General features: G+C 64.4%; 55 protein-coding genes, 1 tRNA gene and 1 other RNA gene (2 of these 57 only partly in view). 21 read left to right on the top strand and 36 right to left on the bottom strand.

Features of this window, described 5'->3' with window-relative positions; translation table 11 throughout:
* The 3 genes in view from FFS68_RS05610 to FFS68_RS05600 are tightly spaced (at most 44 nt apart) and all read right to left on the bottom strand, a layout consistent with a single transcriptional unit that may run on beyond the window.
* Positions 1-469, bottom strand: partial view of a replication-associated recombination protein A gene (locus FFS68_RS05610; RefSeq protein ID WP_137752209.1) — the 5' portion only. It extends 857 nt beyond the left edge of the window; only the first 469 of its 1,326 coding nucleotides appear in the window; it begins with the start codon at positions 467-469; its stop codon lies off the left edge, out of view.
* 7 nt (positions 470-476) lie between these two features.
* Positions 477-1,634 carry a glycosyltransferase family 1 protein gene (locus tag FFS68_RS05605; RefSeq protein ID WP_137752226.1) on the bottom strand — a complete coding sequence of 386 codons (1,158 nt, stop codon included), beginning with the start codon at positions 1,632-1,634 and terminating at the stop codon, positions 477-479.
* A 44-nt stretch (positions 1,635-1,678) separates the two neighbouring features.
* The gene (locus tag FFS68_RS05600) at positions 1,679-2,746 is read right to left on the bottom strand and encodes a hypothetical protein (RefSeq protein WP_137752208.1); all 1,068 of its coding nucleotides are present in this window, start codon (positions 2,744-2,746) and stop codon (positions 1,679-1,681) included.
* A 159-nt stretch (positions 2,747-2,905) separates the two neighbouring features.
* Between FFS68_RS05600 and FFS68_RS05595 the strand changes: the two genes are divergently transcribed.
* Positions 2,906-3,622, top strand: coding sequence for a hypothetical protein (locus tag FFS68_RS05595; RefSeq protein WP_249340028.1), 717 nt, complete (start codon positions 2,906-2,908; stop codon positions 3,620-3,622).
* Between the two features lie 8 nt (positions 3,623-3,630).
* Here FFS68_RS05595 and FFS68_RS05590 read toward each other — a convergent pair whose 3' ends face one another.
* The 4 genes from FFS68_RS05590 to FFS68_RS05575 all read right to left on the bottom strand — a co-directional run bounded on the left by FFS68_RS05590 (position 3,631) and on the right by FFS68_RS05575 (position 6,866).
* On the bottom strand, positions 3,631-4,566 hold the full coding sequence (locus tag FFS68_RS05590; protein WP_137752207.1) for a hemolysin family protein: 936 nt from the start codon (positions 4,564-4,566) through the stop codon (positions 3,631-3,633).
* A 19-nt stretch (positions 4,567-4,585) separates the two neighbouring features.
* The gene (gene ybeY, locus FFS68_RS05585; protein WP_137752206.1) at positions 4,586-5,092 is read right to left on the bottom strand and encodes an rRNA maturation RNase YbeY; all 507 of its coding nucleotides are present in this window, start codon (positions 5,090-5,092) and stop codon (positions 4,586-4,588) included.
* Between the two features lie 452 nt (positions 5,093-5,544).
* Positions 5,545-6,411: a sigma-70 family RNA polymerase sigma factor gene (locus FFS68_RS05580; RefSeq protein WP_137752205.1), complete on the bottom strand. Its 867-nt coding sequence runs from the start codon at positions 6,409-6,411 to the stop codon at positions 5,545-5,547.
* A complete protein-coding gene (locus FFS68_RS05575) occupies positions 6,411-6,866 on the bottom strand; it encodes a carboxymuconolactone decarboxylase family protein (RefSeq protein ID WP_137752204.1) in 456 nt (151 codons plus the stop codon). The genes FFS68_RS05580 and FFS68_RS05575 overlap by 1 nt, the downstream gene beginning before the upstream one ends.
* Before the next feature lie 139 nt (positions 6,867-7,005).
* Here FFS68_RS05575 and FFS68_RS05570 point away from each other — a divergent pair, with 139 nt between their 5' ends.
* Positions 7,006-7,389: a DoxX family protein gene (locus tag FFS68_RS05570; RefSeq protein WP_137752203.1), complete on the top strand. Its 384-nt coding sequence runs from the start codon at positions 7,006-7,008 to the stop codon at positions 7,387-7,389.
* 63 nt (positions 7,390-7,452) lie between these two features.
* Here the strand turns inward: FFS68_RS05570 and FFS68_RS05565 are convergent, their stop codons facing one another.
* The 13 genes from FFS68_RS05565 to FFS68_RS05505 all read right to left on the bottom strand — a co-directional run bounded on the left by FFS68_RS05565 (position 7,453) and on the right by FFS68_RS05505 (position 20,620).
* A complete protein-coding gene (locus FFS68_RS05565) occupies positions 7,453-8,427 on the bottom strand; it encodes a DUF6607 family protein (protein WP_137752202.1) in 975 nt (324 codons plus the stop codon).
* A 19-nt stretch (positions 8,428-8,446) separates the two neighbouring features.
* Positions 8,447-10,729 (bottom strand): TonB-dependent hemoglobin/transferrin/lactoferrin family receptor, encoded by a 2,283-nt coding sequence (locus tag FFS68_RS05560; RefSeq protein WP_249340027.1) that lies wholly within the window; start codon positions 10,727-10,729, stop codon positions 8,447-8,449.
* A 268-nt stretch (positions 10,730-10,997) separates the two neighbouring features.
* On the bottom strand, positions 10,998-12,047 hold the full coding sequence (locus tag FFS68_RS05555) for a type IIL restriction-modification enzyme MmeI (RefSeq protein WP_137752200.1): 1,050 nt from the start codon (positions 12,045-12,047) through the stop codon (positions 10,998-11,000).
* A gap of 16 nt (positions 12,048-12,063) precedes the next feature.
* Positions 12,064-13,842, bottom strand: coding sequence for a DNA methyltransferase (locus FFS68_RS05550; protein ID WP_137752199.1), 1,779 nt, complete (start codon positions 13,840-13,842; stop codon positions 12,064-12,066).
* A gap of 104 nt (positions 13,843-13,946) precedes the next feature.
* Positions 13,947-14,954 carry a PhoH family protein gene (locus FFS68_RS05545; protein WP_137752198.1) on the bottom strand — a complete coding sequence of 336 codons (1,008 nt, stop codon included), beginning with the start codon at positions 14,952-14,954 and terminating at the stop codon, positions 13,947-13,949.
* 131 nt (positions 14,955-15,085) lie between these two features.
* Positions 15,086-16,432 carry a tRNA (N6-isopentenyl adenosine(37)-C2)-methylthiotransferase MiaB gene (miaB, locus tag FFS68_RS05540; protein WP_137752197.1) on the bottom strand — a complete coding sequence of 449 codons (1,347 nt, stop codon included), beginning with the start codon at positions 16,430-16,432 and terminating at the stop codon, positions 15,086-15,088.
* 7 nt (positions 16,433-16,439) lie between these two features.
* Complete coding sequence (locus FFS68_RS05535) at positions 16,440-17,228, bottom strand: lysophospholipid acyltransferase family protein (protein WP_249340026.1); 789 nt, start codon at positions 17,226-17,228, stop codon at positions 16,440-16,442.
* Entirely contained in the window at positions 17,197-17,622 is a 426-nt protein-coding gene (locus FFS68_RS05530; RefSeq protein ID WP_077147848.1) for a Fur family transcriptional regulator, read from the bottom strand. The genes FFS68_RS05535 and FFS68_RS05530 overlap by 32 nt, the downstream gene beginning before the upstream one ends.
* A gap of 132 nt (positions 17,623-17,754) precedes the next feature.
* On the bottom strand, positions 17,755-18,189 hold the full coding sequence (locus FFS68_RS05525; protein ID WP_137752195.1) for a MucR family transcriptional regulator: 435 nt from the start codon (positions 18,187-18,189) through the stop codon (positions 17,755-17,757).
* 108 nt (positions 18,190-18,297) lie between these two features.
* Positions 18,298-18,780 carry a GNAT family N-acetyltransferase gene (locus FFS68_RS05520; protein WP_249340025.1) on the bottom strand — a complete coding sequence of 161 codons (483 nt, stop codon included), beginning with the start codon at positions 18,778-18,780 and terminating at the stop codon, positions 18,298-18,300.
* Positions 18,777-19,406 carry a tRNA (adenosine(37)-N6)-threonylcarbamoyltransferase complex dimerization subunit type 1 TsaB gene (gene tsaB, locus FFS68_RS05515; protein ID WP_137752194.1) on the bottom strand — a complete coding sequence of 210 codons (630 nt, stop codon included), beginning with the start codon at positions 19,404-19,406 and terminating at the stop codon, positions 18,777-18,779. Before tsaB ends, FFS68_RS05520 begins: the two co-directional genes overlap by 4 nt.
* Positions 19,407-19,425: 19 nt before the next feature.
* A complete protein-coding gene (locus FFS68_RS05510; protein ID WP_137752193.1) occupies positions 19,426-20,019 on the bottom strand; it encodes a malonic semialdehyde reductase in 594 nt (197 codons plus the stop codon).
* 25 nt (positions 20,020-20,044) lie between these two features.
* Positions 20,045-20,620 carry a NifU family protein gene (locus tag FFS68_RS05505; RefSeq protein ID WP_137752192.1) on the bottom strand — a complete coding sequence of 192 codons (576 nt, stop codon included), beginning with the start codon at positions 20,618-20,620 and terminating at the stop codon, positions 20,045-20,047.
* 62 nt (positions 20,621-20,682) lie between these two features.
* Here FFS68_RS05505 and FFS68_RS05500 point away from each other — a divergent pair, with 62 nt between their 5' ends.
* From FFS68_RS05500 to FFS68_RS05490, 3 genes are all read left to right on the top strand, one after another.
* Positions 20,683-21,555 (top strand): hypothetical protein, encoded by an 873-nt coding sequence (locus FFS68_RS05500; protein ID WP_137752191.1) that lies wholly within the window; start codon positions 20,683-20,685, stop codon positions 21,553-21,555.
* 17 nt (positions 21,556-21,572) lie between these two features.
* Positions 21,573-21,648, top strand: a tRNA-Thr gene (locus FFS68_RS05495).
* A gap of 147 nt (positions 21,649-21,795) precedes the next feature.
* Complete coding sequence (locus tag FFS68_RS05490) at positions 21,796-22,902, top strand: helix-turn-helix transcriptional regulator (protein WP_137752190.1); 1,107 nt, start codon at positions 21,796-21,798, stop codon at positions 22,900-22,902.
* Between the two features lie 246 nt (positions 22,903-23,148).
* Here FFS68_RS05490 and FFS68_RS05485 read toward each other — a convergent pair whose 3' ends face one another.
* Positions 23,149-24,135 carry an XdhC family protein gene (locus FFS68_RS05485; protein WP_137752189.1) on the bottom strand — a complete coding sequence of 329 codons (987 nt, stop codon included), beginning with the start codon at positions 24,133-24,135 and terminating at the stop codon, positions 23,149-23,151.
* Positions 24,136-24,198: 63 nt separating this feature from the next.
* Between FFS68_RS05485 and FFS68_RS05480 the strand changes: the two genes are divergently transcribed.
* Positions 24,199-24,774, top strand: a complete 576-nt coding sequence (locus FFS68_RS05480) for a nucleotidyltransferase family protein (protein WP_171003751.1) — start codon at positions 24,199-24,201, stop codon at positions 24,772-24,774.
* A 25-nt stretch (positions 24,775-24,799) separates the two neighbouring features.
* On the opposite strand, the gene paoC is transcribed toward FFS68_RS05480, so the two are convergent.
* The 4 genes from paoC to FFS68_RS05460 all read right to left on the bottom strand — a co-directional run bounded on the left by paoC (position 24,800) and on the right by FFS68_RS05460 (position 29,379).
* On the bottom strand, positions 24,800-27,007 hold the full coding sequence (gene paoC / locus FFS68_RS05475) for an aldehyde oxidoreductase molybdenum-binding subunit PaoC (protein ID WP_137752187.1): 2,208 nt from the start codon (positions 27,005-27,007) through the stop codon (positions 24,800-24,802).
* Between the two features lie 3 nt (positions 27,008-27,010).
* On the bottom strand, positions 27,011-27,961 hold the full coding sequence (locus FFS68_RS05470) for a xanthine dehydrogenase family protein subunit M (protein WP_137752186.1): 951 nt from the start codon (positions 27,959-27,961) through the stop codon (positions 27,011-27,013).
* Positions 27,958-28,596 (bottom strand): aldehyde dehydrogenase iron-sulfur subunit PaoA, encoded by a 639-nt coding sequence (paoA, locus tag FFS68_RS05465; RefSeq protein ID WP_137752185.1) that lies wholly within the window; start codon positions 28,594-28,596, stop codon positions 27,958-27,960. Before paoA ends, FFS68_RS05470 begins: the two co-directional genes overlap by 4 nt.
* Positions 28,597-28,740: 144 nt before the next feature.
* Positions 28,741-29,379, bottom strand: a complete 639-nt coding sequence (locus tag FFS68_RS05460) for a cation transporter (protein ID WP_137752184.1) — start codon at positions 29,377-29,379, stop codon at positions 28,741-28,743.
* Between the two features lie 68 nt (positions 29,380-29,447).
* On the opposite strand from FFS68_RS05460, the gene FFS68_RS05455 reads away from it, so the two are divergent.
* Positions 29,448-29,858, top strand: coding sequence for a helix-turn-helix domain-containing protein (locus FFS68_RS05455; protein WP_137752183.1), 411 nt, complete (start codon positions 29,448-29,450; stop codon positions 29,856-29,858).
* A gap of 158 nt (positions 29,859-30,016) precedes the next feature.
* On the opposite strand, the gene ssrA is transcribed toward FFS68_RS05455, so the two are convergent.
* Both ssrA and mscL read right to left on the bottom strand, forming a co-directional pair.
* Positions 30,017-30,372, bottom strand: a transfer-messenger RNA (tmRNA) gene (ssrA, locus tag FFS68_RS05450).
* A 105-nt stretch (positions 30,373-30,477) separates the two neighbouring features.
* Positions 30,478-30,894 (bottom strand): large conductance mechanosensitive channel protein MscL, encoded by a 417-nt coding sequence (gene mscL, locus FFS68_RS05445; RefSeq protein ID WP_137752182.1) that lies wholly within the window; start codon positions 30,892-30,894, stop codon positions 30,478-30,480.
* Positions 30,895-31,038: 144 nt separating this feature from the next.
* On the opposite strand from mscL, the gene FFS68_RS05440 reads away from it, so the two are divergent.
* From FFS68_RS05440 to FFS68_RS05425, 4 genes are read left to right on the top strand one after another with little or no spacing between them, the layout of a single operon-like run.
* Complete coding sequence (locus FFS68_RS05440; RefSeq protein ID WP_137752181.1) at positions 31,039-31,635, top strand: LemA family protein; 597 nt, start codon at positions 31,039-31,041, stop codon at positions 31,633-31,635.
* A 1-nt stretch (position 31,636) separates the two neighbouring features.
* A complete protein-coding gene (locus FFS68_RS05435) occupies positions 31,637-32,482 on the top strand; it encodes a TPM domain-containing protein (protein ID WP_137752180.1) in 846 nt (281 codons plus the stop codon).
* Between the two features lie 12 nt (positions 32,483-32,494).
* Positions 32,495-33,181, top strand: coding sequence for a hypothetical protein (locus tag FFS68_RS05430; RefSeq protein WP_137752179.1), 687 nt, complete (start codon positions 32,495-32,497; stop codon positions 33,179-33,181).
* Between the two features lie 11 nt (positions 33,182-33,192).
* On the top strand, positions 33,193-33,741 hold the full coding sequence (locus FFS68_RS05425; protein ID WP_137752178.1) for an NUDIX hydrolase: 549 nt from the start codon (positions 33,193-33,195) through the stop codon (positions 33,739-33,741).
* A gap of 12 nt (positions 33,742-33,753) precedes the next feature.
* Here FFS68_RS05425 and FFS68_RS05420 read toward each other — a convergent pair whose 3' ends face one another.
* The 5 genes from FFS68_RS05420 to carA all read right to left on the bottom strand — a co-directional run bounded on the left by FFS68_RS05420 (position 33,754) and on the right by carA (position 40,252).
* Complete coding sequence (locus tag FFS68_RS05420; RefSeq protein WP_137752177.1) at positions 33,754-34,389, bottom strand: rhomboid family intramembrane serine protease; 636 nt, start codon at positions 34,387-34,389, stop codon at positions 33,754-33,756.
* Between the two features lie 26 nt (positions 34,390-34,415).
* Entirely contained in the window at positions 34,416-34,892 is a 477-nt protein-coding gene (gene greA, locus FFS68_RS05415; protein WP_137752176.1) for a transcription elongation factor GreA, read from the bottom strand.
* A gap of 95 nt (positions 34,893-34,987) precedes the next feature.
* Positions 34,988-38,323, bottom strand: coding sequence for a carbamoyl-phosphate synthase large subunit (gene carB / locus FFS68_RS05410; protein ID WP_137752175.1), 3,336 nt, complete (start codon positions 38,321-38,323; stop codon positions 34,988-34,990).
* A gap of 298 nt (positions 38,324-38,621) precedes the next feature.
* A complete protein-coding gene (locus FFS68_RS05405) occupies positions 38,622-38,987 on the bottom strand; it encodes a hypothetical protein (protein ID WP_137752174.1) in 366 nt (121 codons plus the stop codon).
* Complete coding sequence (gene carA / locus FFS68_RS05400) at positions 38,984-40,252, bottom strand: glutamine-hydrolyzing carbamoyl-phosphate synthase small subunit (RefSeq protein WP_137752173.1); 1,269 nt, start codon at positions 40,250-40,252, stop codon at positions 38,984-38,986. Before carA ends, FFS68_RS05405 begins: the two co-directional genes overlap by 4 nt.
* A 131-nt stretch (positions 40,253-40,383) precedes the next feature.
* Here carA and FFS68_RS05395 point away from each other — a divergent pair, with 131 nt between their 5' ends.
* From FFS68_RS05395 to FFS68_RS05365, 7 genes are all read left to right on the top strand, one after another.
* Positions 40,384-40,836 (top strand): GatB/YqeY domain-containing protein, encoded by a 453-nt coding sequence (locus FFS68_RS05395; protein ID WP_137752172.1) that lies wholly within the window; start codon positions 40,384-40,386, stop codon positions 40,834-40,836.
* 108 nt (positions 40,837-40,944) lie between these two features.
* Positions 40,945-41,391 (top strand): GIY-YIG nuclease family protein, encoded by a 447-nt coding sequence (locus FFS68_RS05390; RefSeq protein ID WP_137752171.1) that lies wholly within the window; start codon positions 40,945-40,947, stop codon positions 41,389-41,391.
* Complete coding sequence (dnaG, locus tag FFS68_RS05385; protein ID WP_137752170.1) at positions 41,388-43,268, top strand: DNA primase; 1,881 nt, start codon at positions 41,388-41,390, stop codon at positions 43,266-43,268. The genes FFS68_RS05390 and dnaG overlap by 4 nt, the downstream gene beginning before the upstream one ends.
* A 31-nt stretch (positions 43,269-43,299) precedes the next feature.
* Complete coding sequence (gene rpoD / locus FFS68_RS05380; protein ID WP_137752169.1) at positions 43,300-45,324, top strand: RNA polymerase sigma factor RpoD; 2,025 nt, start codon at positions 43,300-43,302, stop codon at positions 45,322-45,324.
* Between the two features lie 589 nt (positions 45,325-45,913).
* Positions 45,914-46,210 (top strand): PspC domain-containing protein, encoded by a 297-nt coding sequence (locus tag FFS68_RS05375; RefSeq protein WP_137752168.1) that lies wholly within the window; start codon positions 45,914-45,916, stop codon positions 46,208-46,210.
* 272 nt (positions 46,211-46,482) lie between these two features.
* Positions 46,483-47,154, top strand: a complete 672-nt coding sequence (locus FFS68_RS05370; RefSeq protein ID WP_171003750.1) for a hypothetical protein — start codon at positions 46,483-46,485, stop codon at positions 47,152-47,154.
* Positions 47,155-47,384: 230 nt separating this feature from the next.
* Positions 47,385-48,230: a MoxR family ATPase gene (locus FFS68_RS05365; RefSeq protein WP_137752167.1), complete on the top strand. Its 846-nt coding sequence runs from the start codon at positions 47,385-47,387 to the stop codon at positions 48,228-48,230.
* A gap of 113 nt (positions 48,231-48,343) precedes the next feature.
* Here the strand turns inward: FFS68_RS05365 and FFS68_RS05360 are convergent, their stop codons facing one another.
* Positions 48,344-49,741, bottom strand: coding sequence for a methyl-accepting chemotaxis protein (locus FFS68_RS05360; protein WP_137752166.1), 1,398 nt, complete (start codon positions 49,739-49,741; stop codon positions 48,344-48,346).
* 320 nt (positions 49,742-50,061) lie between these two features.
* Between FFS68_RS05360 and FFS68_RS05355 the strand changes: the two genes are divergently transcribed.
* The 3 genes from FFS68_RS05355 to FFS68_RS05345 all read left to right on the top strand — a co-directional run bounded on the left by FFS68_RS05355 (position 50,062) and on the right by FFS68_RS05345 (position 53,061).
* A complete protein-coding gene (locus tag FFS68_RS05355) occupies positions 50,062-51,240 on the top strand; it encodes a VWA domain-containing protein (RefSeq protein WP_137752165.1) in 1,179 nt (392 codons plus the stop codon).
* A gap of 155 nt (positions 51,241-51,395) precedes the next feature.
* On the top strand, positions 51,396-52,202 hold the full coding sequence (locus FFS68_RS05350) for a lipid II flippase Amj family protein (protein WP_137752164.1): 807 nt from the start codon (positions 51,396-51,398) through the stop codon (positions 52,200-52,202).
* The gene (locus FFS68_RS05345) at positions 52,195-53,061 is read left to right on the top strand and encodes a DUF817 domain-containing protein (RefSeq protein WP_137752163.1); all 867 of its coding nucleotides are present in this window, start codon (positions 52,195-52,197) and stop codon (positions 53,059-53,061) included. Before FFS68_RS05350 ends, FFS68_RS05345 begins: the two co-directional genes overlap by 8 nt.
* Here the strand turns inward: FFS68_RS05345 and FFS68_RS05340 are convergent.
* From FFS68_RS05340 to FFS68_RS05330, 3 genes are all read right to left on the bottom strand, one after another.
* A complete protein-coding gene (locus FFS68_RS05340; protein ID WP_137752222.1) occupies positions 53,052-53,459 on the bottom strand; it encodes a DUF559 domain-containing protein in 408 nt (135 codons plus the stop codon). The genes FFS68_RS05345 and FFS68_RS05340 overlap by 10 nt on opposite strands.
* A 72-nt stretch (positions 53,460-53,531) precedes the next feature.
* The gene (locus FFS68_RS05335) at positions 53,532-54,779 is read right to left on the bottom strand and encodes a Xaa-Pro peptidase family protein (RefSeq protein WP_137752162.1); all 1,248 of its coding nucleotides are present in this window, start codon (positions 54,777-54,779) and stop codon (positions 53,532-53,534) included.
* A 16-nt stretch (positions 54,780-54,795) separates the two neighbouring features.
* A protein-coding gene (locus tag FFS68_RS05330) for a DUF1343 domain-containing protein (protein WP_137752221.1) crosses the window boundary here: on the bottom strand, positions 54,796-55,594 show its 3' portion. It continues 404 nt past the right edge of the window; the window shows 799 of its 1,203 coding nt (coding positions 405-1,203); the start codon falls outside the window, past its right edge; it ends in the stop codon at positions 54,796-54,798.

Genomic DNA, 55,594 nt, shown 5'->3' with positions numbered 1-55,594 from the left:
GGGCAAAGCTGGGGTTCTCGGTCGTCGCCCCGACGAGCACCACGGTCCCGCGCTCCACATAGGGCAGGAACCCGTCCTGCTGGGCGCGATTGAAGCGGTGGATCTCGTCGACGAACAGCAAGGTCCGCTTGCCCGCGGCGGCCATTTTTTCGGCATCGGCAAAGGCCTGCCGCAGGTCGGCAACCCCCGAGAAGACCGCTGACAGCGCCGAAAAGCGCATTCCCACCGCCTCGGCGAGCAGCCGCGCGATCGTCGTCTTGCCAGTGCCCGGCGGCCCCCACAAGATGATCGACGACAATTGCCCCGCCGCGACCATGCGGCCGATCGTGCCCTCGGGTCCGGTCAGATGGTCCTGCCCGACAACGTCGGCCAGCGTGCGGGGGCGAAGGCGCTCGGCGAGCGGCACCGGGCCGGTCGCGCTACCTGCGCGCTGAGCCGGTGCATCGCCGCCGAACAAGTCTCCGGCCATCGTTCGCTCAGCCCCCGCGCCGCTGTTTCTGGCGGATCAGGCGCAAATAGGTGTCGGCGACTGCCTGGTTGATCGCGTCCCATTGATAGGCGCCGCTTTCGAGCACCGCCGCCGAACCATGGTCGGCGCGCAGCTGAATGTCGCGGCAATAGCGCTGGAGATGATCGGCAAAGCCGGTGATCGAGCCGGGCGAGACGAGATAGCCGGTCTGGCCATGCTTGACGATGCTGGCGCTGCCGGTGGCGCGCGCGGCGACGACCGGGAGCCCGCACGCCATCGCCTCGAGCGTCACATTGCCAAAAGTCTCGGTGACCGAGGGGTTGAAGAAAATGTCGCAGGAGGCCAGCGCATGCGCGAGATCCTCGCCGCCCTGAAAGCCGACGAAGCTGGCGTTCGGCAGCCGCGATTCGAACCATTCGCCCGCCGGACCCTCGCCGATCACGACAACCCGGTGCGGCACCCCGCGCCGCGCGAGCACGTCGATGGCGTCGGCAAAGACGTCGAGCCCCTTTTCCATCACCAGCCGCCCGAGGAAGGCGATTGCGGGCACATCGTCTTCGATGCCGAGCGAGCGGCGCCAATCCATGTCGCGGCGCCCCGGGTTGAAAATCCCCTGCTCGACGCCGCGGGTCCAGATGCCGATGTCATAATTCATCCGCTGGTCACGCAGCACCTGCGCGAAACTTTCCGACGGGGCGATCAGCGCGTCGCACTTCCGGTAGAGCTTGCGGAGCCATGCGACGACCACCGGTTCAAGGAACGACAAATTATAATAGCGAAAATAGGTTTCGAAGCGGGTGTGGACCGAACAGGCCACCGGCAACCGCCGCCGCCGCGCCCATGCCGCCGCCTGCCGCGAGACGCGATCGGGGCTGGAGATGTGGACGACATTCGGCGCAAAGGCGGAAATATCCTGCCGCACGCGCGACGAAAAGGTCACCGGGATGCGATATTCGCTGCGGCCGGGAATCGCGAAGGACGGCACGCTGACCAGGTCGCCGGTCGGCTCGAAATCCGGGTTGGCGACCGTCGGCGAATAGACCCGCACCGCGGCACCATGCGCGAGCAGATAGCCGACAAGGCGGTTCAGCGCCTTGTTCGCCCCATCGACGGTCATGTTGTAGTTGCCGCTGAACAGGGCGATACGCAGGTCGGAGACTTCCATCACGCCTGCGCTAACCCCCTCGCCGCGCAAACGCAACGCCGCCGTCAGGCCATGATGCTGTAAGGTTCGCCGGGTTTCGTGCGGCACATGCGCTTTGACACGCGCGTTTCCTCGCCCTCGACAATCGCGATGTCGGTGATCGACAGGCATTTGCTGCCATTGGGTTCGGTATTGAGCGCAGTGATCGTCGACGACCCCGCCACCCCTTCGCGCGTCGGGCTGGTCCAATTGGCGGTGGCGCCGACGGCTTCCTCCTTGGTGACCGCCACGGTCGCCTCTGCCGCGACCTTCTGTTCCTTTTCATCGAGCTGGCACGCAATCTCGGCGACGAGCACGGCGCCGAACAGCCCCGACACCGCGGTGCCGATGCCCTTCAGCCCCACGGCATTCCCTGCGACCCCGCCGATCAGCCCGCCGAGCGCGCCGCCGCGTTTGCGCGCCCGCTTGCATTTGGCATCGGGGCTGGTGCCATCAGCGCGCTTCGCCTCACCGCCCTTTTTCTTCGCGGGCTTGTCGGCGTTTTCGGGCACCGCCACTCGGGCTACCGAGGCCGGGACCGGATAACCGTTGCAGCCGGTGTTGAAGCAGAAGCGATCGGCCAGATAGGCGCGATCGGTCTGATATTGCGCCTCGATGCCGCGATAGGCGGCGAGGTTGGCTCCCTCGGGATTGGAGGCCGCATGTTCGGCCATGACCGACTGGAAGAAGCGATCCTGCGTTGCGGCCGAATAACGTTTATTGGCGCCAACCTGGGTCGAATAAAGCGACGACAACGCATCCTGATAGGCGATCATCGCCTGACGATAGGGCAGCATTGTCTGGCGATAATAGGTGTCGATCGCCACGGTGCAGCGATTGATCGCTGCCGCCTGTTCAAATGGGGCGTCCTTTTTGCGGTAATCCTCACGGCATCCCGGATAGCTGTCGGTATCGAGGGCGGGTCTGGCGGGCAGCGCGGGCAGCGCCGGTTCGGCGACCACCGGCGGGACATAGGCCTTGTCGCCCTGCTCCTGACCCGGCGCACCCTGCCACGCGGCGGCAACCGCGCTGCTGGACAGCAACACCGCCCCGATGACGACGAGCGCCGAATTATGCCGCAACCTGGTCCGCATGTCCTGTTCCCCCCACCCTTGTTTTTCAAAGGCTAGGCCGGAATAATCGACCCCACAAGATCGGTCAGTGATGCCGATCATACCGTGAAGCCGCCATGCAGCGATATTGTTTTGGTGTCGGCGGTGGATTAGAGTCGGGCAGGAATGGGGAGGGGTGACATGCGCAGCTGGGTCAAATCGGTCACCGCACTCGCCGCGATGCTGGCGTGCACCGCCGCCACGCCGCCGGGCATGGATCCCGACAATCCGACCTGCCCGGCCAAGCCCAATTGGTCCGATTACAAGACGATGGTGCTGACCCCGTTCAAGCGGAGCGGCGAGCTGGTGCTGCTGGCCGAAGGCCGCGTCGACAGCGAGCTGCCCGTCCGGCTGGAAAAAGTGCTGACCGACAATCCGTCGATCAGCGAAATCTGGATCCGGTCGCCCGGCGGCGATGCCCGCGCCGGCAATGCCGCGGGCTTGCTGATCCGCAAATTCAGCAAAGAGCGGCAGATGGTCACCCGCATCCCGTCGGGATGGACCTGTTTCAGCGCGTGCAATTTTGTCTTCATGGGCGGCCGCGCGCGGACGATCGACCCCGGCGGCCATTTCATGGTCCATATGTTCACGATGACCGGCGACAAGGACGCGATTCAGTCGAGCGTCGCCATGGGCACCGAATCGACCACCGAATTGATCAGCGATGTCGAACGCGAAGCGGCGCTGATGGCGACCGAGGACAATGACCTGCTGATCCGGCTCGACGTCTCGCGCGACCTGTTGTCCGACATCATGTACCGGCAAAAAGCGGTCGCGACGGGCAGCGACCGTTCGACGCGGCGCTGCCTGACCCACAAAGAAGCGCTGCGGTACAATGTCGTCAACATCGACGATTAGGCCGCCGCTCAATCGCCGGTTTCGGACGGTGCCTCCAGATTGACGACGACCGGCGGATGCAGGCGCAGGCGGTGGACGCGGCGTTCGTCGGCCTCGGTCACCTCGATCCGCCAGCCGCTGGGGTGGAGCAAAATCTCGCCCACCTGCGGCACATGGCCGGCGAGCACCGCGGCGAGGCCGCCCAGCGTGTCGACATCTTCGTCGATCTCGGCCAGCCGCGAATCGATCGCTTCGCCGACATCGTCGAGTTCGGCGCGCGCGTCGGCGTCCCAGCAACCACCGTCGCCGGGCGCGAACAATGCGGTCGGCTCGTCGTCATGCTCATCCTCGATCTCGCCGACGATTTCCTCGACCAGATCCTCGATCGTCAGCAGTCCTTCGGTGCCCGAATATTCGTCGATCACGATCGCCAAATGGGTGCGCTTGGCACGCATTTCGGCGAGCAGGTCGAGCACCCCCATCGATTGCGGGACATAGAGCGGCTGGCGGATCAGGTCGATCAGCGGCGGCGGCGGGCGCCCCTCGGCCAGCACCGCGAACACATCCTTGACGTGGATCATCCCGACCACTTCGTCGAGGTTTTCGCGGTACACCGGCAAACGGCTGTGCCCTGCCTCGGCAAATTGGGCGACGATTTCGGCAAAGCTCGCGCTTTCGGCGATCGCGATGATGTCAGCGCGCGGTACCGCGACATCGTCAACCGTCTGTTCGCCAAAGTGGAGCAGGTTGCGCAGCATCTTGCGCTCGGTCAGCGACAGGTCGCCGACGATATTGCTGCCGCGCCGTTCCTGACCGTCTTCCTCGGCCTCGTCGATGACCTCTTCGATCTGTTCGCGCAGCGACGGTTCCTTGTCGCCGCCGAACAAAAATGTCTTCAGTCCGGCCAGCAGGCCGGTTCTACTGTCCTCTTCCGATCGGGTCGAAGATCCCTGGTCGTCGGGCATGATGTGGTACTTTTCCCTGTTAATCGAGCTCTGCATATGGATTGCCGATGCCCAGCGATGCAAGCGCTTTCACCTCAAGCGCCTCCATCGCGGCGGCACTCGCGTCGTCGATATGGTCATATCCGACCAGATGCAGCAGGCCATGGACGATCAGATGCGTCGCATGGTCGGTCAGCGAAATGCCCTTTTCATCCGCCTCGCGCGCGCAGGTTTCGCGCGCCAGCACGATGTCGCCGAGCAATATCTCGCCGTCATCGCTATTCGCCAGGCCTTCGAGCAGATCATCCTGCACCTGCGGAAACGACAACACGTTCGTCGGCTTGTCCTTGCCGCGGAAATCGCGGTTGAGTGTCTGGACCTCGGCATCGTCGGTCAGCCGCACCGCGACCTCGACCAGCGGCGCCGCGTCGGCAAGGCTGGCGTAAGGCGTCAGCGCGAGCGCCGCGGCGACCGCTTCGCCCGCCCGCGCATCCCAATCAAGCGCATCGGGCCACGGCGTCGCAGCGCAGGTTTCAACGCTCAGCATGGAAAATGCCGGGAAAGAAAAACGGCAGAAAACTGCGCAACTTCACGCGCAAATCGCGTTTTTCGGATAGCGAACAAGGTGGGGAGATGGCGAGGGCTGATCATGCGGCGACGCTATCGCGGCGGCGCCATGTAGGACAGCGAAAAAGTTTCGCGGAGGTCGGCTTTGGGGGGGGCTGCCATCGGTTTCCCCAATATCGTCATCCCGGACTTGATCCGGGATCCATGGCGACGGCGCAGCTATGGATCCCGGATCAAGTCCGGGATGACGACGAGGGATAATCCTCCCAGTGACGAAATCATGGGGAGAGGGACCGTCCGCGAAGCGAATGGTGGAGGGGCCTTGCGACGGTGGCGCCAAAGCCCCTCCGTCAGCGCTTCGCGCTGCCACCTTCCCATCGCTGCGCGACAGGGAGGATTATGGCAGCAACCGGCCGTCAACGGCCATCCCATTCAGTGCATATGGCTCAACTTGTCGGGGTTGCGCATGACATAGATGGCGGCGACCTTGCCGTCGGCGATCTCGAGCGCCGTCGTTTGCAATTCGCCATCGGCCTCGCGGGTGACAAAGCCCGGCAGGCCATTGATCAAGCCGACGTGGATCAGAGTCGAGCCATATTTGCCGAACAGCACCGCCAGACTGCGGTGCAGTTTCAGCACCGTCGCAAATCCCAGCACCGGCCGGTCGACGGCGGGCCGCTTGCCGCCGCCGTCGGACCACATGCCGACATCGGCGGCGAGCAACGCGCCGAGCGCGGCCATGTCGCCGCTGCGCGAGGCAGCGAAAAAGGCGTCGGCGATCTGGAGCCCCTGCGCCTTTTCGAGCTTGTAGCGCGGGCGCGCGTCGCGAACATGGGTGCGGGCGCGCGCCGCGAGCTGGCGCGTGGCGGCGGGATCGCGGTCGATCGTTGCCGCGACCTCGTCGAAACCGACGCCGAAGACATCGTGGAGCAGAAAGGCGGCGCGTTCGAGCGGCGACAGACGTTCGAGCGCGAGCATCAGCGGCAGGGTGACATCGTCCGCCTCCTCCTCTTCGACCAGCGGATCGGGCAGCCAGGGGCCGACATAGGTCTCGCGGCTGCGGCGCGCCGATTTGATCTGGTCGAGGCAGAGCCGGGTCACGGTGCGGCGGAGGAACGCGGCGGGCTCGCGCACGTCGGCGCGGTCGGCGGCGAGCCAGCGGATGAAGGCGTCCTGCACCACATCCTCGGCATCGGCGACCGAGCCGAGCATGCGGTAGGCGACGCGGGTGAGCAGCGGGCGCAGCGGGTCGAAACTGGCCGCCGCGTCCGCCGCATCATGCAAACCCGGCCGCGTCATCAGGCCGCCCTGGCCGCCGGCTGTTCGTACCAGAGGTCGAAACCGACCGCGAGGCGGTTCCAGCCGTTGATGATGTTGATCATCAGCGTCAGCTTCACCTGTTCCTCCGCCGTGAAATGCGCTTCGAGCCCGTCTTTTGCCGCCTGTTGTGTGTGGCCTTCCGACAGGCGGGTCAAGGCGTCGGTCCACGCCAGCGCGGCACGTTCGCGCGGCGTATAGACAGGCGCTTCATGCCACGCGGCGAGCAGATAGATGCGCTGCTCGGTCTCACCCTTGGCGCGCGCTTCAGCGGTGTGCATGTTGATGCAATTGGCGCAGGCGTTGAGGATCGAGGCGCGGATTTTCACCAGTTCGATCAGGCTCGGCTCCAGGCTGTCCTGTACCGCAAGACTGACGCCCATCCATTGTTTCATCAGCTGCGGCGCGGCGGCGAAGGGGTCGGTCACGACGGTCATTATCTGTCTCCTGTGGTTGTTTTGTACCGACATGACGAGACAGGATCGACGGGTGTGACATGGCGCGCGAAAAAATTTCGCGCGGGCGCAAAAATCCGGTAGCCTGCCCGCCTCGACAATGATGAGGAGGGGTCCAGTCATGAAGTTTCTCGATGGTTTCGGCGAACAGGCCTATGCGTTGCTGCGCATCGTCGCGGGTCTGTTGTTTCTGGCGCACGGGGTGCAGAAATTCTTTAATTTCCCGGTCGCTTTTCCCTATCAGCTGAACCCGATGCTGCAGGCAGCGGGCGCAATCGAGCTGATCGCCGGCGGGCTGATCATCATCGGTCTGTTCACCCGTCCCGCAGCATTTATCGCCAGCGGCATGTCGGCGGTCGGTTACTGGGTCGCGCACGGGACGCAAAGCCCCTTCCCGATCGTCAATGGCGGCGAAACGATCGCGCTCTACTGCTTCATCTTCCTGTTCATCGCGACGCGCGGCGCCGGGATCTGGAGCGTCGATGGGGCGCGCGCAAAGGCGTAATACAAAATAGGGGGCGGCCCTGACGGACCGCCCCCGGTTCCGGACTTCACAGGGCGCAGGTCGTCACAGCTTGCGGGTATTCGCCTCGATCAGCTTTTTCGCCTCGGCGATGGCTTTTGCGGTGGTCAGTGTCTTGTCCTGCACCTCGTCGGCCATTTCGAGCAGGCGGCCGCTGATCACGGTGCCGGTCTGTGCCTCCTCATTGATCGCGATGCCGCCCTTGGCCAGAGCGACGCGGTCCCATTCGGCGCGCACCGCGGCCCAATAATCCTTGGTGGCCGCCCAATAATCGTCGGCGGCCTTCACGTCATATTGGTCATATTTGATATAGGTGTTGAGGACATATTCCTGGACGATCGGCACCAGCTTGCCGTCCTTCGTCCCCATCTTTGTATTGTCCTGCCAATGGACCCAGCCGTCGGGGCTGGGCTGGTGGCGATTGATCGACAGATAGCGATCATAGACCGGGCCCCGGACGGCATCGCGGCGCGCGAGCGGGCGCCAGGTCCAGTTCGAGCGCCAGCGGCGAACGCCGCCCTGTGTCTCGAATTGACCCCATCCGCCGTAACGCGGGGAATCGTCGACCTGATAGACCGTCTGCGACCAGCGGCCGGTGCGCATGCGTTCGGGGACATCTTCCCATGTCCATGTGTTGCGGTCCGAATAGGCCAGCAGCTTGGCGGGTTCATACTCCCAATCCTGGCGCCAATGTTTGATGATCATGCTCTTGTCGTCGTCGGTGGTGATGACGAGCATATGCTGGAGGACGATCTTGCGGCCGCTATCCTCGATCACGCGCACGACCTCGTTGCCGCCCGAGCGTTTGGGTTCGAGCACTTCGTAAGCCGGATCCCAGCGCGTCGATTCCTGCATGTTGAAGCTGACGCGGTAATTGCCCGCCATCGCCAGAATGTCGGCGCGGTCCTGTTCAAAACTGGCCGCGGCGGTGTCGGCGGCGATCGGGGGATGCGCCAAGGCGGCGACGGGGAGCGCGGCGGCGAGCAGCAGCGCGGCGGCAATCGTGCGACAGGTTTTCATCGGTGCAATCCTTCAGTGTTCAGAAACGGAAGCTGAGCGATACGCTCGCGTTGCGGCCGGGTTGGGTATAGGCGTCGGTGATCGCCGAGGTGGACGCGAGGCCGCGGACATCGCTCCACCAGCTGTATGTCTTGTCGAGGAGGTTGAAGACCCCGGCGCGCAGCGTCAGTCCTTCGCTGATACGGGCAAAGGCCGTCGCGTCGAGGATGGTGAAGCCGTCGGGGCGGAAACATTCGGGGGTGCACAGCCCGGTCGTGCGCGACGCCTCTTTACGCCCGGCGTGGGTCATGATGAGCTGGCCGCCAAAGCGTCCCTGCGCGTCGCGATAGCCAAGCCCGGCGACGAGCTTGAGCGGATCGATCGTCGACAGCGGCGTGCGCGCCCCGGTCGGTTCGATCACGTCGCCCTTCGCGTAGGATAGGGCGAGCGTCGCATACAGGCCGGACGACGCTCGCCCCTCGAACCGCGCCTCGGCCCCTTTGACCCGGACGCGATCGAGATTCACGAATTGAAAGATCGCCGGATTGGCCGGCGTGAAACCGCCGCCGACGACTTCCTGGCTGATGAAATCCTTGTACCGGGCCGAAAAGGCGGTGACGTCGAGGCTGACGGCGTTGTTCGACAAGCGGAGACCGCCCTCGAAACTTTCGCTGCGTTCGGGGCCAAGGTCGGGGTTGGGGATCGAGGTGTAGCCCGACGCGAGATTTTCGAAAAACTGGTTCACCTGCCCCGGTTCGGGCGCTTTGAAGCCGGTCGCATAATTGGCGAACAGCCGCACCTGATCGGTCAGTTTCCACACCGCGCCGAATTTGGGCGACACGCGCGAGCCGTCCTGCTTGGCGCCTGCGAAACTTGGCAGCAGCGGGTCGTCCTGCGGCGACAGGTCGTACCAGTCGAAGCGCAGCGCCGGGTAAAGCAACAGCTGGCCGCCCGCGACCGAGATTTCGTCGCCGACGAACAGTCCGGCGCGGGTGAAGTCGGTGCTGGGGAAGGCGCGGGTCGGAAAAACCTCTCCGAACGGCGGTACGGTGCCGTCGCGCAGGCCGCGCTGGCGCGTCTGGCTGATGTCGCCGCCGAATACCAGGCGGTGGGTGATCACACCGGTGGCGAAATCGGCGCGGGCGTCGGCCGAGGCACCGACGACGCGGTTTTCAAAGCTGTTGAGGCGGGTACGGTCGGCGAGCGGGGTGCGGTCCTCCTCGGTATATTGGCGGTCCTCGCCGTCCTGCCAATAGAGCGCGACGCGGGCGAAATCGATCGCGCCCTCGCCTTCCCAGCTCCAGTCGAGCGAGACGCGCTTGCGTTCCCCGGTGTCGGTGCCCTCGAGCCGGTCGACGCTCGACGTGATGACGCCAAGCGCATTGCGGGTCGCGGTCACGCCGGTCAGCCCCTCGGTAAAGACGCGGGTGTCGAGATATTCTCCGGTCAGGCGCAGCTTGTGGCCGTTCGCGGGGTCATAAACGAGGCGCGCCAGCGCCGCGTTCGAGCGGCCGTCCTGCGGGTTGGGCACGGTGCGTAGCGGGCCGGTGCCGGGACGCAGGCCCGAGGTGCCGATCGCGGTGACGGTGCCGGCGTTGGCCCCCTGATTGTCGAGCTCGCTATAATCGCGGCGGGTGTAGGCAGCCATCACCGACCAGTCGCCGCTGCGCCCCGCGAGGATGGCGGTTTCGCTGAACTCGTCATCGGCGCTGCTATAGGCGGCGCGGATCAGGCCGCCGACGCGCTGGCCCTCCTCCAGGAAGTCGGACGGATCGGCGGTGATCAAGCTGACCGCGCCCGCCAGCCCATCGCTGCCATAAAGTGCCGACGAAGGGCCGCGCAGGATTTCGACCGATTTGATCAAGCCGAGATCGACATAGTCGCCGCGTCCCGAAGCCTGCGCGCCAAAGCTGAAGCCGTCGGGGACGCGGACGCCATCGACCTGGATCAGCACGCGATTGCCGCCGATGCCACGGATGTTGAAGCTGTCGTTACCGGCGCGGCCGGTCGCGCCGAGCGCCGCGCCGAAGCGCGCCGGCTGGCGCTGGACGCTGACCCCGGGCTCGAACCGGACGAGGTCGCGGATGTCGGTGACCAGCTCGTCGGCGATCTGTTCATCGCTCTTGACGGTGACGGTCACCGGAATGTCTTCGGCCTTCACCGCGGTGCGCGTCGCGGTGACGACGATCTGGCTCTTGCGCTGCGCCCAATAATCGCCGTCATTATCCTGCGCGAAAGCCGGCTGGGCGACGACGGCGAGCGCAAGGCCCAGCGCGGTGCCAGCGGCAAGGCGGGTGGCAGACGGCGAACGGTCGTTAATCAAAATGCTTCCCCTATTGATTGCGAGTGATTCGCAATAGCGTCGCATTAGGGGCGTGAAATCGCAACGTCAAGATTAATGCTATTGAGACTCGTTTGCTGAAATTGAAAGATGTCATTGCGCGCCAGGCGAAGCAATCCAGCGTGGCGGTAACCGCTCTGGATTGCTTCGCCTGGCGCGCAATGACGAGGGTTGGCGACAGCGTGGATCCGCATCAACGAGAGAGCGGCCGCGGGGGAGCCCGCGTCGCCGCTGCCCCGTGACCCGATGCTTATACCAGCCTGGTATCCCGGCGCGCGACACGCCGACTGGTTCGCCGGTTAGCGGCAGGTGCGGCAGTGGTGGGCATGACCAGCGCCTCATATAATCGGAACAGATGTTCGACCCGCGCCCGATCGTCGGCAAAGCCTTTGGCCGCGTACAACCGGTCAACGGCGGCATCGAGTGCCTTGTGCGCCTTGAACAGCTCGCCCGGCATCCGATCAGGATCGTAGAGGTCGGCGAGGGTCGAGGTGGCATTTTTGGGCAAAGCGCGGGCGTCGAGTACGGCCTGAGCCAGTAGTTCGACTTTTGCCCGCTGCGCGGGAGTGGCTTCGGGCCAAGGGAAGGTGTTGTAGACGAGGCCGATGGAGTAACGGGGATCGCTTTTTAGCCGTCCGCCGATCCCGTTGAGCCATGCCATGTGCATTCCGCTCACCACAATAGCGAAATGCCAAATCCCGGCCTCAGTTGCCACTCTTATCAAGCTACTAGGCACTGCGTCGCTCAACCACCCGGCGGGCACATATTGACGGGTTTCCGAACCGTTTTCTGGAACAACGAGATACGGGTTGGCGGGCATAACCGTGACGTGAAAGCTCGCAGGAGTGGCGGCAAGATAGCGCGTGCTCTCCGATGATCGATCTAGACCATCCTTCGAGTTCTTTTTTGCGATTTCTCCAGCTCGCCAACGCCGAACTAGCCGCAAACGCTCCACTATAGCAGGATGGCGTCCCAACTCCTGAGGAGAGGCTTCATCAAGCGCGAGTATGTAGCGGGTTCCACCGTTGAGAAACTCTTCGGCCCCAATATACGGCCGTAGATATACGTCAGCAGCATCGTCCGCCGCCAACATCTGAGCGCGTTCCGTTGCCGTAAAAATCAGATAACCGCCGTCGACGGGCTTGGAACCGATACGCAACCTCGGCGCATCATTAATCGGGCGACTTTCTTCTCGGACGACCAAATGGCGATCGGCACCGTTCGCATCAAACAAATAGGCCGTTAGCTGGCCATGCCTTGTTTCAACCGGCGCACCCTTGGACGTCGGATAGCTAAACAACCGCTTCTCAACCGGTTCATCCCCGCGCTGCGCCAGCCCGACGATAACGCAATGCACCGCCGCCCTTCCCGGCCAGACAAATGTGCGGTGCGCGAAAGCGATTTCGAGGCGGCGTTCGTTGAACAGCTTTGGCCACAATTGCGCGACTTGTTCGCCCTGACAAATCGAATTGGTCGCGACAAAGGCGATGCGTCCAATACCCCCCCCCCGCAAGATATGTGCCAGCTTTCAAGAACCAGGCCGCGACATAATCCAATGTGCCGCCCGATCCGCCCAGCTGCGCGATCCGGCGCACCTGCGCGCGCTGCGCGTCGCTTTGCATCTTGGACCCGATGAAGGGTGGATTGCCGAACACATAGCTGCATTCGGCGGGCGGCAGGACGTCGGCCCAGTCGATCTCGAGCGCATCACCCTGACGGATATTCGGCGCGGTCACGAGCGGCACCCGCGCGAACGGCTTGCCGAAATCATCGCCCAAATTGGTGTTGGCGATATGATCGGTCATCCACAGCGCGACCTGCGCGATCTGGCTGGGGAATTCGTCGATTTCGATCCCGTAAAAGCGGTTGACGTTGAGTTTCGAGAGCAGCGTGACGTCGAGCACCAACTGACGGCTTTCGGGCGGATGGATTTCGCGCAGCAACAGCCGTTCCAGCTCGCGCATCTCGCGGTATGCGACGACCAGGAAATTCCCCGCCCCGCACGCCGGATCGAAAAAGGTCAAAGCCGCAATCTTGTCGTGATACGCCGCCAACGCCTTGGCCCGGGCGCCGTCCTTGCGCGCCTTCAGCGCCTCGAACTCGATGTAAAGATCGTCGAGGAACAGCGGCCCGATCACCTTTTGGATCGCTTCCTCGGGCGTGTAATGTGCACCTTGTTTGCGCCGGGTGACCTTGTCGATCACGCTTTCGAACAGCGAACCGAAGATCGCGGGCGACACGCTGCCCCAATCGAACACGCTGGCATCGAGCAATATGTCGCGCAGCGCATTGTTGAACGACGCGGTGTCGATGCGTTCGGCGAACAGTGCGCCATTGATGTGCGGGAAGGCGTTCAGATCGGCATCGAGGCTGGCCTGACGATCGTCAGGCGCGGTATCGAGCACCCCGAACAACGCGGTAAGTTTCTCGCCCAGGTCGCGCCCATCGGGTTGAGTGCGCTGTTCCAGCCAGACCAGAAACTGGTCCTTGGGCCAGATTCCAGTGTCGTCGGCAAACAGGATGAACAGCAGCCGGACGAGCAGCAATTGCAGCTTGTGGCCGCTGTAGCCATCCTCCTCCAACTGTTTGTGCAGCTTGCCCAACAGCTCGGACGCCTTGGGGTTGGCAGGTTTCTGATTGCGGAACTGCCGCGTTTCGACGCCGATAATGAAAGCAAACGCCTCGACATGTTTTTTGAGGTCGGCGAGCGGAAAGCGCCATTCGCGCCGCGTGTCCAGGTCGAGCAATTCAAACCGCTGAAAATCGCAGGTCAGAATATAGCGCGGCTTGATCGCCTCGGGCAGGCCTTCGTAATAATCGAGCGCCTGGTCATTGGCGACGCGCAGGTCGAGGCCCGCCGACTTCTGCTCGACGATCAGCTTGCCCGGCATGAACAGGTCGATGAAACCCTTGCGATCCTGGGGCAGATTCTTGACGCGCTGTTCATACACCGCGACCTGTTTGCGATCGACGCCGAAGCAGGCAAAGAATTCGTTGTAAAAGGTCTGCGTCTGACCCTTCTCATAATGATCGAGCTTGTGATCTTCGCTGAATTTGGCGGCACGGGCGCGGATTTCAGGCCAAGTAAGACGCATATTCCGGGTGATCCTCCGCTTTCGATCCGTCTTCGCGGATAGCGATCGTCAGAGCAAGACGCAAAGGTTGCCGCCCGGACGCCGCCGCGCGACGTGCGCCGTTGTCAGGCCCCCGGCCCCTCATACGCATCGACGATGCGGCCGACGATCGGGTGGCGGACGACGTCGGCGCTGGTGAAATAGCTGACGTTGATGCCCTCGACGCCCTCCAGGCGGCTAACCGCGTCGGCCAGCCCCGACGACGCGGGGATTGGCAGATCGACCTGTTTGGGGTCGCCGCAGATGACCATGCGGCTGTTCATGCCAAAGCGGGTCAGGAACATCTTCATCTGTGGAATCGTCGTATTCTGCGCCTCGTCGAGGATGATGAAGGCGTCGGCCAGCGTCCGCCCGCGCATGAAGGCGAGCGGCGCGATCTCGATCTCGCCGCTGGCGATGCGGCGCTCGACCTGTTCGGCGGGCAGGCAATCGTGGAGCGCGTCGTAGAGCGGGCGCAGGTACGGATCGACCTTTTCCTTCATGTCGCCGGGCAGGAAACCGAGCTTTTCGCCTGCTTCGACCGCGGGGCGCGACAGGATCAGGCGCTGGACGCTGCCGGTGATCAGCTGCGCCACCGCCTGCGCCACCGCAAGATAGGTCTTGCCTGTCCCCGCCGGGCCGAGCGCGAAGATGATGTCCTCGCGCGCCAGCGCCTGCATATAGGGCACCTGCGACGGGGCGCGCGGCACGATCGTCTTTTTGCGCGTCCGGATCATGATCGGCGGCGCTTCGTCCTTGTCGTGGCGGATGATGCCGTCGAGGGTCGGCTGCGCCGACATCGCGATGACGCCATCGACCATGCCGGCGTCGACCTCCTGTCCCTGTTCGATACGGTTATACAGGTCGACGAGCACGTCGCGGGCCCGCGCCGCGGCTTCGGCCTCGCCCTCGATCTGGACCCGATTGCCGCGCGCCGAAATATAGACGCCCAGCCGGTTTTCGATGCCGACCAGATTGCGGTCGAACTCGCCGAACAAAATGCCCAACAACTGCGTTCGCTCAAATTCCGCGGTCAGTCGAACGCGGTCGCCGGGTTCGGCGGGGGTCGAGGCGGTCAGCGGGCGTTTGGACATATGGGCAAGTCACCTATGCTAAGAATGATCCTGTGTACTCCCGCGAAGGCGGGAGTCCATCACCGATAGTTTCGGAATTCGACGGAAGGCGACGGGGTGTGTCTTCGTGGAGACAGCTTCCGCCCGTCGCACTAAGCGACCTCTTCCATCAACGGCTCGGCAGCAACGCTGTTGGCACCGGCCGACACGATCCGCACGTCGATCATGTCGCCGATCGCGAGGCCGGGGGCGATGACATGCGCCGACTGGAGCCACGGCGTCTTGCCGATCAGCTGCCCGTCCAGCTTGCCCTTGCGTTCGAGTAGCAGCCGCGTCGTGCTGCCGACGCTCGCTTCATTAAAAGCCTGCTGCTGCTCGTTGAGCAGCGCTTGCAAGCGCTGGAGGCGATCGTTCATCACCGCTTCGGAAATCTGGTCATCCATCGTTGCCGCCGGCGTGCCGGGGCGGCGCGAATATTTGAAGCTGTACGCCATCGCATAGCGCGTCTGATGGATCAGATCGAGCGTCGCCTGGAAATCTTCCTCGCTCTCGCCGGGGAAACCGACGATGAAATCACCCGAGATCGCGATGTCGGGACGCACCGCGCGGACGCGTTCGATGACGCGCAAATAACTCTCGCTGCTGTGGCTGCGGTTCATCGCCGCGAGGATGCGGTCGCTGCCCGCCTGCACCGGCAGATGGAGGAACGGCATCAGCTTATCGACCTCGCCATGCGCGGCGATCAACCCGTCGGTCATGTCGTTGGGGTGGCTGGTGGTGTAGCGGATCCGTTCCAGCCCGTCCTCGCGCGCCAGGTCGCGGATCAGTCCGTCGAGGCCGATCGCCCTGCCCTTGCCGTCTTCGCCATCCCAGGCGTTGACGTTCTGGCCCAGCAAGGTGATTTCGCGCGCGCCGCCGGCGACCAGCGCACGCGCCTCGGCGATCAGGTCGGCAAACGGCCGGCTGATCTCGGCGCCGCGGGTGTAGGGAACGACGCAATAGGTGCAGAATTTGTCGCAGCCTTCCTGCACGGTCAGGAAGGCGGTCGGGCGCTGGCCCGCGGCGCGGCCGGGCAGCGCGCCGAACTTGCTCATCGCGGGCATGTCGAGGTCGACCGCTTTCTCGCCGCGCGCGGCGCGCGCGAGCAGGTCGGGCAGCCGGTGATAGGCCTGCGGGCCAACGACGACATCGACGCTGGGGGCGCGGCGCGCGATTTCGGCGCCCTCGGCCTGCGCGACGCAGCCCGCGACCGCGATCGTCGGGCGGCTGCCGTCGGCGCGTTTCAACCGGCCGATGTCCGAATAAACCTTCTCGGCGGCTTTTTCGCGGATGTGGCAGGTGTTGAGCACGACGAGGTCGGCGTCGGCGCCATCGGCGGCGGCGACATAGCCCTCGGCGCCCAACATCTCGGCCATGCGTTCGCCATCATAGACGTTCATCTGGCAACCGAAGGATTTGACGTGGAAGGTTTTGGCGGTCTGGGGGGAGTCGGATGTCATCGGCGCGCTATAGGCGATGCCGCGGCGCGGCGGAAGCCGCCACGATTTCGGCGGCGATGGCAGCGCGCGCCGCCTCATTGATGACCTTGCGGTCGTGCTCAGCCTTATCGGGCAGCGGTTCGAGATAGTGGATCGTCAGCGGGATCGGCCGCTTGCGGGCGAGCAGCCGTTTGAAATTGTCGAGCCCCGATTCGGGGTCGAGCCAGGCGATGTCACTCGCTTCCGGCCCATAGTCGAGGAACACCGGCTGGACGCGCAGCTTTGGCGGGGTCGGGATGACCGCCTGGAACAGCGAGGCGCGGAACGGCAGCAAGCCGTCGCCGGGGCCGGTCGTGCCCTCCGGAAACAACGTCACCGGGCGGCCGCGCGCGAGGGCGTCGCGCAGGCTGTTCGCCTGGCTGTGGATGTCGCGCCGGGTGTCACGCTGGACATAGATGGTGCTGTTCTGATCGGCGAGCCAGCCGACGAACGGGGTCGTTTTCACTTCCGCCTTGGACACAAAGGCCGAACGCGCTGCGCCGCCGAGCGCGAGGATGTCGAGCCAGCTGACATGGTTCGAGACGAACAGGACGTCGCGGCGCAGCCGGGTGCCGGTGGTGCGGATGCGCAGTCCGGCGATCCAGCCCGCGGCATTGAGGAACGCCATGACCATCGGCGACGGCCGCCCGACGGCTCGGTAGAGGAGATGCGGGACGATCAGAAACAGCAGCGCCAGCACCATCAGGGTCAGGCGGGCGACCGTCCGCCAGGTGATCGCGGCGCGATCAGTCGCGCTTGCGATCGAGGGCGACACCATAAAGCTCCATGCGATGGTCGACGAGGCGGAAGCCCAGCCGTTCGGCGATCACCTTTTGCAACGCTTCGAGTTCGGGATCGACGAATTCGATCACCTTGCCCGTTTCCACGTCGATCAGATGATCGTGATGCGCCTCGGGCGCGGCTTCGTAGCGCGAGCGGCCGTCACCGAAATCATGGCGATCGAGAATGCCCGCCTCTTCAAACAGGCGCACGGTGCGATAGACGGTGGCAATCGAAATGCCGCTGTCGACCTTTGACGCGCGCTCGTACAGCGTCTCGACGTCGGGATGATCCTCGGAATCCGAGATCACCCGCGCGATGATGCGGCGCTGCTCGGTAATACGCAGCCCCTTTTCGTGGCACAGGGCTTCAAGATCGATGGTACCGGACATGCTGGCCTTTCCTGCAAGATGCAGCCGTGTCTTTGTTATGACAACTGTATAGGGTCGGCCCCGCGATAGGACAAGGGCGGCACCCGGCGGCGGCGCCCCGTCCCGGCGCTGCGCCGGACCGGTGCGAAAGCGTCAGACTTTCGCCTTGCGCTTGCGCCCGCCGCCGCGGCCCTTGGTACCCAGACCGATTTCCTTGGCCAGTGCGCGGCGCTTTTCGGCGTAATTGGGCGCGACCATCGGATAGTCGGCGGGCAGCCCCCATTTGGCGCGATAGTCGTCGGGGGTCATGCCATAATGCGTCATCAGGTGGCGGCGCAGCATCTTCAGCTTTTTGCCATCTTCGAGACAGGTGATGAAGTCGGGCTTGACCGAGGTACGGATCGACACCGCCGGCACCAGCTTTTCCTCGACGACCGGGGCGCTGCCAAGTCCCGACAGCGCGGCGTGGACATTATTGATCAACAGCGAAAGATCGGAAATTGCGACGCTGTTGTTGCTGACGTGCGCGGCGACAATGTCGGCGGTCAGGGTAACCAGCATTTCATTGGTATCGGCTTGATCGGACATGAGACTGTTCCTTATTATTTTTACCCAGAAGATTGGTCGGCGAATATTGGAATATTTGTTCCGCCACGCGGATTACTGCCACTTTCGGTGCAATTCCGCAATGACCGATCAGTCCGCGCCTGTCGCAATCCTGGACCGCCGCATGGTAATAGCATCGCGCATCACGCCGTCATTACCGCGGTAATAAGCAGAACGCCGTCCAACTTCCGAAAACCCGGCGCGCGCATAAAGGTGAATCGCATCATTGTCGGCGCGCATTTCGAGGAAATACTCATCGGCGCCTTGCGCGCTGGCCCAAAGCTGCCAGTCCTGGATCAACAGTCGGCCGATCCCGCGGCCGCGCCAGGCGGGGTCGACCGCGAGCAGCAAGAGTTCGCTTTCCGGCCCGGCAATGCGCGATGCCGAAAATCCGCACGGCTGGTCACCATCCCAGGCGATGCAGACCCGCGCCGAGGGCAAGGCGAACAGGGTGAGCAGCTGCGCCCCGCTCCACGCTTCGCCATAGGTCGGGGCAAACGCGGCATCCATCACGCGCATCACCGCGGCAAGATCACCGACGCGCGCGGTGGCAAGGCGGATGTCGCCCGTCATGCCGCGCTTATCGACTTCGGCATCGGTTTGGCGTCGGGGGCGCGGCCATAGATCGGGCTGGGCTGGTCGATCAGCGCGGCGGGCGGCAGCCGCAGGAACGCGCGCGCGTCGGGCAGCACCGCCAGCGCCCGCCCGCTGCCACGGTGCGCGACAAAAGGTTCGGCGCGGTTGCCGACGACGAGTGCGTCATCGAGCGCCACGGCATCTTCGGGAAGCAGCGAGCGCACCGCGGCGCGCGGCGCCAGGTCGGCGGCGAAGGGCTGGACGAACCATTGGCCATGCCCGCCCTCCATCACGACCAGCGCGCCGCCCGCGGCGGCGATCGCGTCGGCGGCGCTCGCGGCGACCAGCGCTAGGGTCGAAAAGCCGTGCACCGGCACTTGCCAGCCCAAGGCCAGCGCCCGCGCCGCGGCGACCCCGATCCGCACCCCGGCAAAGCTGCCCGGACCACAGCCGACGACGATGGCGTCGGCGCGCCCGCCGCTCGCCAGCTCGGCGATCAGCGGGACGAGGCGTTCGGCATGACCGCGCCCGATCACCGCGTGGCGATGATCGACGACCGCCCCGGCTTCCAGCAGCGCCACCGAACAGGCCTCACTCGCCGAATCGATCACCAAATGGCGCATGGGGGTAGAGAAATCCGGCTCAGGCGAGGCGGTTGAAGCGGCCGAAATCGGGGCGCGGGCTGCGCTCGAAGATCGACGCCGGATCGCCATAGCCGAGGGTCGCGATGAAGTTGCTCTTGACGCTGGGCTGGTCGGCGAAAAAGGCGGCATCGACCGCGTCGTTGCTGAACCCCGACATCGCGCCGGTGTCGAGCCCAAGGGCGCGCGCCGCAAGGATGAAATAGCCGCCCTGCAGGCTGGAGTTACGGAACGCCGTCGCCTTCGCCAGTTCATCGTTGCCGACGAACCAGCTGCGCGCGTCGGCGTGCGGGAACAGCTCGGGCAGATTTTCGTAGAATTCCAGATCCATGCCGATGATCGCGGTGACCGGCGCCGCAAGGATTTTTCCGGCATTGGCCGGCATCGCGAGCGCCGCGAGCTTTTGCTTCGCCGCGTCCGAGGTGCACCAGATGATCCGCGCCGGCAGGCAGTTGGCGCTGGTCGGACCGTATTTCATCAGATCCCAGATCGCATGCAGCTGATCCTCCGATACCGGCCGATCGGTATAGCCGTTATAGGTGCGCGCGGTGCGAAACAGCTGGTCGAGAGCGCGGTCGGATAGCGGCTCGCTCATGGGCTAACTCCTCGGTGAAAATTGGTCAGACGGCGTGGACCGCCGTTACCTCGGGAACATAATGTTTCAAGAGCGATTCGATGCCGTTCTTGAGCGTGGCCGACGAGGAGGGACAGCCGGCACAGGCGCCCTGCATCTTGAGATACACATTGCCCTTGTCGAAGCCGCGATAGACGATGTCGCCGCCGTCGTTGGCCACCGCGGGACGGACGCGCGTTTCGATCAGTTCCTTGATCTGTTCGATGATGTCGGCGTCGGCGGGGTCGTCGGCAAAGCCCGCCTCATCCTCTGGCGGCACCGCAAAGCCCGCGCTGGCAGCGTTGAACAGCGGCACATCGGCGACGAAATGATCCATCAGGATGCCGAGCACGTCGGGCTTGAGGTCGCTCCAGCCGACGCCGGGCGCAGCGGTGACCGATACGAAATCGCGGCCAAAAAACACGCCGGTCACATCGCCGAGCGAAAACAGCGCACTGGCCAGCGGCGACGCCTCGGCCTCTTCGGGGTTGGCAAAGTCGCGGGTTCCCGCCTCCATCACCGCGCGGCCGGGGAGGAATTTGAGCGTCGCCGGATTGGGCGTCGATTCGGTTTCGATCAGCATGGGGTGCATGTGGGGCGGAGCGAGGCTTTGTGCAAGCCGCCAGCGCGCGCTAAAGCCCGCCGATGCGCCGCTTTGCCTACTTTGCCGCCATCGACTGGTCGGGCGCGCGCGGGCCGCGGCAGCGCGGCATCGCCTTGGCAGTGGCCAGCGGTACCGGCGCGCCCGAACTGCAACGCCCCGGCCATGTCTGGTCACGCGCCGAAATCCTGGCGTGGTTGCAGGATGTCGCGGCATCGGGCACCGACATGCTGGTCGGTTTCGATTTTTCCGCGGCGTTCGCCTTTGCCGATTGCGGCGGCTATTTTCCCGAATGGGACGAAAGCCCGGCGGACATCACCCGATTGTGGGCGCTTGTCGAACAGCTGGCAGCGGCCGACCCGCATTATGAGATCGGCGGATTTCTGGCGCACCCCGAAGCGCGGCGACATTTTCGCCACGCGCAGGGCGATGTCGGCGACCTGTTCGCGCCCGGCACGGGACGGCTGCGGATCGTCGAGCAGCACCAGCGCGCCACGAAACAGGCAGCAAGCGTCAGCAATTTCAATCTGGTCGGCGCCGCGCAGGTCGGCAAGGCAAGCCTGGCGGGCATGCGCCTGCTCCACCGGCTGCACCCCATGATGCCGCTGTGGCCGCTCGATCCGGTGCCCACGAGCGGCCCGCTGCTCGCCGAAATCTATACCGGGGTCGCGGCGCGCGCCGGCGGGATAGCGGCCGGGCGCAGCAAGATCCGCGATGGCCGGGCGCTTGATATTGCGCTGGCGGCATTGGGCTCACCGCCAGCGGGACGAACCGGTCCGATGAGCGATCATAGCTGCGACGCGCTGCTGACCGCCGCTTGGCTGCGCAGCATTGCGGGTGAGGCGGCCGCCTGGTCGCCGTCGCCGCTAAACGCTGCGCTCGCGCGCACCGAAGGCTGGACCTTTGGCGTAATTTGAAGCAAGGAGCGCCGGGCGCCGGCTTAGCTCAGTTGGTAGAGCAACCGCCTTGTAAGCGGTAGGTCGTCAGTTCGAGTCTGACAGTCGGCACCAGCCCGTTCCGGCATGCCCCAAACAAGCGCGGTATCGCCGCCGCTGCACGGTTCGTTCAACATTTTTAAAGTTAATTTGTTGGCTTTTGTCACAGACTTGGGTGACATGGCGAGACATTGGGGCACGATTGAACAAGCAGCGAACACGATGGGGCAGCGGACGGAACCGGACTGGGACGAGATTTTCATGCAGGCGGCGCTGCAGCCCGACCGGTGGCTGGAGGCGCTGGACGCGCTGGCCGGTCACACCGGATCGGGTCATGGCCAATTGATCGGGGTCGGCGGCGCCCGCGAAATTCCGTTCAACATCGTGACCAATTTCGGCAGCGACCTGATCGAGCATTTCGCGGCCAGCGGCTGGGGTTCGGAAACCCATAATTTTCGTGTTGCCGCGTCGAACCGGCATGTCGAGCGCGGCTTTTACGACCCCATCCTGCACGAAGACCATTACGACCGGGTCATCCCCCAGCTGGCCTCGCCCGACTATCTTGACTGGTGCGAAGAGATCGGCATTCCGTTCGGGTGCCAGACCAATTTGGTGATCGACAATTTCGGCATCGTCGGCCTGGCCACGTTGCGCGATCGCCAGGATGGTCGCACGACCGCGGCGCAGCGCAAAATCTTTGGCCATGGCGCCAAGGCGGCGCGGCGCGCAGTGCGGTTGCAGGAAAAGCTGGAAGGCGAGCAGGCCAAGCTGCTGGCCGGCGCTTTCGACGCGATTCAGGTTAGCGCCTTCATCATCGACGTTCGCGGCCAATTGCTCGCCCACAGCAGCGGCGCCGAAGCGATGCTGAGCGCCGGCGACATCCGGATTTCGGGCCGGTCGATCGACGCGGCGGGATCGCCGTTTACGCTGCGTCAGGCGATCCAGGCGCTGATCGCGCCCGGCGGCATGAACCATGTCCGCACCAAGATCGCAGTTGCCGAAGATCGACCGCCGACGGTGATCGAGGGCTTTTGCCTGCCCGAACGCGAATGGTCGCTGGGCAAATTGCCGCATGCGATCCTGATCGCCAACGGCCCCAAGCGCGATCGCGCCGGGGTGGCGCAGTATCTGGCGGCGATCTATCGGCTCAGCCCGGCCGAGGCCGATATTGCGATGCGACTATATGAAGGCAAACCGCGGCCCCGGATCGCGGCGGAACGCCGCGTCACGACGGAAACGCTGCGCGGCCAGATCAAGCAGGTCTATCTGAAATGCGGCGTCGATGGCGAGGCCGGATTGATGCGGCTGCTGGCGCCGATCCTTGGTTGAGTACCCCCCAACAGGGGGATGAACCTTTCGCCGGTCCCAAATAAAGGTCCATTTGCAAGGACTAAGGGGGGGCCATTCCTTCGACTGCATCGTGCCGGTTTATCCGGCGATGCGTCGAAGGGGTCGGGCTCAGGATATTCCTGTCGTTCTACGCGACCCAGAACGACAGGGCGAGGGTCCTCGCCAGTAGATTGCTGTGTGCGACCTGGAAGAGCCCCACCGAATTTCGGCGGGGCTCTTTTCGGATCAGCGGTCGCGAAAAGCCTGCGCGGCCGCGGGTGGTTGCGCCGCCGCCGCTGATGGGCCAATCCGGTGATAGTCCAGCACGATCTGCGCCAGCGTCGACAGCGCCAGCGTCGCAGGATCGCGGGTGGCGGGGATCAGCCCGACCGAGGTTTGCAGCTTGTCGCGCCGGTGCCGGGGAATGCCCGCCGCGGCCAGGGCATCGCGCCGATCCTGCTGCGTCCGCGGGCTGCCGATCGCGCCGATGTAAAAGCTGGCGGCGGCGAGCGCAGGGGGGAGCAACGCCTCTTCCCAGTCGCGGTCGTGAAAGAGCGAGATGATCGCGGTCCAGCGATCGGTGGCGAGCGGCGGGAGATGCGTGCGTGTGGTCAGCGCGATCGTCTCGCAACCTGCCGCAGCGAGCGCCGCCAACGCCCGATCGTCGGGCGAGAGCGCGCAGACGTCGGCGCCGAAGGCCCGCGCCAGCCGCGCCAGCGCCGTGAGTTCTTCGCCCTGCCCCATCGCGACGATCCGGAGCGTCGGCGGATAGCAGAGCAGGAACGCGTCGCCCTGCCAACCGGTGCCGGCACCGGGGTCCGAGCCGGGCAGCACCCCCGCCTTTGACAGGCGCAGCGCCGCCGGTTCGCGCCGGTCGTGCTGCGCCAGCGTTCGGGCGAGCGCGTCGCGGTCCGGGTGCGGGTTGAACAGCAGGTCGATGCCGCTGCCGCACGGCAGCCGAATGTCGAGATAGGGCGACCCGGCGCCAAAGCGGACGAGCCGCGCTGCGCCATCGCCCAGCGTGCCGATCGCCTCGGCGACCACCGCCGCTTCGATACAGCCGCCGGTAAACGAGCCGATATGGCGGCCATCGGCGGCCACCGCCATCTGCGCGCCGACCGCGCGCGGCGATGATCCGTCGATGGCTGTCAGGGTCACCAGCACCGCGCCGACGCCTTCATCGACGCGGGCCACAGCGAAGCGCAAGATGTCGGCGGGGGTGGTTGCTATCATCGCCGTTCTGGGGTGAGGATGCCGGACGCGCGGCGGGCGCGGCAAGGAGGGAAAGCGGCCATCATGATCGACGCCGGCGACATTAGCGCCATCCTGCTCGCCGCGGGCGAATCGCGGCGGTTCGGGTCCGACGACAAGCTGCTGGCCCCGCTGGCGGGGGAACCGCTGGCGCTGCATGCCGCGCGGCGGATCATCGCGCTGGCGCCCGGGCGCCGGATTGCGGTCTGCGGCGACGCCGACGGGGCGCTGGCGGGGCAGCTGGTCGAGCTGGGTTTCGAGATTGTCGGCAATCCGCAGCCGGAACGCGGGCTGTCCCATTCGCTGACGTGCGGCATCGCCGAAGCGGCGCGCGGCAGGGAAACGGCGGCGTTGGTGTGCCTTGCCGACATGCCGTTTGTCAGCGCCGGGCATCTCAACCGACTGCTCGATCGCTTCGATCCGGCGGCGGTGCCTATCGTGGGGTCGAGCGATGGCACGGCGGCCATGCCGCCCGCGCTGTTTGCGCGTGCGCTGTTCGATCGCCTGTCCGCCAGCGCCGGGGACCGGGGCGGCAAGGCGCTGCTCGCCGGTGCCGCGCTGGTGACCGCCAGCGCCGACGAACTGGCGGACATCGACCGGCCGGAAGACTTGCGAGGCTGAACATTGTGCCTCGACCGGCGCGCGATCATGCAATCGCAGGCAATTTATCGAGCAATTTGTCGAGGGTGATCGGATAATTGCGCGTGCGGATGCCGGTGGCGTTATAGACCGCATTGGCGACCGCCGCCGCGACCCCGCAAATCCCCAGCTCGCCAACACCCTTTGCCTTCATCGGCGACGTCGTCGGATCGGTTTCGTCGAGGAAGATCACCTCCTGATGCGGGATGTCGGCGTGGACGGGGACTTCATAGCCGGCAAGGTCGTGGTTGACGAAAAAGCCGAAGCGTTTGTCGACCGCGAGCTCCTCCATCAGCGCCGATCCCGCGCCCATCGTCATCGCGCCGATGACCTGGCTGCGCGCCGCCTTGGGATTGAGGATGCGCCCCGCGGCGCACACCGCGAGCATCCGGCGGATGCGAATTTCGCCGGTCGCGGCGTGGACCCCGACCTCGACAAAATGGGCGCCAAAGGTCGATTGCTGATATTTTTCGGCGAGATCGCCATAGTCCATCTTGTCCTCGGCGACGAGTTCGCCGTCTTTGGCCGCGTCGCCCAGCGCCGCGCTGCGCCGCCCCGCCTTGACCTTGCCGCCCGCGAACACCGCGTCGAGCGGGTTCATGCCCAGCTTTTGCGCCACCGCTTCGCGCAGCTTGACGCAGGCGGCATAGACCCCGGCGGTCGAGCTGTTGGCGCCCCACTGGCCGCCCGATCCGGCCGACACCGGGAACGCCGAATCGCCCAACTTCACGACGATCTTGTCGAGCGGCAAGCCCATCATTTCGGCGGCGGTCTGCGCGATGATCGTGTAGCTGCCGGTGCCGATGTCGGTCATGTCGGTTTCGACCGTCACCACCCCCGCTGTGTCGAGGCGAACGCGCGCCGCCGATGGCGCGTTCATATTGTTGCGGAACGCCGCGGCGACCCCGGTGCCGACCAGCCACTGGCCGTCGCGGGTCATGCCCGGTTTGGCATTGCGCCTGGCCCAGCCGAATTTGTCGGCGCCGGTTTTCAGACATTCGTTGAGCTGGCGCTGCGAAAAGGGGCGGCTTGGCTTTTCGGGATCGACCTGGGTGTCGTTGATGACGCGGAACTGGATCGGATCGATCCCCAGCTTTTCCGCCATCTCGTCGACCGCGACTTCGAGCGCCATCAACCCCGGCGCTTCGCCGGGCGCGCGCATCGCATTGCCTTCGGGCAAATCGAGCACCGCCAGCCGCATCGCGGTCATCCGGTTCGCGCCCGCGTATAGCAGCCGCGTCTGCGCGACCGCGGTTTCGGGGCCGCCGCCGGGGAGGTCGCCCGACCAGCTTTCGTGACCGATCGCGGTGATCTTGCCATCCGCTGTCGCGCCGATCCGGATCCGCTGGATCGTCGCCGGGCGGTGGGTGGTGTTGTTGATCATCAGCGGGCGCTGCAGCGCAACCTTGACCGGCCGCCGCGCCGCCTTTGCCCCGAGCGCGGCAAGCAGAACGTCGGCGCGGTTGAACAATTTGCCGCCGAACCCGCCGCCGATATAGGGCGAGTCGAACCGGATATTTTCCTTGGGAATGCCCAGCGTCTTGGCCATGTCGCCGACCGACCAGGCGATCATCTGGTTCGACGTCCACAGCGTCAGCTTGTCGCCGTCCCACGCCGCGATCGAGGCGTGGGGTTCCATCATCGCGTGGCTGTGGTCGGGGGTGGTGTAGCGGGCGTCGAGCTGGACCGGGGCGGCGGCAAAGGCGCCGGCAAAATCGCCGACGCTGCTATCGGGTTCGGTGCCGAACACCGCCGGCGGCTTGATGGCGGCATCGAGCGCGGCGGCCAGTTCAAAAGCGCCCTTGCTGCGCGCATATTCGACGCGGACCAGCGCCGCCGCGGCGCGCGCCTGCTCGAACGTTTCGGCCACCACGAGCGCGATCGCCTGATGATAATGATCGATCGCCGGGCCACCGAGCAGTTTGGCGGTGTTGAAATTGCCCTTGCCGAGCTTGCCCGCAGTGCCAGCGGTGACAATCGCCAGCACCCCGGGGGCGGCTTTCGCGGCATCGAGGTTCATCGACGAAATCCGCCCCTTGGCGATCGCCGATCCGACAACATAGCCATAGGCCTGGTTCGCCGCGACATCGTGCCGTTCATAGGCATAGGGGGCGAGGCCGGTCGTCTTGAGCGGGCCGTCGATGCGGTTGGTGGGTTTGCCGATCACCTTCAGCTGGTCGATCGGGTTGGTCGTTGCGGGGGTGTCGAACTTCATGGCTCAGCCCCTTGCTTGTGCCAGCACCCCGGCGAGCGTGCGCTCGACCAGTGGCAGTTTATAGGCATTTTCGTGGCTCGGCTTGGCGCCCGCGAGCAGCTTGGCGGTGACCGCTTTGGCGCCGCGCGGCAGCTCGGCTTCGGCGGCCTCGATCCGCCAGGGTTTGTAACCGACGCCGCCCAGCGCGACGCGGCCCGATCCGTCCTTCTGGACGACCGCCGCGACCGAAATCAGCGCAAAGGCATAGGAGGCGCGGTCGCGGACCTTTTGATAGATATGCGTACCGCCCACCGGTTTCGGCAGCGTCACCGCAGTGATCAGCTCGCCGGGCGCGAGAACCGTGTCGAGGTGCGGCGTCTTTCCCGGGGCGCGATAGAAATCGGCCACCGGGACCGAACGCGTCTTGCCGGCGCCATCGACCGTTTCGACCCATGCGTCGAGCGCGCGCATCGCGACCGCCATGTCGCTGGGGTGGGTGGCGATGCAGGCGTCGCTGGCGCCGACGATGGCGTGCAGGCGGCTGAATCCGCCGATCGCCGCACAGCCGCTGCCCGGCTTGCGTTTGTTGCACGGCATGTTGGTGTCGTAAAAATAGGGGCAGCGGGTGCGCTGGAGCAGATTGCCCGCGGTCGTCGCCTTGTTACGCAGCTGGCCCGACGCGCCCGCGACCAGCGCCCGCGACAGCAGGCCATAGTCGCGCCGCACGCGGGCATCGGCGGCCAGATCGGTGTTGCGGACCATCGCCCCGATGCGCAGTCCGCCGTCGGTTGTCGGCTCGATCGTATCGAGCGCCAGGCGGCTGACATCGATCAGATGCGCCGGGGTCTCGATCTCCAGCTTCATCAGGTCGAGCAAATTGGTGCCGCCGGCGATGAAGCGGGCGCCTTTTGTCTTGGCAAAAGCGGCGGTGGCGGCGGCGGGCGTCTCGACGCGCTCATAGGTGAAGCTCTTCATGCCTTCACTCCCGCCACATCGGTCATCGCGTCGATGATGTTCGAATAGGCACCGCAGCGGCAGATATTGCCGCTCATCCGCTCGCGCAGTTCGCTCGCGGTGACTTTGGGCGCTTTGGTCAGGTCGGCGGTGACATGGCTGGGGATGCCGGCCTTGATCTCGTCGAGCACCGCGACCGCCGAGCAGATCTGGCCCGGGGTGCAATAACCGCATTGATAGCCGTCATGTTCGACGAACGCGTCCTGCATCGGGTGCATCTTGTCCGGAGTGCCCAGCCCCTCGATCGTTATGATCTTGTCGCCGTCGTGCATCACCGCCAGCGTCAGGCAGCTGTTGATCCGCCGCCCGTCGACGATGACGGTGCAGGCGCCGCACTGGCCATGATCGCAGCCCTTCTTGGTGCCGGTCAGCTGCAGCTGCTCGCGCAGCACGTCGAGCAGCGACGTCCGTGTGTCGAGTTCGAGCGCGTGCGGCGTCCCGTTCACTTCAAACGCGACCTTTGCGGTCGGCGGCGCGGTTGCGGCCTTTGTTGGCGCCGCACTGGCGCGCGTCGGCACGACGGTCACCGCCGCCACCGACGCCCCGCCCGCGAGCACGCCGCGGCGCGAAAAATCAAGATCCCCAGGCGTTTGCATCGCGCGTCCCCGATTCTGTTTCTGGTTGCCGTCGGGCAGAGGCGCCCACGGGAAGGTCAGGCAGTCAATGCCGCGCGTGCATTATCGGTTGCCGCGTCGGCGCAGAAATTTCGGATTCGGGAATCAGATTAACATACCGATCGGTCAGCTACCAGCCGAACCCGCCGCGACAGTGGCAAGTTCCCCGCGCGCCTGGCGAAAAACCTCGATGCTGCCCCAGATTGCCAGCGTCGCCATGATCGCCGCCACCGCAAGGTCGGGCCAGCTTTGCCCGGTGCCGAACACGCCGAGCGCAGCGCCCATCACCGCGACATTGCCGATCGCGTCGTTGCGCGAACAGATCCACACCGAGCGCATGTTCGCGTCGCCGGTGCGATAGCGATAGAGCATCAGCGCGACCGCGACATTGGCGGCGAGCGCGAGCGCGCCGATCAACCCCATGGTTTCGGCATGCGGCGCTGAGCCGCTGACGAAACCCCACACCGCCGAACTCAGCACCCACAGGCCAAAGGCGAGCATCGTCACCGCCTTGACCATTGCGGCGCGCGCACGCCACGCGAGCGCCATCCCGGCAACCCCCAGGCTGATCGCATAATTGGCGGCGTCGCCCAGAAAATCGAGCGCATCGGCTTGCAGCGCGCGCGAGTCCGCGGCGACCCCCGCGACAATCTCGACCCCGAACATCGCGGCGTTGATCAGCAGCGCGATCCACAGGATGCGCCGCCAGCGCGGGTCGTCCAGCGCGGTCTTGCCGCTGGCGCCGGCACAGCATTGATCGGCCACGGTCGAGGCTCCTTTGATATTCGAGTCGATACCCTCTATGCACCCTGTAGCAACTACAGGGTCAAGCCATGAAAATCGGTGAATTGTCGCGGGCAACCGGGACCAATATCGAAACCATCCGCTATTATGAGCGCATCGGGCTGTTGCCCGAGCCGGATCGGACCGCGGCGAACTACCGCAGCTATGGCGACGCGCACCGGTCGCGGCTGGCGTTCGTGCGCCATTCGCGCGACCTGGGCTTCACGATCGAGGAAATCCGCTCGCTGCTCGACCTGTCGGACGATCCGGGACGCGATTGCAGCGAGGCCGACCGCATCGCGAGCCGCCATCTGGCGCAGGTCGAGGACAAGATCGCGCAGCTGACCCTGCTCCGCGACGAACTGGCGCGCATCGTCGGGCGCTGCCGCGGCGGGGTCGCCGCCGATTGCCGGGTGATCGAGGCGCTGGGTGATCATGGCGGTTGTGCGGGGGCGCACTGACGCCCCTTTCCATTCGTCATTCCCGCGAAAGCGGTGACCCAGGGCGGACGTCGGCTGACCACGCCCTGGGTTCCCGCTTTCGCGGGAATGACGAGGTGGGTGGATGGTTTATGGGAAAAGGTGGGACGATTCTGTTGCCCGGCTCGTCCCCAGCCGCTGGTATCCGATTCTGTTGCCCGGTTCGGTCCGAACCGCGTTCTATTTGTCTAACCTTAGGCCGTGAGGCTTATCGGTTAGGCAGCCAGAGCGAGTGCTTCGTTATCGTTAGCACCTATTGGTTTTGAGCCTTGAACGGGTTACTCAGCCCGGGCAAAAATATCGTCTTTGAACACACGTCGATCCTGGTTCGGCCCCGTCAGAAGCCCGCTTTTCCTGTCGGATCGGCGGGTTTGTGGTGGAGCCGCCGGGTACTGCCCCCGGGTCCGCTGTGTCTATTCCACGACACCATTTATCACCATAGTCGGCCGAAACCGACAGGGCCTATATAGGGTGCCTGCGCGCCGAATGAAAGGGCGCAACCGTTCCTCTCTTTCCGTTCGCATCGAGCGAAGTCGAGATGCCGTGAGGCCGAGCACCCAGCATGGGTGTCTCGACTTCGCTCGACACGAACGGGTGTGGGCTATTTCTTCCGCAGCTCGTCGCGGATTTCGGTGAGGAGATCGACCTCGGTCGGACCGGCCGGCGCCTCGGCCGGTTTGATGAACTTGCTCGCCTGGCGGACCAGCAGGAAGACGACAAACGCCAGCAGGACGAAATTGATGATCGCGGTGACGAAGCTGCCGAGCGCCATCACATTGGCGCCGCTCGCCTTGGCGGCAGCCAGCGTCATCCCGGCGGTGACCTTCTCCCCGCCCGACAGGATCAGATATTTGTTGGTGAAATCGACCCCGCCGCCGGTGATCAGGCCGATAAAGGGCATCAAGACATCGTCGGTCAGCGATTTGACGATCGTCCCGAATGCCGCGCCGATGATGACGCCGACCGCCAGTCCCATGACATTGCCCTGGTTCAAAAACGCCTTGAAATCCTTGATCATGTTCTCACCCCTTTGGTCGCTTCGATTGCGGGTTTCAGACTGCATGACACGATTATCGGCGTCAATGATTGCGGGTGGGCGGGCGTCTTACTATATTAAGGCAGTTGGCGCGGCGCCGTGCCGCGCGAAGGGAGTGCCTGACCCATGACTTTGCGTTCTGCCCGTTGGCTGATTATCCCCGTCGCGGCCGTGTCGCTGTCCGCGTGCGGCATCAACAGCGTTCCCACCAAGGAAGAAGCCGCCAAGGCGAAATGGGCGAATGTCGAGGCCGCATATCAGCGCCGCGCCGACCTGATCCCCAACCTCGTCGAAACCGCCAAGGGCGCCTCGCAGATCGAGCAATCGACGCTGCAAGGCGTGATCCAGGCGCGCGCGTCGGCGACGCAGGTGAAACTCAGCACCGACGATCTGGAAGATCCCGCCAAGGTGCAGGCGTTCCAGCAGGCGCAGGGCAATGTGTCGAGCGCACTCGGCCGCCTGCTCGTGACCGTTGAAGCCTATCCCGACCTGAAAAGCCAGGCGCGCTTCGCCGACCTGATGACCCAGCTGGAGGGCACCGAAAACCGCATCAACGTGTCGGTGCAGGACTATAATGGCGCGGTGCAGGATTATAACACGACGATCCGCACCTTCCCCGACATCATCGGCGCCAAGATTGTCCATGGCGCCAAGCCGATGACCCCGTATCGCGCGGTGACGCCGAACGCCAATCAGGCGCCGAAGGTCGATTTCGGGCAGTAAAATGGGCCTGACCGCCCTGCTTCGTCCGTTCGCAACGGCAGCCCTGACCGGGCTACTGTTGCTGACCGCTGCCCCCGCCGCCGCGCAGACTTTTCCCAGGCTGGCGGGCAATCCGGTCGTTGATCAGGCCGGCGTCATTCCGGCGGGCGAGGAAGCGGCGCTCAATACGCAGCTGCTCGAACTGGAGAAAAAGACCGGGCACCAGCTGGTGGTCGCAACGGTCAGCGATCTGGAAGGCCGCGATGTTGCCGATTATGGCTATCGGCTGGGCCGCGAGTGGCAGATCGGCGATGCCGAGAAGGACGACGGCGTCGTCTTTCTGATCGCGCCGAACGAGCGGCGGATGCACATCGCGGTCGGGCTGGGGCTGGAACCGGTGCTGACCGACGCGATGTCGGGACGGATCATCCGCGATACCATCACGCCGCGATTCAAGGCGAATGATTATCCGGGCGGCATCCGGGCCGGGGTCAATGCGATCGCCGAACAGATCCAGCTGTCGCCCGAAGAAGCCGCGGCGCGCGCGCAGGCGGCGGCGGCGCAGGAACGCGACCGCGCCGATGACGGCAATTTTGGCGGTCTGTTCTTTGTCGGCTTCATCATCTTCATTTTCTTCGTCCTGCCGATGCTGGCGCGGATCGGGCGGCGCGGCAAAAAGCGGCGCAAGGGGCGTCCGTGGGATGCGCCGATCATCATCTGGGGCGGCGACGATTGGGGCGGCGGCAGCGGCGGCGGTTCATCCTGGGGCGGCGGTAGCTGGGGCGGCGGCGGCGGTGGCGGCGGCTTTGGTGGCTTTTCGGGCGGTGGCGGCTCGTTCGGGGGCGGCGGCGCCTCCGGCGGCTGGTAGGGGACACAGATCGTGCCAAAGAAAATCAGCCATGTCAGCGCCGCCGACCATGATGTCGTCACCGTCGCGGTCGCCGCGGCGGAGGCGCATACGAGCGGCGAGATCGTTACCGTCGTTGCGACGCAATCGAATGATTATGACGATGTCGCGCTCGTGTGGGCCAGCGTCGTCGCCTTTATCGCGATGTCGGTGGTCGCGCTGTTTCCCGAATTTTATCGCGGGCTTTACGACCGGCTGACCGGCGGCTGGGGCTATGAGCTGACCGCCAATCAATGGCTGGGGACGGTGATTGCCATCGGCGTCGTCAAATGGATCGCCATGTGGTTGATCCTGCTGTGGCGGCCGCTGCGGCTGGCGCTAACCCCGCGCGCGATCAAGGCGCAGCGGGTGCGCGCGCGCGCCGTCGACCTGTTCAAGGTCGGTACCGAGGCGAAAACCTTGGGGCGCACCGGGGTGCTGCTGTACCTCAGCCTGAAAGAACATCGCGCCGACATCGTCGCCGACGAGGCAATTGCGGCGAAAGTGTCGCCCGACGTGTGGGGCGATGCGATGGCGGCGCTGATCGAACGGGTGCGCGCGGGCGAGCCGGGTGCAGGCATGGCAGCGGCGGTCACGCAGATGGGCGTCGTCCTGGCCGAACATTTTCCGCGCGGCAGCGAGAATCCGAACGAACTGCCCGATCGGTTGATCGAGATTTAGGAGCGCATTTCATGTCCCGCCCTGCCCCCGACACCCCCATCGAAACCCGCTGGGAGGGCCGCTTCATCACGGTCAAGCAGCAGGGGACGTGGGAATATGTGTCGCGCTCGCGCGGCATCCATGCCGCGGTGATCCTGGCGATCGACGATGCAGCCGACGGACGCCACGTCATTCTGGTCGAACAATATCGCGTGCCGCTCAAGGTGAATTGCCTCGAACTGCCTGCAGGACTGGTCGGCGACGACAGCGCGGGTGAGGCGGCGGACGTGGCGGCGACGCGCGAGCTGGAGGAAGAAACCGGCTATCGCGCCGCGCATTGGCGCACGGTCGGCGAATTTTTCAGCTCGCCGGGGATGGTCAGCGAAAGCTTCACCCTGCTGGTCGCGACCGGGCTGACCAGGGTCGGCGATGGCGGCGGGGTCGATAGCGAGGACATCATCGTCCACCGGGTGCCGCTGGACGGGATTGCCGATTTCGTTGCGGCGAAACGCGCCGAAGGGTGCGGGATCGATGTGCGGGTGGCGATGCTGCTGACGGGTGGGTTGCTGGCCAACCTCTGACTTAGGGGAGGATTACCGCGCCCCGAACCGCCACCGCAGCAATGGCCGCGCCAGCAGCAGTCCCGCCAGAAACCCGCCGACATGCGCCCAGATCGCGATCGCGCCGAAGCCGCCGCCTCCCGCGAAGCCGATCAGCAACTGCACGGCAATCCACGCCGCCGCGAGCCAGAGCGCGCGCACCCAATGCGCTGGGATCGGGCCGATCGCGGGTGCCTGCGAGCGGCTGAAGATCAGCGCGAACACGGCGATCACCGCCGAGATCGCTCCGCTGGCGCCGATCATCGGCACCGCCGACGCCGGATCGGCCAGAAACTGCGCGAAGGCGCCGGCATAGGCGCCGGCGAGGAGCAGCACCGCCATCGCCTTGGCGCCCAATGGCGCCTCCAGCTGGCGTCCGATAAACAGCAGCACGACGATGTTGAAGACGATGTGCAGCACGCCGCCGTGCAGGAAGGCCGAGGTGAGCGGGGTGAGGAAGAACGGCACCATCGTCCCCGGCGGAACGATCAGTTCAGTCCCGAAGCGCGCCGGAATGAACCCAGCGCGGATGATCGCGTCGACCTGGAACCCGGTGATCCACAGCAGGACAAAGACGACTACGCACGCCAGCGCATAGCCGGTGACCAGCGGCGCGTCCTGCGGCTTCATCGGCTATCCCGTCCCATGGCGACCCATCAGATGAATTCGATTTTCTTCACCAGATAATATTTGTCGCCCGCGGGCACGGTGACTTCGATCTCGTCGTCGACGCGGCGGCCGATCAGCGCGCGGCCGAGCGGCGAGTTATAGCTGATCTTGCCATCCTTGGCATCGGCTTCGGCCTGGCCGACAATCTGGTATTTGACCGGCTTTTCGTCCTCGTCGGCGAGGGTCACGGTGGCGCCAAACACGATGCGGTCGCCCGACAGCATCGTCGGATCGATCACCTGCGCGCGCGACAATTTGTCCTCCAGGTCGCCGATCGTCGCTTCGACCTGGCCCTGGCGTTCCTTCGCGGCGTGATATTCGGCATTTTCCGAAAGGTCGCCATGCGCGCGCGCTTCCTCGATCGCATCGACGATCAGCGGTCGCTCGGCTTTGAGTGCGGTGAGCTGCGTGCTCAGCTTCTCATAGCCTTCTGCCAGCATCGGTACCTTTTCAACGCTTGCCATTATCCTGTTGTCCTTCGTCAATAATCCGCCGCCAGCGAAACTTCGCCGGGCGGCTGCGCCGCTGTTCCGTCAATGTCGGGGGGTGGAGCGGTCCTTCAATAATAGTCTTGAAGCGGCTTTACTTCAAGAGAGTGCGCGCGCAGCGCCCCAATTGCATGGGTCGCGGCATCGCTGCCCGCCGCCGTCGTGTAATAGGCGACGTCGGCCGCGAGCGCCGAGGCGCGGATCGACTGCGAATCCTGCAGGCTCTGCCACCCCTCGGTGGTGTTGAAGATCAGCTGGACGTCGCCGTCCTTGATCCGGTCGACGATATGCGGGCGGCCCTGCGCGACCTTGTTGACGCGCTCGATCGCGATCCCCTCGCCCGCCAGATAGTCGGCGGTGCCGCCGGTCGCGATCACCTTCCATCCCCACGCCGCGAGCTGCTTCACCGCGCCGATGATGCGTGGCTTGTCGCTGTCCTTGACCGACACGAACACGCGGCCATCGGTCGGCAGCCGGTCGCCCGCCCCCAGCTGCGCTTTCGCGAACGCGAGGTTGAAATTGCGATCGATTCCCATGACTTCGCCGGTGGACTTCATTTCTGGCGACAGCACCGGATCGGTGCCGGGGAAGCGCGCGAAGGGGAACACCGCTTCCTTCACCGCGACATGTTTGATGTCGCGGTTGATCTTCGGCAGGTCGGCGAGCTTTTCGCCCGCCATCACCCGCGCCGCGATCTTGGCGATCGGCGAACCCACCGCTTTCGCGACGAAGGGCACGGTGCGGCTGGCGCGCGGGTTGACCTCGATCAGATAGACGTCGTCGCCCTTGACCGCGAACTGGATGTTCATCAGGCCGCGCACTTCGAGCGCACGCGCTAGCAATTCGGTCTGGCGCTCGATCTCGGCGATGATCGCGGGCGACAGGCTGTACGGCGGGATCGAGCAGGCGCTGTCGCCCGAATGGACCCCGGCCTCCTCGATATGCTGGAGTACCCCCGCAACCACCACATCGGTGCCGTCGCACAGCGCATCGACATCGACCTCGATCGCATCGCGGAGATAGCGGTCGATCAGCACCGGCGAGTCGCCCGATACCTGCACCGCGGTCTCGATGTAATTTTCCAGCTGCGCTTGATCGTCGACGATTTCCATTGCGCGGCCGCCGAGCACATAGGAGGGGCGCGTCAGCACCGGATAGCCGATGCGCGCCGCGACCGCGATCGCTTCCTCGCGGCTGCGCGCGATGCCGTTCTCGGGCTGTTTGAGGCCGAGCTTGTTGACCAGCGCCGCGAACCGCTCGCGGTCTTCGGCGAGGTCGATCGCGTCGGGCGAGGTGCCGAGGATCGGGATGCCCGCGTCGGACAGCGCCTGCGCGAGCTTGAGCGGAGTCTGGCCGCCAAACTGGACGATCACACCGACAAGCATACCGTTCTGCTGCTCGACATGCAGGATTTCGAGCACATCTTCGGCGGTCAACGGCTCGAAATAGAGGCGGTCGGAAGTGTCATAATCGGTGCTCACCGTTTCCGGGTTGCAGTTGATCATGATCGTCTCATAGCCCGCCTCTTCGAGCGCAAAGCACGCGTGGCAGCAGCAATAATCGAACTCGATCCCCTGCCCGATCCGGTTCGGGCCGCCGCCAAGGATGACGATCTTTTTGCGGTCGCTCGGGTTCGCCTCGCATTCTGGCTCGCCAAAGGTCGGCGCTTCATAGGTCGAGTAGAGATAGGGGGTCTGCGCCGCAAATTCGGCGGCGCAGGTGTCGATCGTCTTGAACACCGGGCGGACGCCGAGCTTGTGGCGGAGCTGACGCACTTCCATCTCGGTCACGCCGCCGGTCATCGCCTTGACCGCTTCGTGGATCAGCCCGCGGCCGCTCGCCGTCGCGCGGCGCGTGCCGGGTTGCAGGTTCGCCGATTGCAGCGCGAGGTACGCGAGGCGCTTGTCCGAAAAGCCCATGGCTTTCAGCTTGCGCAGCCCTTCGGCATCGCGCGGCAGGCCGTCGCGGCACACTTGCTTCTCGGCCTCGACGATTTCCTCGATGCGTTCGAGGAACCACATGTCGTAGCCTGCGATGCGGTTGATTTCCGACAAGGGCAGCCCTTCGCGGATCGCCTGTGCGGCGTTGAGCAGCCGGTCGGGGGTCGCCTTGGCGAGCTCGCTGCGCAGCTGGTCGTGGGTCGCGCCCTTGAGGCGGTCGACGAAGTTGAAGCCCGACAGACCGGTTTCCAGCCCGCGCAGCGCCTTCTGCATGCTCTCATGGATATTGCGGCCGATCGCCATCACTTCGCCGACCGATTTCATCGCGGTCGACAGCACCGCCTCGGCGCCCTTGAATTTTTCAAAGGCGAAGCGCGGGATTTTGGTGACGACATAGTCGATCGTGGGTTCGAACGATGCCGGGGTGACCCCGGTGATGTCGTTCATGATCTCGTCGAGGGTGTAGCCGACCGCGAGCTTGGCCGCGACCTTGGCGATCGGGAAGCCGGTTGCCTTCGACGCGAGCGCCGACGAACGCGACACGCGCGGGTTCATCTCGATCACGATCAAGCGGCCGTCCTTGGGATTCACCGCAAACTGGACGTTCGACCCGCCGGTTTCGACCCCGATCTCACGCAAGCACGCGATGCTCGCGTTGCGCATGATCTGATATTCCTTGTCGGTCAGCGTCAGCGCCGGGGCGACGGTGATGCTGTCGCCGGTATGCACGCCCATCGGATCGACATTTTCGATCGAACAGATGATGATGCAATTGTCCTTGCGGTCGCGCACCACCTCCATCTCATATTCTTTCCAGCCGAGGAGCGATTCCTCGATCAGGACTTCGGTGGTCGGCGAGGCGATCAGGCCGCCGCGGACGATATGTTCGAACTCCTCGCGATTATACGCGATGCCGCCGCCGGTGCCGCCCAAAGTAAACGACGGGCGGATGATCGACGGCAGGCCGGTGCGTTCGAGCACGGCGAGCGCTTCGTCCAGTGTATGGGCGATGCCCGAACGCGCGCTTTCGAGACCGATCTTGGTCATCGCGTCGCGGAACTTGATGCGGTCCTCGGCCTTGTCGATCGCCTCGGCATCGGCGCCGATCATCTCGACGCCATATTTGGTCAGGGTGCCGTCGTTGAACAACGCCAGCGCGGTGTTGAGTGCGGTCTGCCCGCCCATCGTCGGCAGCACGGCCCAGCCGCCCGGATGCAGCGCGGTTTCCTTGGCGATGATCTTTGCGACAATCTCAGGCGTGATCGGTTCGACATAGGTCGCGTCCGCCAGGTCGGGGTCGGTCATGATCGTCGCGGGGTTGGAGTTGACGAGGACGATCCGGTAACCCTCCTCCTTCAACGCCTTGATCGCCTGCGTCCCCGAATAATCGAACTCGCAAGCCTGACCGATAACGATCGGGCCAGCGCCGATGACGAGGATGGATTGGATGTCGGTTCTTTTGGGCATTGTTCTTCAGCTACTCGTTAGCGCGGGCGGGCTATTGGAATTGATCCAATCCCAGTATCCGGATTGCAGTAATCCGTTGATAAAACTTGGATTTGCTTGCGTGAGCAAGAAATCAGAAGGCTGAAAAAATGGCGTGTAGCTTTTCACAATGAGTTCAAGGCCAGCCGTAGATTTGACAATAATGGTTCCCGAAAAAGGCACAAGATACTGATAGGTAAACGCATGACCCCTCACATACTCCAATATCCTCTGAGGGCTTGGATCGCTGAGAAACGGGCTAAAGTTCAGGATGAAAGTATTATACATCACCTTGGCCTCGCGCTCGCGGGTTTTCTATAAGCTGAGAATCACCATCTATTTCTACTACCGATCTAGCGTCGCCGATTTGCGGCCTCAGGCGAGAAATTATCATTTTCTTTTCAATGTGACGCTCCGAATGAAGGCGGTCACGATCAGCAAAAGTAAAGAATATGATCTGCAACGCAGCTAGAGCGGGTCCAGCCAACATCAGAAAAACGCAGTATTGCTGATAATCTTCGGGGCCAATTCGTAACCCCGCCACACCGCCTGCGATCGACGAGGCCGCGAGCACCAACGCTGGGGTCAGCGCACTGCTGACCTTAGAATTGGTATCAACTTGAGCAGCTATTGGCTCATCGCTCATACCAGCCCCCCCACAAACTTCTCGAACAGATAGAAGCTGTCCTGCGGCCCCGGACTCGCCTCGGGGTGATATTGCACGCTGAACGCATTCTTCCCCGTGATCGCGATGCCGCAGTTCGATCCGTCGAACAGGCTCTTGTGCGTCTCGACCACGCCGCCCGGCAAGGTCGAGGCGTCGACTGCGAAGCCGTGGTTCATGCTGGTGATCTCGACCACGCCATCCCCAAAATCGCCGCCGACGCGCTGCACCGGGTGGTTCGCGCCGCGGTGACCCTGATGCATCTTCACCGTCTTCGCCCCCGCGGCGAGCGCGAGCAGCTGGTGGCCGAGGCAGATGCCGAAGATCGGGACATTGCGTTCGAGCAGCCCCTTGATCACCGGCACCGCATAATCGCCCGTCGCCGCCGGATCGCCGGGGCCGTTCGACAGGAACACCCCCGCGGGGCGCAGCGCGACGATCTCTTCGAGCGAGGTTTTCGCGGGCACCACCGTGACGCGCGCGCCGGCCTTGACCAGGTTGCGGAAGATATTGTCCTTGGCGCCGTAGTCGATGGCGACGACGTGGGGCTTTTCTTCTCCCCTCCCGCTTGCGGGAGGGGTCGGGGGAGGGCTTGTTCCGTCCGAGGCTGGCGACATGCCCTCCCCTAGCCCCTCCCGCAAGCGGGAGGGGGACTCATAGCCCGAACCCAGATGCCAAACACCCGCATCCCATGCACCCTGGCGTTCGCGGGTGACGGTCTTGGCGAGGTCCATGCCCTCCAGCCCCGGCCAGCCCTGCGCGAGCATCAACAGCTTATCGAGGTCGAATTTGCCCTCGGGGCTGTGCGCCACAACGCCGGTCGGCGCGCCGCCATCGCGAATGCGGCGGGTCAGCGCGCGGGTGTCGATGCCGGCGAGGCCGATCAGCCCCTGCGCCGCCATCCATTCGGGCAAGGTCTGGACGCTGCGGAAATTGCTGGGCGCGGTCGGCAGTTCGCGGGTGACGCACCCGATCGCGGCGCGCTTGTCGCGCTCCATATCCTCGGGGTTGGCGCCGACATTGCCGATGTGCGGAAAGGTGAAGGTGATGATCTGGCCCGCGTAAGACGGGTCGGTCAGGATTTCCTGATAGCCGGTCATCGCGGTGTTGAAACAAATCTCGCCCACACCCGCACCCGACGCGCCATATCCGACGCCCCACAGGACGGTTCCGTCGGATAGGACGAGGACGCCGGTGGCCCCGGAAGGCTGGGCAACGGGCGCGGCAGAGGGGTTGGCAGGTGCCATTCAACATGCTCCGGACGGGGGGCTAAACGGCCGATCAATTAGGCAGCAAAAAAGTGATTCACAAGCTATCGAATTGGGAAACTTCTCGCTAGAGAAGACCTTTCCGAAATTTGCAGCGCATGGGGACACGTATGATTCGTGACGACATCAAGGCTGCGCAGGTCGCCGCGATGAAAGCCGGCGACAAGGCGCGGCTCGGCACCATCCGGCTGATGCTGGCCAAGATCAAGGACAAGGACATCGAACTGCGCACCGGCACCGCGCCGGCCGACGACGATGTGCTGGTCACCGACGTCTTGCAGAAGATGATCAAGCAACGCCGCGAATCGATCGCGATGTACGAACAGGGCAACCGGCAAGAGCTGGCCGACATCGAGGCGGCGGAGGTCGTCGTGATCGAGGATTTCCTGCCTGCGCAGCTGAGCGACGATGAAGCACAGGCGGCGATCAAGGCGATTGCGGCGGAACTGGGCGCCGAGAGCCTGAAGGACATGGGCCGCGTGATGGCCGCGGTGAAGGACCGCCACGGGTCCGAGCTGGACATGAGCAAGGCGAGCGGGTGGGTGAAGGCGGCGTTGTCCTGAGTTCAACGTCGACACCCCCTCGCCGTTCGTCCCGAGCGAAGTCGAGGGACGCATAGCACCGCGCCAACATATCTCGACTTCGCTCGATACGAACGAGTATGGGAAGCAATGGCGTTCTGGACCTATATCCTGCTTTGTGCTGACGGCCGCTATTACACAGGACACACGGACCATCTGGCACGCCGCATCGCCCAGCATCAACATGGCGGATTTTGCGATTTCACCTCGCGGCGGCGGCCTGTGACTTTGGTCTGGTCGCAGGATTTTGCGACGCGCGTGGAGGCGCTGGAGGCTGAACGCCGGATCAAGCCCTGGTCGCGCGCGAAAAAAGAGGCGCTGATCCGGGGCGACTGGGAAATGGTCAGCCATTTTGCCAGGCCACCTCACGAACGCCCGGACCTCACAGTGTGTTTTGAGGAACACGCACCCTCTCCGTTCGTCCCGAGCGAAGTCGAGGGACGTGAAGCTGGGCGCCGACGTGTCTCGACTTCGCTCGACACAAACGGAGGTGGGGGTATGGCCTCCCCGCGCAGGGACGGGAGGGGAGCTAAGTGACCCTCACCCCGCAATGGCTGGACGAACTGCGCGCGCGCGTCACGCTATCGACCCTCATCGGCCGCACAGTGAAGGTCACCCGCGCGGGCCGCGAATACAAGGCCTGCTGCCCCTTCCATAACGAAAAGACCCCCAGCTTCACGATCAACGACGAGAAGGGTTTCTACCATTGCTTCGGTTGCAGTGCGCATGGCGATGCGATCCGGTGGATGACCGACCAGCGTGGGCTGTCGTTCATGGATGCCGTCAAGGAGCTAGCCGCCGAGGCCGGGATGGAGGTTCCCGCCGCCGATCCGCGCGCCGCGAAAAAGGCCGAGGAGCAAGCGAGCCTGCGCGATGTCGTGCAGGGCGCGGCCGACTGGTTCACCCAGCAACTCGACAGCAGCAACGGCGCCCCGGCGCGCGATTACCTGACCAAGCGCGGCATATCCGACCCGACGCGACGGGCGTTCGGCTTCGGCCTCGCCCCTGACAGCCGCAGCGCGCTGAAGGAGGCGCTCAAGAAATTCCCGACTGCGATGCTGGTCGAATCAGGGATGCTGATCGCGGTTGATGACAAGGAGCCTTACGACCGGTTCCGCGGCCGGTTGATGATCCCGATCCGCGACGCGCGCGGGCGGGTCATAGCCTTTGGGGGACGCATCCTGGGCGACGGCGAGCCCAAATATCTGAACTCGCCCGACACGCCGTTGTTCGACAAGGGGCGCGTCCTCTATAATCTCGACAAGGCGAGCCCGGCATCGCGGCAGACGAACCGGATCATCGTCGTCGAAGGCTATATGGACGTCATCGCGCTGGCCGAGGCGGGGATCGCCGATGCGGTCGCGCCGCTCGGCACCGCGCTGACCGAGGCGCAGCTCGGGCTGATCTGGCGGATGGTGCCGGTGCCGGTGCTCTGCTTCGACGGCGACGCGGCGGGACAGAAAGCGGCGATGCGCGCCGCGATGCGCGCGCTCCCCCTCCTCCGTCCCGGCTTCAGCCTCGCCTTTGCCGTGATGCCGCCGGGCCAAGACCCCGATGATATCGTCCGCGCGCGCGGTGCCGAAGGATTCACCGCCTTGCTCGACGAGGCTCAGCCGCTCGTCGAGCGCCTGTGGGCGCATGAGGTCGCCGCCGGACCGCTCGCCACCCCCGAGGAACGCGCCGCGCTCAAGACCCGGCTGCTCGCCCACGCCGACGCGATCGAGGACGCCGACGTCCGCCACCATTATCGCGAGGCATTTCGCGAGCGGCTCGACACGCTGTTCGCGCGCAGGCAGACCGAGCGCGGCCCGCGCGTTCCGTGGGCGCCGCAGCCCCAGCGCGGCAGCAATCGCCGCTTTGGTCCCGACCCCCGATTGCAACCTCCGGTCAATGAAGCGCGATCGATCGGACAGATCGGCATCGGCGGCCATTATGCCGCCGCGCTGATCGCCGGATTGCTTCGTTACCCTGCCGCTATCCGACGCCATGAAGAGGCGCTGACCCGGCTTGCGGTCGCCGATTCCGGCGACGCCGAACTGCTCCGGGTGATGCTTGACAACGCGGGAGGCCAAGAAGGGCTTGATTGCGAGGGCTTGCTTGCCATATTGGAGCCAATGAAAGTGTATAATAGGGCGACGACCTTGCTCAGAGCCGACGGAATGCACTTCTCGTTCAATCGCAGGCTTGACGGCGAAGAGGTTGATGCGGCGCGGGAAACGGCGCTTCGCGACCTAGAGGAATATATCGGCGTGCTGGTCACCCAGCCCGAAATCCGCGCCCGGCTGGCCGAAGCCACCGCGGATTTTCAGCGCACGATGGACGACGAAGGATTTGCGCGGCAGCAAAAGCTGTCCGCGATGGATAAAGAATTGACCCGCCGCCTCGCTGCGCTGTCCGACAGCAGCCAAGGCTGACCCACTTATTGCCCCTTTGGCAGGAACAAACATGGCCACCAAGAACACCGCCGAAACCGATACCGACACCGACGGCCCGCTGATCGACCTGAACGAAGCCGATGTCAAAAAGCTGATCGCGCGCGGCAAGAAGCGCGGTTACCTGACCTATGACGAGCTGAATGCGGCGCTGCCGCAGGACGAAATGTCGTCCGAGCAGATCGAGGACATCATGTCGGCGATTTCCGACATGGGCATCAACATCGTCGAAAGCGACGAGGATGTGCAGGAAGAGGCCGACCAGGAGCCCGACGACGAAGTCGATGTCAGCGCCGGCACCGGATCGGTGTCGAACCCCGCGATCGAAAAGAAGAAAGAAACGGTCGATCGCACCGACGATCCCGTTCGCATGTACCTGCGCGAAATGGGCGCGGTCGAGCTGCTGTCGCGCGAGGGCGAAATTGCGATCGCGAAGCGCATCGAGGCGGGCCGCGACACGATGATCCTGGGGCTGTGCGAAAGCCCGCTGACCTTTAACGCGATCATCGACTGGTCGACGGCGCTGAACAATGGCGACATGCAGCTGCGCGAGATCGTCGATCTGGAAGCAATGCTGTCGAAAGACCCGGCGCCCGAGAATCTGGAAGAAGAAGGCGCCGAAGACAACGGCGAGATCAGCGAAAAAACCGCCGGCGTCTCGTTCAAGGACGAGGACGAGGTCGAGGAAGAACCCGCCGCCGATGCCGACGAAGAGGATGGCGAAGGCACGTCGGGCAAGCGCGAAACCTTTGACGACGACGAGGAAGACAATACGCTGAGCCTTGCGGCGATGGAGGAATTGCTCAAGCCCGACGCGCTCGAGAAATTCGCGAACATCACCAAGAGCTTCAAGGCGTTCTCGAAGCTGCAGGAAACGCGGCTCGAAGCGCTGTCGTCGGGCGGCGAATTTCCGTCGGCGTCGGAAAAGAAATATCACAAGCTGCGCGAGGACCTCACCGCGCAGGTCGAAGGCGTGCAGTTCCATAACACCAAGATCGAATATCTGGTCGATCAGCTTTATAGCTACAACCGCCGCCTGACCGCGCTGGGCGGCCAGATGCTGCGTCTGGCCGAGCGTCACAAGGTGCCGCGCAAGGCGTTCCTCGACAATTATGTCGGACGCGAGCTGGAAGAAACCTGGCTCGACGCGGTGGGCTCGATCGACAAGAAATGGGCCGCCTTCGCCGAGAACGAAGCCGGCGCGGTCGACCGCATCCGCATCGAGATTTCGGAAATCGCACAAGCCGCGGGCATGAGCCTGACCGAATTCCGCCGCGTCGTGAACATGGTCCAGAAGGGCGAGCGCGAAGCGCGCATCGCCAAGAAGGAAATGGTCGAGGCGAACCTCCGCCTCGTCATCTCGATCGCCAAGAAATACACGAACCGCGGCCTGCAGTTCCTCGACCTGATCCAGGAAGGCAATATCGGCCTGATGAAGGCGGTCGACAAGTTCGAGTATCGCCGCGGTTACAAGTTCAGCACCTATGCGACCTGGTGGATCCGGCAGGCGATAACCCGCAGCATCGCCGACCAGGCGCGCACGATCCGCATCCCGGTCCATATGATCGAGACGATCAACAAGCTGGTCCGCTGCAGCCGTCAGTTCCTGCACGAAAGCGGCCGCGAACCGACCCCGGAAGAGATGGCCGAACGGCTGTCGATGCCGCTGGAAAAGGTCCGCAAGGTGATGAAGATCGCCAAGGAGCCGATCAGCCTGGAGACGCCGATCGGCGACGAGGAAGACAGCCATCTGGGCGATTTCATCGAGGACAAGAATGCGGTCATCCCGGTCGACGCCGCGGTGCAGTCGAACCTGAAGGAAACGGTGACCCGCGTCCTGGCGTCGCTGACGCCGCGTGAGGAGCGTGTGCTCCGCATGCGCTTTGGCATCGGGATGAACACAGATCATACGCTGGAGGAAGTCGGCCAGCAGTTCAGCGTGACCCGCGAACGTATCCGCCAGATCGAGGCGAAGGCGCTCCGCAAGCTGAAGCACCCGTCGCGCAGCCGCAAGATGCGTAGCTTCCTCGACCAGTAAGCTGATCGAAAGCGAGAATTCCAAGGGCGGTCCGACAACGGGCCGCCCTTTTTTTGTCCGCTTTGGGGTGGGGAGCGGCGCTTCAAACCTCGTCATGCTGAACTTGTTTCAGCATCCATGGCCTGATCTCTAATCAAGCGCTGCGCCAAGGGAAACGGCAGGCCATGGACCCTGAAACAAGTTCAGGGTGACGAGATAAGAGGTGTCGGCTTCCGATCGTTAGCGGCTATTCGTCGTACCGGCCGGGCGTCGTGTGCGAATGATGGGCGGAGCACTGCCTGGCGCAACCCCCGCCAATGCTGCGCCGCACAATTATTCGGGCTGGTCCTCTTTAAATCTTCGTATTTCAGCACCAGATAGCGCCCGTCACGCGATGCGGCGGCCTTCATCACGGGTTCAGGCGCCACCCATCAAATGGCAATCATTCCCAATCGATGGGAATGGATTCGCGATCCAGAGCGGGCGGCAGATCATGGCCGACCCCAAAAAGCTCGGAAATTCGGGAGACTGCTGAAACTGGCACGGCCTTTGCGATGCACCCTGCATCGGCGCGGGGCAGTGCTCGCAGCCCAAGAGAAAGACCAAAAAGATGGAAAACGAAACCACCAACCTCTTCCGCCGCCGCGATACCTTTTTCGGGATTTGCGAGGCCGTTGGCCAGGATTTTGGCTTTAATCCGCTGTGGCTGCGCCTGGCCTTTGTCGCGCCGCTGTTCTTTTTCCCGGTGCAGACCTTCATCGGCTATTTCGCCCTCGGCGGCGTCGTGCTGGCCTCGCGCCTGCTGTTCCCCGCCCGGACCGCCGCCACCGCCGCGCCGTCGCTGATCGCGGTCGAAGGCGCCGCGCCGACCACCGAAAAGGCCGACGAGTTCGCGCTCGCGGCCTGAGCCGGCCCGGCCGGACATTCCCTCTCCCTTGCGTCCGGCCGTCCGTGCTGATGGCGTCCCCCGGGCGCCATTGATGGGACCGGCAAGCTCTCCCCGGGGCTTGCCGGTCCCTTTGCTTTTGCCCCAGCTTGCTTTTGTCCCTGACTGAAACAGCAAAGATGCAAATCAAGCGGCGCCTATAAACGCGACGTTTACGACGTTGCCCTATGGATGATCGCTGATATTCCATCGGCTTGGGCTCCGCAGCCCGCGCCACAGGCGAGGAACATGCGTTGAGCCAATCGACCCAGCCCCAGCTGCAGCCGCGCGGCGTTGCCGAAATGCTCGATTCGCTGGTCGCCAGCGGCGGCACCGGCGCGCATCCGCACGTCCGCGCCGGCGCGCTGTCGAGCGGCGCGCAAGCGATGCGCAACTTGGCCGATGCCGTCCATTTCCTGTGTCTCCTCCACGGCCGCCACCCCGGGGTCATCGACAATGCCGCGCGCAAGGCGGTCGATCCCGCATCGCGGCAATGGATGAACGAGGCCGCCGATGCCTTTGTCCAGGAACGCGCCTTTCTGTCGAAAATCGCCTCGGCGGTCGGCCCGGTGCCGAGCACCCAGGGCCAGGCGCAATGCGAAGCGGCCGTGGCGGCACAGCGCAAGGCGATCGACATGCTGTCCGAATCGGACCGCCACGGCTGCGCCGTCGGCGCCGCGATCGCGCTGACGCTCGATTGGCGGACGATCCGCGTCCTGCTCGACATCAGCGCCCAGCGGCTCGACATGACGCCGCCGACCTGCAACCTGCCTGATCTGCGCGATACCGCGCGGCTGGCCGCCTCCGTCGCCGACAGCCCCGCGGTCGAACGCGCGATGGTGTTCGGTGCCCAGCAGCTGATCGTCCAGCACAGCGGACTGTGGGATCTGATGGCGGCGCGCGCGGCAAGCCGGGCGCTTAGCTGAAGCCGATCCTCCCTGTTGCGAAGCAATGGGGAGGTGGCAGTGGCGAAGCCACTGACGGAGGGGCTTTGGCGCGACGTCGCTGCCCCTCCACCACGCCCTTCGGGCGCGGTCCCCCTCCCCATCGCTGCGCGACAGGGAGGATCATCGGTCCGCCTGCCCGCTTGCACCCTCCCCCGCCGCTCGCTATGCCCGCGCTTGATTGACGTTCACGTTAAGGGAAAGACGAGCCCATGCGTTTCGATGGAACCAGCGCCTATATCGCCACCGACGACCTGAAGGTCGCGGTCAATGCCGCGACGCTGTTGCGTCGCCCGCTGCTCGTGAAGGGCGAACCCGGCACCGGCAAGACCGTGCTGGCCGAGGAAATCGCCAAAGCGTTCGACGCGCCGCTGATCACCTGGAACATCAAATCGACCACCAAGGCGCAGCAAGGCCTGTATGAATATGACGCGGTCGCCCGTTTGCGCGACGGCCAGCTGGGCGAAGAGCGCGTCCACGACATTCGCAATTACATCCGCAAGGGCAAATTGTGGGAGGCGTTCACCTCGCCCAAACTGCCCGTGCTGCTGATCGACGAGATCGACAAGGCCGACATCGAATTCCCGAACGATCTGCTCCAGGAGCTCGATCGCATGGCGTTCCATGTCTATGAAACCGACGAGACGGTGACCGCAAAGGAACGCCCGATCGTCGTCATCACGTCGAACAATGAAAAGGAACTGCCCGACGCCTTCCTGCGCCGCTGTTTCTTCCATTACATCAAATTCCCCGACCGCGACACGATGCACGCGATCGTCGACGTGCATTTCCCCGGCATCCAGAAGACGCTGGTCAGCCGCGCGATGGATATTTTCTACGAAGTCCGCGACGTCCCGGGCTTGAAGAAAAAGCCGTCGACCAGCGAGCTGATCGACTGGCTCAAGCTGCTGCTCAACGAGGACATGCCGCTCGAAGTTTTGCAGAATCGCGACGTCGGCAAAGCGATCCCGCCGCTGCATGGCGCGCTGCTCAAGAATGAGCAGGACGTGATGCTGTTCGAGAAGCTGGCGTTCATGGCGCGGCGTCAGGGAAGCTGAAGGCCGCGATCAGCTTGAAATTCCCGTTCGTATCGAGCGAAGTCGAGATACGTCTGGCGCCGCCTTAGCGTGTCTCGACTTCGCTCGACACGAACGGATTGGGGGCGTGGTGGCTAAAGCTGATACGCCACCTCGACATCACCCCAGCGGCGACCATTGATCACCACCGGCGTATAGACGTTGCGCACCGTGACATAATTGGTGCCATCGCCTTCCTGGCGATAGACGGCCATGAAGAAGGGCGCGTTGCTCCGCTTCGCGGCCTTGTCAGTGTCGTCGAACAGCACCCGACCGTTGCGGCAATAAGCGGTGTCGTGCGCGACGTCGCCGGTCGGGGCGCGCGAACATTCGGTGATGTGGGTCGGCAGAAAGCCGTTCATGTCGCCCGCCGACGACATTTTGACCTCGGGATGGCTGGCGACGACATGGTCGAACAGCGGCCGCCAATGGGCATCCGCCCAGTCGCACAAGGTGGTGCGGAACCGTTCGGGGTTCGACCCCGGCACGCGGACATAATTGGTGTCGAACAATTGCTCCATCGTCAGGTCGCCGTTCGCGATCGCGCGCTCGGCCAGCGCGACGAATTTGTCGCGCACCTTGGCGGCGAGATCGACGACCGCCGAATCCTGTGGGCTGACCCCGGCCGAGATCACCGCGTTGAACATGCGGTTCGACACATGCTCCATCGACAGGATCGAGGTGCGGGTGCCCTCCAGCGTCGCGCGATTGTCGCGCACCGATCCGACGACGCGGTCGACCGCCTCGCGGACTTTCGCACCATTGGCGTGCACCATTGCGCTCGATTGCGCGATGCGGTCGCTCTGGTCGTCGAGCAGCGCCACCAGATGCGTCGCGTCGTGCAGCGCGTCGGTGATCGTTTCGAACTGCGCTTCGGCGCGGCTCGATTGTTCGACCCCGGCCTGGATTTCGGTGACCAGCCCCCCCGCCTCGGCGGCCAGGCTGCCGATGCTGCGGCGGATTTCGTCGGTCGCGCCGCGCGTGTTCTGCGCCAGTTTCTTCACTTCGGCGGCGACGACGGCGAAGGTGCGGCCGGCATCGCCGGCGCGCTCGGCCTCGATCGCGGCATTCAAGGCGAGCATGTTGGTGGTCTTGGCGATCTGCTCGATCGACTGGCTGACCTGCTGCACCTGTTCCATCACCGCGGCGAAATTGGTCACATGGGTGCCCAGCCGCGCGACGAGGTCGATGACCGACCGAAATTCGGCGACCGCGGCGTTGACGCGCTCGGCGCCGGTATCGAGCTGTTCGCAGGCGCGCGCCGACAGCAATTTCGCCTCGTCGGTCGAATCAGCGATCTGGCGCTGGTCGGCCTCCAGGCTGACGACAAATTCTTCGAGCCGCCCGAGTTCGGTGATCTGGCGGTCCATCTGGTCAGTCGACCGCTTGATCCGCCCCGCCGCCTCGCTGCACCCGACGGCGAGTTCGCCGCAGTCGCTGGCGACCGACTGGTCGAGCACCGGCCCTGCCGGATTGATAGGATCATATTTCATGCGCGCACCCACCCAAAGATCATCGACGGGTCATGCCGGATAATGGTTAACGGGGGGTCAATGGATCGTGGGCGAGCAAATATGTAGAAGGCTGGATTGGGGCGGGGAGCGGCCGTTTGCTATCTCACCGTCGTCATCCCGGACTTGATCCGGGATCCATAGCTGCACGGCGGTCATGGATCCCGGATCAAGTCCGGGATGACGACGAACGGAAGGGCAGCTTTCGGTCAATGCAAACATTGCGCCCCCGCCGACAAGCCTCACTTTCCGTTTACGTAAAGGGATTGCACCGTAGGTCGCGACGGGTTACGCCCTCCCCCATGTTTTTCGGCTTTCTCGACGAGCTTCGCGCCGCGGGTATTCCCGCCAGTCTGAAAGAGCATCTGATGCTGCTCGAGGCGCTCGACCGCGAGGTGATCGACCGCAGTCCCGAGCAATTCTATTATTTGTCGCGCGCGATTTACGTCAAGGACGAAGGCCTGCTCGACCGCTTTGACCAGGTGTTCAACAAGGTCTTCAAGGGCATCATTTCCGACTATGGCCAGAACCCGGTCGACGTGCCGGCCGACTGGCTGAAGGCGGTCGCGGAGAAATTCCTGACCCCCGAGGAAATGGCGGCGATCGAATCGCTCGGCGACTGGGACAAGATCATGGAGACGCTGAAAGAGCGGCTCGAGGAGCAGCAAAAGCGCCACGAAGGCGGCAGCAAGTGGATCGGCACCGGCGGCACTTCGCCCTTTGGCAATTCGGGTTACAACCCCGAGGGCGTGCGGATCGGCGGCGAGAGCAAGCACAAGCGCGCGCTGAAGGTGTGGGAAAAGCGCGAGTTCGCCAATCTTGACAACACCAAGGAGCTCGGCACCCGCAACATCAAGATCGCGCTCCGCCGCCTGCGCAAATTCGCGCGCGAGGGGGCGGCGGACGAGCTCGACATTCCGGGGACGATCGACGGTACCGCCCGCCAGGGCTGGCTCGACATCAAGATGCGCCCCGAACGGCGCAACGCGGTCAAGTTGCTGCTGTTCCTCGACGTCGGCGGATCGATGGATCCCTTTATCAAGCTGTGCGAGGAATTGTTCAGCGCCGCGACGACCGAATTCAAGAATCTCGAATTCTTCTACTTTCACAATTGCCCCTATGAGGGGGTGTGGAAGGACAACAAGCGCCGCTGGTCCGAACGCCACCAGATGTGGGACATCCTCCACAAATATGGCCATGACTATAAAGTGATATTCGTCGGCGACGCGTCGATGTCGGCTTATGAAATTACCCATCCGGGCGGCAGCGTCGAACATTTCAACGAGGAATCGGGCGCCGTCTGGCTGGGCCGGATCACCAAAGTCTACCCTGCCGCGGTGTGGCTGAACCCGGTGCCCGAGGCGCATTGGGGCTACACCCAGTCGGTCAAGCTGATCAAACAGTTGATGAACGACCGCATGTATCCGCTGAGTCTGTCGGGGCTCGACGATGCGATGCGCGAACTGACGCGAAAGCATTGATTTTGGCGGCCGACTTAGGCCGTGACGATGTCGATCCGATCCCCTAATCCCGTTCGTGTCGAGCGAAGTCGAGACACCCATCGGTGGCGCGCGCCTTAGGGGTGTCTCGACTTCGCTCGACACGAACGGATTTCAGAAGTTCCGCTAGGCCCGCCATGATCGACCTTCCCCTCGTCACCATCCTGTTGCTCACCGGCTTTATCAACCTGATCGGGGCGCTCGCCTATGCGGCGCGGATCGCCGGGGTGCGGACGCGGCGGATTGCGATGTCGTTCGCGCTGTTCAACATCCTCGTGCTGTTTTCGCGGACATCGAACAGCTTCCTCGGCCCCTTTCTGGCCAAACGGATCGAAACGCGGCTGCATGACGGCAACGGCGCGTCGCTGTTCATCGACATGCAGCTGGTGCTCGCCGCGGCGAGCGTCGCGACCTTGCTCGGCATCCTGCTCGTCCCCACCGGGCAGCGGATGTTTGCCGCCGCGATCGGCTGGTACCAGACCAACCGGTCGACGACGAAGCTGGCGGTGAAGGCGGTGAGCCCGAGCGGGCTGCGCACCTTGGGCCGCTCGCTGACGCTTCCCAGCCTGGCGCACCTCAAGAGCTGGCGGATGCCCAAGGAGATCAGCTGGGGTGTGCTGATCGCCAATTGCCTGGCGCAGTCCCTGCTTGCCGTCGGCGTCGTTGCGTCGCTTTACGCCGGCTATCTCGCGCCCGAGTTCCGCGTCACCGCGTCGCAGTTGTCGGCGCTGATCAACGGGTTCGCAACGATCTTGCTGTTTGCCTTCATCGACCCGCAGCTGTCGGTGATGACCGACGATGCGGTCGAGGGGAAGGTCGACGAGGCGGAGTTCCGCCGCGCGATCACGTTCATTTCGCTAAGCCGCCTCGCCGGCACCATCCTGGCGCAGGCGCTGTTGCTGCCCGCCGCGCTGCTGATCGCCGCCGTCGCCGTCTATGTCTGACCGCGATAGCGAAACGCCGCGCAGCCAGTCGCGTTTCCACGCCGTCCGCATGCGACTGGAGGCGATGGCGATCACCCCGGGGCCGCGCGGCTGGTTCCTCGAATTTCTGGTGTTCGGGTTCAAACAGGGTTGGGCGTGCCTGTTCGGCGCGCTGATGCTCGCGCTGCTGCTTGGCACGCATCTGTTCTGGCCCGCCGACGCACCGCTCCACCGCTATGACGCGATCACGATCGGCGCGGTGCTGATCCAGCTCGGGATGCTCGCCTTCCGGCTGGAAACGCCGAAAGAGGCACTCGTCATCCTGATCTTTCACATCGTCGGCACGGTGATGGAGCTGTTCAAGACCGCGGCGGGATCGTGGCAATATCCCGAGGCGAGCCTGCTCCACATCGGCGCGGTGCCGCTGTTCTCGGGTTTCATGTACGCCGCGGTCGGCAGCTATATCGCGCGCGTGTGGCGGATCTTCGACTTCCGCTACACCGGCTACCCCCCGGTCTGGACCAGCTACGCGCTCGCCGCCGCGATCTATGTCAATTTCTTCGCGCACCATTGGGTGTACGACATTCGCTGGTTGCTGTTCGCGGCGACCGCGCTGCTGTTCTGGCGCTGCCAGGTGTGGTTCCGCCCGCTGCACGTCCACCGCCGCATGCCCTTGCTCGTCGGCTGGGGGCTCGTCGCGCTGTTTATCTGGTTCGCCGAAAATATCGGGACGTTTGCGCGCGCGTGGACCTACCCCAGCCAAGATGACGGATGGCATATGGTCGGGGTCGAGAAGCTGGGCAGCTGGTACCTGCTGATGATCATCTCGTTCGTGCTGGTGAGTCTGGTGCAGCGACCGAAAGAGCCGGATCACTCGTAGCGCGGCCGCCTTTCTCTCCCCTCCCTGGAAGGGAGGGGTTGGGGGTGGGTACCGCCGAGGCACTCGGCGGCTTGTTCGAGTATCAGCCGGGCGACGCCTTCCGGATTAGCGAGTGCGTCGTTGTTCCAAATCCGCATGACTCGCCAACCTTCAGATTCGAGAAACTTGGTCCTACGGTTGTCATAGTTTTGCTGCTCAAGGTGCTGGCTACCGTCGAATTCGATCGCCAGCTTTGCTTCGCGGCATGCGAGATCGACTATGTACGAACCCACCACGAGCTGGCGAGTGAAAGACGGCCGATAATTGGAAAGCCGCCGCCAGATAATACGCTCGGCAGGCGTTGCCTCATTGCGCAACCGGCGCGCACGATCGGTCATCTCTTTCGGCACGCGGCGCATGATCAATGGGTAGAGCGGCGAGCTTCGCTCGCCAACCCACCCCTAACCCCTCCCTGAAGAAGGGAGGGGAACTTAACCGAACGGCTGATCAATCGACGGCGGCGGTTCGCTGAACCACTGCGGCCCGCTGTCGGTCATATAGAAACAATCCTCCAGCCGGATCCCGAACTCGCCCGGAATATAGATGCCCGGTTCGTTCGAGAAACACATGCCGGGCGCGAGTTTCGTCGTTTCGCCGCGCACCAGATTGACCGGCTCGTGCCCGTCGAGGCCGATGCCGTGGCCGGTGCGGTGCGAGGTGCCGGGGAGCTTGTAATCCGGCCCCCAGCCAAGGCCGGCATAATAAGCGCGCACCGCGTCGTCGACCTGGCCCGCCGGGGTGCCGAGTTTCGCGGCGGCAAAGGCGACGTCCTGCCCCTTGCGCATCTGGTCCCAGACCTGCCGCTGGCGCGGGCTGGCCTTGCCGTAAACAAAGCTGCGCGAGATGTCGGATTGATAGCCATGGACGGTGGCGCCGCAGTCCATCAGCACGACCTCGCCATCCTTCACCGCCTGCGGCTTGCCCGACCCGTGCGGATAGGCGCTCGCCTCGCCGAGCAGGATCAGCTCGAACTCGCTGCGTCCGCCGAGCGCGGTCGTCGCCGCGGCCATGATCGCGCCGATCTGGTCGGGGGTCATCCCCGCCTCGACGCGCGGGGCGGTGTGGCGATAGGCGGCGATGGTGATGTCGCTCGCGATCTGCATCAGCGCGATTTCGGCGGGCGACTTGTGCATCCGGCAACCCCGGACGACGGGCGCGGCGTTGACGACCGTCGTCTGCGGCATCGCCTTTTCCAGCCCGTCGACCGCGAAATAGCGCACCGTTTCCTCGACGCCGATCTTGCCTTTCGTCAGCCCGCGCTTGCCCAGCCAGGCAGCGACTGCGGCGAGCGGATTGTCATCCTCGTTCCAGGTCAGCACGTCGGCGGCAACGGCCAGGCTTTCGCGCACCGACGGTTCTTCAAAAAAGGGCGTGACGACCGCCAGCTCGCCCTCGCGGGTCAGCACCGCCGCGGTCAGCCGCTCGCTGCGCGACCAGCGCACCCCGGTGAAATAGATCAGGCTCGACCCCGGCTCGATCAGCAGCGCGTCCATATTGTTGGCACGCAGCAAATGCGTCGCCTTGGCAAGCCGCGCCACCCGCTCAGCCTTACCGATCGGGACCGCCTTGGCGGCGAGATTGGGAAGCCCCGCGGTGTCGGCCGCCCAAGCGGGCAAAGGCAACGTTGCGGCCAGTCCGCCCAGCGCCGCGGCGCCAAGAAATTGCCGTCGTTGGATCATTATCCGCTTTCCCCGCTCAGTAAGTCAAAAGGTCCGCAATCTCGTCGCGCCACGCCGCTTCGTCGGGCAGCGCCAGCGCGTCGAGATCGCCCGCATCCGCGCCCGCATCGTCGACCCACTCGCGCAGATCGGGACCGCCATTGATCACGTCGATCGCCAGCACATCGTCGGTATATTCATATTTGAAATCGGTGCCGCGCCAGATCGGATAGTCGGGATAGAGCGAGCGGATCGCCTTGAACCCCAGCGCCTGCACCCGCCACGGCTGGAAGGCGGTGTCATCGTACCACGGCCCTTCGGCATGGACATGGACGCCGCTGCACAGCTGCCCCACATGTTTGTGAAAGGTCGGCTGGAACCAGATGTCGCGCAGCTTGCACCCCGCCAGCCAGTGCGGCGCGAGGCGGTGCATTTCGGCGATCACCGCCTTGGCATCGATATCGGGGGCGCCGAAGATTTCGAGCGGGCGCGTCGTGCCGCGGCCCTCGCTCAGGGTCGCGCCCTCGACCATTACGGTCCCGGCATAGGCGCGCGCCATGTTGACGTTCGCGGCGTTCGGGCTGGGGTTGATCCACACACGGCCCTCCGGCCAGCCATGGCCGGGCGCGGCATCGGGCGCCCACCCGTCCATTTCGATCACGCGATATTCAACGTCGAGGGTGAAGTGGCGAATGAACCAATGCCCCATTTCGCCCATCGTCAGCCCATGGCGCATGACCATCGGCGCCGCGCCGACGAAACTCTCCCAGCCGGGACGGAGCAGCGTGCCCTCAACGGATCGCCCCGCGGGGTTCGGGCGGTCGAGCACCCACACC

This window comes from Sphingopyxis sp. L1A2A (assembly GCF_005502465.1).
Classification (GTDB): domain Bacteria; phylum Pseudomonadota; class Alphaproteobacteria; order Sphingomonadales; family Sphingomonadaceae; genus Sphingopyxis.
The sequence above is the reverse complement of the archived record's forward strand: the minus strand, read 5'-3'. Positions and strand labels throughout refer to the sequence as shown.

What these genes read in the sequence shown, in the direction of transcription:
- FFS68_RS05605 (WP_137752226.1), bottom strand. Translation starts at nt 1,634, where the DNA reads ATGGAAGTCTCCGACCTGCGTATCGCCCTGTTCAGCGGCAACTACAAC.
- FFS68_RS05600 (WP_137752208.1), bottom strand. Translation starts at nt 2,746, where the DNA reads ATGCGGACCAGGTTGCGGCATAATTCGGCGCTCGTCGTCATCGGGGCG.
- FFS68_RS05595 (WP_249340028.1), top strand. Translation starts at nt 2,906, where the DNA reads ATGCGCAGCTGGGTCAAATCGGTCACCGCACTCGCCGCGATGCTGGCG.
- FFS68_RS05590 (WP_137752207.1), bottom strand. Translation starts at nt 4,566, where the DNA reads ATGCCCGACGACCAGGGATCTTCGACCCGATCGGAAGAGGACAGTAGA.
- ybeY (WP_137752206.1), bottom strand. Translation starts at nt 5,092, where the DNA reads ATGCTGAGCGTTGAAACCTGCGCTGCGACGCCGTGGCCCGATGCGCTT.
- FFS68_RS05580 (WP_137752205.1), bottom strand. Translation starts at nt 6,411, where the DNA reads ATGACGCGGCCGGGTTTGCATGATGCGGCGGACGCGGCGGCCAGTTTC.
- FFS68_RS05575 (WP_137752204.1), bottom strand. Translation starts at nt 6,866, where the DNA reads ATGACCGTCGTGACCGACCCCTTCGCCGCCGCGCCGCAGCTGATGAAA.
- FFS68_RS05570 (WP_137752203.1), top strand. Translation starts at nt 7,006, where the DNA reads ATGAAGTTTCTCGATGGTTTCGGCGAACAGGCCTATGCGTTGCTGCGC.
- FFS68_RS05565 (WP_137752202.1), bottom strand. Translation starts at nt 8,427, where the DNA reads ATGAAAACCTGTCGCACGATTGCCGCCGCGCTGCTGCTCGCCGCCGCG.
- FFS68_RS05550 (WP_137752199.1), bottom strand. Translation starts at nt 13,842, where the DNA reads ATGCGTCTTACTTGGCCTGAAATCCGCGCCCGTGCCGCCAAATTCAGC.
- FFS68_RS05545 (WP_137752198.1), bottom strand. Translation starts at nt 14,954, where the DNA reads ATGTCCAAACGCCCGCTGACCGCCTCGACCCCCGCCGAACCCGGCGAC.
- miaB (WP_137752197.1), bottom strand. Translation starts at nt 16,432, where the DNA reads ATGACATCCGACTCCCCCCAGACCGCCAAAACCTTCCACGTCAAATCC.
- FFS68_RS05535 (WP_249340026.1), bottom strand. Translation starts at nt 17,228, where the DNA reads ATGGTGTCGCCCTCGATCGCAAGCGCGACTGATCGCGCCGCGATCACC.
- FFS68_RS05530 (WP_077147848.1), bottom strand. Translation starts at nt 17,622, where the DNA reads ATGTCCGGTACCATCGATCTTGAAGCCCTGTGCCACGAAAAGGGGCTG.
- FFS68_RS05525 (WP_137752195.1), bottom strand. Translation starts at nt 18,189, where the DNA reads ATGTCCGATCAAGCCGATACCAATGAAATGCTGGTTACCCTGACCGCC.
- FFS68_RS05520 (WP_249340025.1), bottom strand. Translation starts at nt 18,780, where the DNA reads ATGACGGGCGACATCCGCCTTGCCACCGCGCGCGTCGGTGATCTTGCC.
- tsaB (WP_137752194.1), bottom strand. Translation starts at nt 19,406, where the DNA reads ATGCGCCATTTGGTGATCGATTCGGCGAGTGAGGCCTGTTCGGTGGCG.
- FFS68_RS05510 (WP_137752193.1), bottom strand. Translation starts at nt 20,019, where the DNA reads ATGAGCGAGCCGCTATCCGACCGCGCTCTCGACCAGCTGTTTCGCACC.
- FFS68_RS05505 (WP_137752192.1), bottom strand. Translation starts at nt 20,620, where the DNA reads ATGCTGATCGAAACCGAATCGACGCCCAATCCGGCGACGCTCAAATTC.
- FFS68_RS05500 (WP_137752191.1), top strand. Translation starts at nt 20,683, where the DNA reads ATGCGCCGCTTTGCCTACTTTGCCGCCATCGACTGGTCGGGCGCGCGC.
- FFS68_RS05490 (WP_137752190.1), top strand. Translation starts at nt 21,796, where the DNA reads ATGGGGCAGCGGACGGAACCGGACTGGGACGAGATTTTCATGCAGGCG.
- FFS68_RS05485 (WP_137752189.1), bottom strand. Translation starts at nt 24,135, where the DNA reads ATGATAGCAACCACCCCCGCCGACATCTTGCGCTTCGCTGTGGCCCGC.
- FFS68_RS05480 (WP_171003751.1), top strand. Translation starts at nt 24,199, where the DNA reads ATGATCGACGCCGGCGACATTAGCGCCATCCTGCTCGCCGCGGGCGAA.
- paoC (WP_137752187.1), bottom strand. Translation starts at nt 27,007, where the DNA reads ATGAAGTTCGACACCCCCGCAACGACCAACCCGATCGACCAGCTGAAG.
- FFS68_RS05470 (WP_137752186.1), bottom strand. Translation starts at nt 27,961, where the DNA reads ATGAAGAGCTTCACCTATGAGCGCGTCGAGACGCCCGCCGCCGCCACC.
- paoA (WP_137752185.1), bottom strand. Translation starts at nt 28,596, where the DNA reads ATGCAAACGCCTGGGGATCTTGATTTTTCGCGCCGCGGCGTGCTCGCG.
- FFS68_RS05455 (WP_137752183.1), top strand. Translation starts at nt 29,448, where the DNA reads ATGAAAATCGGTGAATTGTCGCGGGCAACCGGGACCAATATCGAAACC.
- mscL (WP_137752182.1), bottom strand. Translation starts at nt 30,894, where the DNA reads ATGATCAAGGATTTCAAGGCGTTTTTGAACCAGGGCAATGTCATGGGA.
- FFS68_RS05440 (WP_137752181.1), top strand. Translation starts at nt 31,039, where the DNA reads ATGACTTTGCGTTCTGCCCGTTGGCTGATTATCCCCGTCGCGGCCGTG.
- FFS68_RS05435 (WP_137752180.1), top strand. Translation starts at nt 31,637, where the DNA reads ATGGGCCTGACCGCCCTGCTTCGTCCGTTCGCAACGGCAGCCCTGACC.
- FFS68_RS05425 (WP_137752178.1), top strand. Translation starts at nt 33,193, where the DNA reads ATGTCCCGCCCTGCCCCCGACACCCCCATCGAAACCCGCTGGGAGGGC.
- FFS68_RS05420 (WP_137752177.1), bottom strand. Translation starts at nt 34,389, where the DNA reads ATGAAGCCGCAGGACGCGCCGCTGGTCACCGGCTATGCGCTGGCGTGC.
- greA (WP_137752176.1), bottom strand. Translation starts at nt 34,892, where the DNA reads ATGGCAAGCGTTGAAAAGGTACCGATGCTGGCAGAAGGCTATGAGAAG.
- carB (WP_137752175.1), bottom strand. Translation starts at nt 38,323, where the DNA reads ATGCCCAAAAGAACCGACATCCAATCCATCCTCGTCATCGGCGCTGGC.
- FFS68_RS05405 (WP_137752174.1), bottom strand. Translation starts at nt 38,987, where the DNA reads ATGAGCGATGAGCCAATAGCTGCTCAAGTTGATACCAATTCTAAGGTC.
- carA (WP_137752173.1), bottom strand. Translation starts at nt 40,252, where the DNA reads ATGGCACCTGCCAACCCCTCTGCCGCGCCCGTTGCCCAGCCTTCCGGG.
- FFS68_RS05395 (WP_137752172.1), top strand. Translation starts at nt 40,384, where the DNA reads ATGATTCGTGACGACATCAAGGCTGCGCAGGTCGCCGCGATGAAAGCC.
- FFS68_RS05390 (WP_137752171.1), top strand. Translation starts at nt 40,945, where the DNA reads ATGGCGTTCTGGACCTATATCCTGCTTTGTGCTGACGGCCGCTATTAC.
- rpoD (WP_137752169.1), top strand. Translation starts at nt 43,300, where the DNA reads ATGGCCACCAAGAACACCGCCGAAACCGATACCGACACCGACGGCCCG.
- FFS68_RS05375 (WP_137752168.1), top strand. Translation starts at nt 45,914, where the DNA reads ATGGAAAACGAAACCACCAACCTCTTCCGCCGCCGCGATACCTTTTTC.
- FFS68_RS05365 (WP_137752167.1), top strand. Translation starts at nt 47,385, where the DNA reads ATGCGTTTCGATGGAACCAGCGCCTATATCGCCACCGACGACCTGAAG.
- FFS68_RS05360 (WP_137752166.1), bottom strand. Translation starts at nt 49,741, where the DNA reads ATGAAATATGATCCTATCAATCCGGCAGGGCCGGTGCTCGACCAGTCG.
- FFS68_RS05355 (WP_137752165.1), top strand. Translation starts at nt 50,062, where the DNA reads ATGTTTTTCGGCTTTCTCGACGAGCTTCGCGCCGCGGGTATTCCCGCC.
- FFS68_RS05350 (WP_137752164.1), top strand. Translation starts at nt 51,396, where the DNA reads ATGATCGACCTTCCCCTCGTCACCATCCTGTTGCTCACCGGCTTTATC.
- FFS68_RS05345 (WP_137752163.1), top strand. Translation starts at nt 52,195, where the DNA reads ATGTCTGACCGCGATAGCGAAACGCCGCGCAGCCAGTCGCGTTTCCAC.
- FFS68_RS05340 (WP_137752222.1), bottom strand. Translation starts at nt 53,459, where the DNA reads ATGCGCCGCGTGCCGAAAGAGATGACCGATCGTGCGCGCCGGTTGCGC.
- FFS68_RS05335 (WP_137752162.1), bottom strand. Translation starts at nt 54,779, where the DNA reads ATGATCCAACGACGGCAATTTCTTGGCGCCGCGGCGCTGGGCGGACTG.